Raw genomic sequence first — 51,439 nt, forward strand, 5'->3', positions numbered from 1 at the left:
TTTTAACATTCGGCAGAGCGAAGTGTTGTATGAATGCAGTGAAGGTAGGATAAACAAGTTCATTGGTTGCTTTGTCGATGATCGGTTTAGCGACCGCATTATTTAAGAAGCCTTCGGCAGTAAATCCGCCGGTTAACTTTTGCCAACCGTGAGTGAGCCATTCATAACCAAAATACAACCTTACGAAAAGCAGGATGCCTGCTGCATATTTATTTTCTCTAAGCCATTTTCCTAACATGATAATCAGCTCCTAAAATTTATTGGTGAAAATTTTCACAAGATGTGTTAAAAAATAAACTTTTCTATTTCAGCCAAGATCGGGATTGTTTTTGAATGTTCATGGGATATCTTCCTTTCGTCCTACATTGTTTACTTCCTCTCTACACCTATAATGTACCATGGTCTTAAGGATTGTTATGTGATTAAAATCACAAAGTGTAAATTGTTTTCGGCCTGAATTAGAAGGAACGGACATGATTGTTTTGAAAGATAAATGTTTTTGCACATATGTCTGTTTTAAGATTTACGAAGTTGGTGGAAACGGATACCATTGAAATTAAGTAATTTTTATTCGTCATAGGAGTACATATGGAGCCGAGAAGGAAAAAGCATAGTAACAGCGCATGGAACAATATAGAAGAATCAATGGGTGACTTTGTTTTATACATATTCAAAAGAATAATTTGGAGAGCATTCTTATGGCTAGTGATTGGGATAGGTTTTTTGGTATATTGGATTTTAAAAAGCATTTTTTTCTGAAAATTAGTGAGTCCGTTCTTGGAGGATATATGTTTGCGGAGATCGAACGCTGCAGGTCGCACCAGGAAGACAGCGGCAGCTAGAGGCCGATCGGGGCCGGTTCCATAGTCTTAAGCGGGCTTTTTTCCTGCTTTACCGAAACAGTTTGGATGCTTGCTGCGTCTTACTGTGTAAGCTGTAATTTATTTGTATTTCATGAACCGGGACAGGGGTGGAGAACATGGGTATGATCCTTATTCTTTTGTTTATCGTTCTTGCTATTATTATCATTACACGGGCGGTGAATCGCTCGCGTCCAAACCATCGCCCTCACCGCAACCATGCGTCTGACGGTTTCTATGCAGGCTCGTCGCCGGACACGTACACGGATGATGATTCGAACAGACAGCAGCATCATCACAATCATCACAACCATCACAACCATCAAGGGCATCATCATGGAGACAGCGATTCTCATCATAACAGTCATGATAGTCATCAGGATCACTCCTCCGGCAGCTCGTCGGACAGCTCTTCCGGAGGGGGAGATAGCGGCGGAGGAGATAGCGGTGGTGGCGGTGGCGGGGATTGATGGGCATGATGCCCCGTGCGTGGATAGCTCTTGGACACACGAACCTGTACGGTACACTGAACTGAGGAGAGAGGAACCATGACAACAGATTTGGAAGCACTGAGATACCCAATCGGCCAATTTGCATGGGTTGGAGATATTTCCCGCGAACAGCGGGCACGCTGGATCGAGGAGCTGGAGGAAGCCCCGGCCCTGCTGAGAAGCGCGGTATCGGGCCTTGACAACAGTCAGTTGGATACGCCTTATCGCCCGCAGGGCTGGACAGTTCGCCAGGTGGTACATCATGTGGCCGACAGCCATATGAACAGCCTGATTCGCTTCAAGCTTGCGCTCACGGAGGAGCAGCCGACGATCAAACCGTATGACGAGGCGCGCTGGGCGGAGCTTGCGGACAGCCGTCCGGCGGATATCGAGCTGTCCCTTGCGTTGCTCGAGCAGCTTCATGCCCGGTGGGGGCTGCTGCTTCACTCGCTGCAGGAGAGCGATTGGGAGCGCACCTTCGTTCATCCCGCCTCCGGCATCATCCGGCTGGATGTGAATTTGGGAACCTATGCGTGGCACGGGAAGCATCATACTGCGCATATCACAAGCCTGAGACAGCGGATGGGCTGGTAACCGGCCAAGCTTCAACAGCGGCAGGAGGGGGACTTTTCCACCGAAACTTGCCGGTCAAACCTTCATTTTAACTTACAACATCCCGGAGGCCGATAAGGCCTCTTTTTTCGTAACAGAAAGGTGAGGCCTCCCGCCTCCGGTCCCCCTTGACAAATGCACGCCGTCTAGAAGTGGAATCCGAATAAAAGGGGTATCATGCAAAATTTTCCACTTTATTGATCAATTTATTGGGTGTGTATTGTCTTTGCGGATCTTTATAATTAGCGATGTAATCGGTTACAAGGCTTCGAAAAATCATTGAAGGAGGCACGTTCATGAATTCCGGAAGAAGATTAGTTAAGAAAGCGGTTATGCTTTTGCTCAGTTTTGTCATGCTGCTGGGCACTCTGCTTGGTGTAAGTCCTGCCAAGACGGAAGCGGCTGTTGCAAACGATTTTCAAGCTTCGGTTATGGGACCTCTGACACAAGTGACGGATTGGGATGCGTTCAAGAACCAGCTGCGCACGTTGAAAAGCAATGGCGTCTATGCCATTACAACGGATGTATGGTGGGGGCTTGTAGAAAGTGCAGGCGACAACCAATTCGACTGGACCTATTATAAAAATTACGGGAATGCCGTCCGCGAGGCGGGCCTCAAATGGGTGCCGATCCTATCGACGCACAAGTGCGGGGGCAACGTCGGGGACGATTGCAATATCCCGCTGCCTTCTTGGCTCTGGAGCAAGGGAACGGCGGATGAAATGCAGTTCAAAAGCGAGACGGGCTATGTCAACAATGAGGCGATTTCCCCCTTCTGGAGCGGGATCGGCACGCAGTACAGCGAGCTGTACGGTTCATTTGCCGACAATTTCGCCTCCTACAAGGATATAATCCCTAAAATTTATTTGAGCGGCGGGCCATCCGGCGAGCTTCGGTTTCCTTCTTATTATCCTGCCGCCGGGTGGAGCTATCCATCCCGAGGCAAGTTCCAGGTATATACGGATACGGCCAAAGCGGCGTTCCGTACAGCCATGCTGGCTAAATACGGCTCTCTGAGCGGCGTGAATAGCGCTTGGGGTACAGCGCTGACCGGCGCGGAGCAAATCCTGCCGCCGGGCGACGGTGACGGCTTTTACACGAACGGAGGTTATACCAGCGCTTATGGCAAAGACTTTTTAAGATGGTACCAGGGCGTATTGGAGAACCACCTGGGTGTCATCGCTGCGGCAGCGCATCAGAAGCTGGATCCTGTGTTCGGCGTCAGAATCGGGGCCAAAGTATCCGGTGTGCATTGGCAGATGACGAGTCCGACGATGCCCCACAGTGCAGAGCAGGCGGCAGGGTATTATGACTATAATGCCTTGATCCAAAAATTCAAGGACGCGAATCTGGATTTGACGTTCACCTGCCTTGAAATGTACGACAACAGCGCTTCGCCGAATTACTCGGCTCCGTCGACCTTGGTCGATACGGTGTCTTCCATTGCAAATAGTAAAGGCGTCCGGCTGAATGGGGAAAATGCACTGCCGGCTTCGGGTACGGGGGCCTTTTCCAAGATCGAAGAGAAAATTACCCATTTTGGCTACAATGGCTTTACTCTGCTTCGTTTGGCGAACGTTGTAAATGCCGACGGCTCCGTTACAGGAGAAATGGCCAATTTTAAAAATTATGTCGTGAAGTATGCCGCACCTGTCGATCCGGTTCATAATCTGGTAACCGTGTATTACAAAAAAGGCTTTGCCACGCCGTACATGCATTACCGTCCTGCCGGAGGCAGCTGGACGACGGTTCCGGGCGTGAAGATGACGGATGCGGAGGTGCAGGGCTACGCCAAGGCGACGATCGATATCGGCTCGGCAACACAGCTCGAGGTGGCTTTCAATGACGGTGCAGGCCAGTGGGACAGCAATGCGACAAAGAATTACTTCTTTAACGTCGGCACATGGACATACACTCCGGGAACGAACGGGGCAGCGGGAACGATTGCTTCGGGAGCGCCGAGTGGCGGCGGAACGGGAAACAGTGTGACCGTGTATTACAAAAAAGGCTTCGCCACACCATACATCCATTACCGCCCTGCGGGAGGCAGCTGGACGACGGCTCCGGGCGTGAAGATGGCGGATGCGGAGGTGCAGGGCTACGCCAAGGCGACGATTGATATCGGCTCGGCGACACAGCTCGAGGTGGCGTTCAATGACGGTGCAGGCCAATGGGACAGCAATGCGACGAAGAATTACTTCTTTAATGTCGGCACGTGGACATACACCCCGGGAACAAATGGGGCAGCGGGATCCATTGCTTCGGGAGCGCCGAGCGGCGGCGGAACGGGGAACAGCGTGACCGTGTATTACAAAAAAGGCTTCGCCACGCCGTACATCCACTACCGCCCTGCGGGGGGCAGCTGGACGACGGTTCCGGGCGTGAAGATGGCGGATGCGGAGGTGCAGGGCTACGCCAAGGCGACGATTGATATCGGCTCGGCGACGCAGCTGGAGGTCGCATTCAATAACGGTGCAGGGCAGTGGGACAGCAATGCGACGAAAAATTACTTCTTTAATGTCGGCACGTGGACATACACTCCGGGAACGAATGGAGCCGCCGGGTCGATCACACAGGGGGCTCCCCAGGTAGCGCTGACGGATATCGATCCGTCGGGGCAGGCAGGGGTCCTGACATGGTTAGCAGCAGCATGACCCGAAGATGGATGGGCACAGATAAGGTTTACTTCTTATAACAAGGAATGAAGGGGCCGCCGGAACACCGGAAAAGGCCCCTTTTTTGTCGTTCCCGAAAAAACGAATCAGTACGTGCATTAACCCTCACTCCGCTTCACCACGAGCTTTCCAAGAAACGCAAACGGTGATGTTAACAATACTCACATATTTGTTGTTGGAATTCGGGATATATGTTAAACTACGATGTGTGATACAAAATGTTCGGAAAGTAACACGATTGAGGAGGGGGTTTTGTGCTAAAAGCCATTATGGATAGCCGCCGTCAATGGTTAGGCTATTTTATTGTCATTCTCGCTCTGCATATCCTTGGTATTTGGGGGTTAATCTCCGCAGCTGCTGTAAATCCGACCTTTTGGGGATTGGGGCTGCTCGCTTATACGTTCGGACTCCGGCATGCGTTCGATGTGGATCATATCGCTGCTATCGATAATACGGTCCGCAAGCTGGTGGAGCAAAAACGCAATCCGCTCGGCTTGGGATTTTTCTTTTCATTGGGCCATTCAACCGTTGTATTTCTGATGGTGCTTGCCATTGCGTTCTCGGTTCATTGGATTCAGACCCACATGCCGGAAATGCAGGAGATTGGAGGCATGATCGGTGCTTCCGTCTCCGGGATATTTCTGGTTGTCATCGGTTTGATCAATCTGGGGATTCTGATCAACCTGTTCAAAGTGTTCATCCATTGGCGCAATGGTCAGCAGGATCATGAGCATTTGGAGCATCTGCTTCATTCTAGAGGCTTTTTTGCGAGGCTGATCAAGCCATTTTACCGGTTTATCCAGAGAAGCTGGCACGTGTATCCACTTGGCTTTCTCTTTGGACTCGGCTTTGATACGGCAACCGAGGTAGGACTGCTTGCTATATCGGCAGGGGTGGCCAAATCGTCGATTTCCGTTCTCGGCATTCTTTCTTTGCCTTTATTGTTCGCAGCCGGGATGAGCCTTTTGGATACCGCGGATGGTATGGTTATGACGTCTGCTTACCGTTGGGCCTTCAAGACGCCGTTTCGCAAGCTGTACTACAACTTGACCGTTACTTTGCTGTCGGTTGTCGCTGCTTTACTGATCGGGATCGTCGAGCTGGCACAAGTGCTGAGCGAGAGGCTGGAGGCACAGTCACCCTTTTTCCATTGGCTGCAGGAACTGGATTTTGGCTTGCTCGGTTACATCCTGGTCGCCTTGTTCATAGGCGCTTGGCTCATCTCGCTGCTCGTATGGAAGTTCATGAAGGTGGAGCAGCGCATGGGCGGCGGCGTGGGTGCCTAACTGTCCAGTTCGTTTGTCGTGCCGAATAAAAAAAAGATAGCCTGTCCGCTGCACTTCGTTTGAAGGCGGCGAACAGGCTTTTTGCTGCATTACACCGGAAGCAGCCCGCCGTCCCAGGGCAGTCCCTTACGGAAGCGAACCTCGTCGTGCCAACGCTGCAGCATAAGGGCGCTGAACTGGTACATATCCCAAATTTCACAAGGCTTGGCTTTGGAGCCGGAGGCCTTCAGAATGGCATTGACCGCGCGCCTGGCGGCTTCATTGGCGCCTTCCATGGTTGCAAGGTCCGTGTTCGTTTTAACATAATCGGAAGCCAGGAATAAGTTCGGAATGTCTGTGTAAGCGTGAGGACGGAGAGCCCATGTATGTACTTTGTTGATAAGGAGAGGCTCCAGATTGACGGACGTTCCATCCGGATTCGGCAGATGCACGTCTTCATCAAGGAACCAGGAGTGAATATTGCTGTCCTCCAGAACAACGTGACCGTTCACGTTCAGGCTCGCTTTCAGCTGCTCCCATACCTCCTGCATGACTTCCTCACGCGTGCAATGGCGCGCGCTTTTGCCGAATAAGGTACCCGGTGTCTCCCAATCCGAGATATCCACAGAAAGGATGCCCTTCACTTGCCCGTCGCCATACTCGCTCAGGTCAACGTGCGGCCAAAATTGCTTCTGGGACACGGAAGTGAGCGCCCAGGCTGAATCCATATAAATCATATGCCCGTGAATGATAGGCACGTCTTCCTTCAAATAAAACTGGATTCCATTCATCCAATCGACGCACTCTGCCAGCTGTTTGATATTCGATAGCGTCGGGTCGACCTCCAGCAGCTCGTCTGTGACGAATTGGGCCATGACCTCTACGGGGAAAGCGGCTACATAATAATCGCCCTGCACCTCGAACGTTTCCCCTTTTTCCGTGATGGTAGCGCCTGTAATGACCCCGTTGCTGCAATGAATTTGTTCTACCTTCGCATCCAGATGGTAGTCGACGCCGATCTGGCGCAAATACTCAAGCCATGGATAAATCCATACCTCATTCGTTGGTCCGTTCAACAGACGGTCTGCACTGCCCCCCGGCAAAGTCATGTCCAGCATGATCTGTGAGCCGACGGCTCCGATGGTTGCCGTATTCGCTTCCCGTGCTTTCGCAGCTACAAGGATACGTGTCATACCGGTAAACACCCGTTTGAAGTTAGCCGATTGATGGTCCGCATCGATAAAGGTCCACCAGGGAATATTCTGATATTCCTCTTCCCTTCTGTCGTTGCAGCTCGTCATAACCTGCCAGCACTTTTCGAGATAATGCTCGATTTCTTCTTCGGAGAGGCCAAGATGGTTGTCGAACAAAGATTTGAGCAAGTCCTTGATATCTGAAAAAGATGTCGGGAATTCCGTCACGAATTCGACAGGCACGTCGTCAGTTCTCGCAAGACCGAGGCGGGTGCCCTCAACCAGATTGTCCGCGACACCGCGCTTGTTGGTGCCGTAAGGGATTCGCTCCATCGTATCTACGACGTGCTTATAAAACCTTGGAAAGAAACGAAAGCCATGCTCTCCGGGCAGATCCTTGCGCCCGTTCACTCCGCTGTCCGGTACAGGCATCGAGCGGGCCTTTCCGCCTGGAATTCGCCTGAGCTCATATACGGCTACTTCAAAACCCCGCTCCGCAAGCTCATGGGCTGCGCTCATGCCGGCAACCCCGCCTCCGAGAACGACTACTTTTTTCGTCATTTCTTTTCCTCTCCTGTCATAAAATGTTATAAAATATAATCTATTTATACCACGACTTTTCACCTATGGAAATGAGATTGTTTCGACAAAATTAGACATATAGAACTAGGGTCGAAAAAGAGGACACAATGAAACAGCAATTGAACAGGATGGAGTACAGACAGGCCGGTTTGTATTCGGTATCATAAGGTTATTGCATGACTACAAAGCCCATAGGGCCGGGGAGGAATTACAGATGACCAAGTTCCGGATTGCCGTGATCGGCTGCGGCGGGATGTCCAAAGCCTGGATCGAATATGCGCTGCAGCGGGAGGATGCGGCCATTGTGGCGATGGTTGATTTGCGAAAAGAAAGCGCTGCCGCGATGGCCGAGCGTTATGGCATTTCCTGCGGCATTTACGATGATGTGAAACAGGCGATCACCGAGTCGGGGGCGAATCTCGTATTTGACATCACGATCCCGGAAAGTCACGCTACCGTAGCTACAACAGCGATGGAGCTTGGCTGCGATGTGCTGGGGGAGAAGCCGATGACGGTATCCATGGAGGAAGCACGACGCCTCGTAGCCTTGGCGGAGCGCAAAGAGCGAACCTACGCGATTATGCAAAACCGGCGTTATTTGACGCAAATTCGTGCTTTCCGGGATCTGGTCGCAACAGCCGGGATCGGCGAGATCGGCTTCGTGAATGCCGATTTCTTCCTCGGGCCTCATTTTGGCGGCTTCCGCGATGCCATGGAAAGTCCGCTGCTGCTGGACATGGCTATACATACTTTTGATCAGGCAAGACTGATTACCGGCAAAGATCCTGTATCCGTGTACTGTCATGAGTTCAACCCTGCCGGGTCCTGGTATGCGGGAAATGCGGCGGCTATTTGTATTTTTGAATACGCCGACGGGGGTGTGTTTTGTTACCGCGGATCTTGGTGCGCAGAAGGCAGTCCGACCTCGTGGGAGGCCCAATGGCGGATTAACGGGAGCAGCGGGACGGCAATGTGGGACGGAACGGAGGCGCCGTTTGCCGAAGTGGTGGTCCCCCAACAGGAGAGCAACGGTACCGGTTCATTCCGAAGAGTGGAGGCGGAGCTGAGCTGGCAGGGAAGGAATGGCCATCATGGATGTCTTGACGAAATGTTTGCCGCTTTATCGGAGGGGCGCAAGCCGGAGACGAACTGCACCGATAACATCAAAAGTATGGCGATGGTGTATGGGGCTCTGCAAAGTGCGAAGGAAGGACGCAAGGTGCTGCTTTCCGAATTGACCTAAGGAAGGCGGTACTCAGGTAAATTATTGAGAAATCGACCCCCATAAACAGCCGGCCTGCTGCGAAGCTGTATAAGTGACTTCAAGCGGTTGACTATGTGTAGAGGGGTGGTCGGTTTTTCGTATGAACTTATCGAATTGCCGCGGCTGCGGCAAGCTTCAGCTGCAACAGGCCCATGTGCTTTGTGCCGATTGCTTCAAGCTGCACTTGGAGCAATCCAACCAGATAAAGACATTTCTCCGGATGCATCCCGGGGCTTCAGTTATAGATTTGGCTCGGGAAACGGGTCTTTCTTTATCCCAAGTCAATGAATTGGTCGGTCGGTAACTCGGGCTAATAGATAATAAGCAGAAGGCGAAGGAGTCCCGGGACTCCTTCGCCTTCTTTAGTAGATAATCAATTATAGAAGCAGTGTTCGGGCGCGAGGGCTCCAAGCGAAATCCAATTGGCTAGGCGCTTCACGGATTTACTTGGAGCTTGCCTGGCGGCTGTTCCTTTGCTGTTTGGCAGCAAGCAGCAGCCAGGCCGATCCCAGCATGGCAAGCATACAGGCGCATCCGGCGTACAGCGGGCCGAGGCCGAGGATGCCTACTGCGGCGAAGCCGATTAGCGGGCCCAGTGCAGCACCGATATCGACGACCGTCGTATAGGTCGTCATGTAGGTGACGCGGGAGCTGCCGCCGGCCATATCGGCAGCCAGCGCGTCGGTGAGCGTGACGATAGCCGTGTTGGCCAGCTGCGCGGCCAGGAGGACGGCGAGCCACGCGAAGAAGGGCAGCTGCAGCGGGAGCATCGCGAATGCGGCCGCCGCCAGGATGAGGCTGCCCAGGTAGACGGGCAGCCTGCCGCCCGGGCCGTCCGACCATGCGCCGATCCGCGGTGAAAGCAGCGGCGACCATGCCCAGCGGATGGCCTGCACGATCCCGGCAACCGAAGCGGCGCCTAACGTGGCGCCAAGAAGCATGATCGTACCGGACTCGGGCAGGTGGCTCTCGATCATCGGGCTCATCGTACCGAGATAGATGCCGAAGAAGATGATGCCGGTCACGAGACCGGACACCAGCACCAGCCACGCCTCCGCGGAAATCCGCAATGCGGCGGCGAGGCCGCTCACGGCAACGGCACGCGGGCCTCCGCCTGTAATCGCAATGGGTTCACGTGCCTCCGTGCCTTCTGAGCTAGTGCCGTTCTTCGCATCGGCATCATTCTCGCCCAAGCCAGCGCCGTTTGCCCTCGCTTCGTTCCCGCTGCTTCTCGCGCTGTCCCTGCCCATCGGGGGAATGCTCGCTTTTGCCGGCTTTGGACTGGCTCCCGCATTATCCGCGTAAGTGCCGCCCGCACCCACGCTCGGATGGTCTGTGCTCGGCCTCTGCTCGCCTGATCTTGCATAGTCATTGCTTGTGCCATGACCGCCTGCCCTCGTGCTATCATCGCCTTCCACACCGCTCCCTGTGCTTGCTTCCGGCTGCGCTGCCTCTGTCCTAGCAACCGTTGCGGGCACATGACGCCAGGCAAGAGGCAGCCCCGCAAGGATGGCTGCGCCCAGGATCCAAGCCGTGTAGCGGACGCCGATCCATTCGCCCAGGATGCCTCCGGCGAGCATGCCGAGGAGGCTACCCATGCCCACAATGCCGTTGTAGGTGCCCAGCATGCTGCCTCTATTGGTACGATTGGAAGCCTCGAGTACAGTCAAATAGCCTCCAATACGCAGCAGAGACCAAGCCGCTCCCCACAGCGTTCTGGCAAGGAACAGCGCCAAGAAGCCTGATAAGCTTCCATAGGCCCATGTGGTCAGAAGGGCAAGGCTGACTGCGATAATAATACCGGTGCGCTTCGATATCCGGCCATAGAGCCATCCGATCAGGGGGTTCAATGGAAGCCGGACGAAACGGTTAATCGATAGCAGAAAGCCGACCTGCCATAGGGTTTCCAATCCGAAGGATGTCCAATATACCGGAAGCACGATATACAGCATAGAATCGCCAAGCAAACAGACGGCCGTGATCCAAGCGATGACTCGAACGGCATGTTTGGGGTTCGGAGCGGGTGTATAGCCAGCAGTAGACGGCAAGGTTCCCTGTGATGCAGTTAAGGATATGTTCATACCTCCAGCTCTCCTTCGTTCATAACGAATACGTTGCTTCCTTTACCTTCCATTGTAATTCGCAAAAGGGGAATAAAAAGTGTAATCTCTAATTAATTGATTTCCCCTTTTTAGGATCGGGGTGCCCAAGGGAGGTTATGGCGGATGAAGCTGTTAGAGCATTATGCCCGGATTTATGACCGATGGAAGGAGAGGGGCTCAGGCAGCGATGCCTTTATGGAGGTGACGGTCCCTGGGCTTGCCGTCTGGTTTTACTGCTCGGAACGGAATGCCAAGCTGTTAATTCAATCCATGCAGCGCAAGGGCTGGATTGTATGGCGGCCAGGGCAGGGAAGAGGACACAAGTCCCGCGTATGCTGTGCAGCCATCCCTGACCAGTTGATCGTAGAACATGCAAAAGAGCTGCTGGATTCGGGCCATGTGCAAGAAGCGGTAGAACTGCTGGAAGCTCCTTTCCTTACAGACCAAGGAAGAGGGCAGCTTCTCCATACGATGCAGCAATCGTTCCGTTATTTGCCCCAGGGCACTGGCAAACAACAAGCCCATCGGGCATCGCTCCGATTTCCTTCTTACCGGCAGCCCGGTTCTTTGGATCCGGCCTATGCTACCCGCCGAACCGAGCTGCATTGGATTCGTCAGCTTTACGATACGCTGGTGCTGTATGATATCGACCAACAAGGCTACCAGTCGGGTCTTGCACATCATTGGGAAAGTGACAGGTCAGCCCGAAGGTGGAGATTTTATCTTCAAAAGCATGTACAGTTTCATAATGGAGCTGCCTTTACCGCGGACGATGTACGTTTCACCCTGGAACGGCTTGCTTCAGCTGCTCTGAGAGAAGCAGCTTCCCCCCGTTCTCTGTATGATCACTTGTTCAGCGGGATCAAAAAGGTAGAGCCGCTTCATGATCATTTAATCGAGATCGAGTGGGAGCAAGGCTGTTATCAGCTTCTTGGCCTTTTGACACTTCCCTGCGCAAGTATTGTACCCGTCTCGCTTGGCGGGGACGGGCACTTGAAGCCTGTCGGGACAGGGCCCTTTATGTTATCACGCAGGGAGGAGCGGCTATTGGTATTGAAGGCGAATCCTTCGTATTATCTTCGGCCGACCCAATTGGATCAAGTCGAAATGTGGTGCTTGCCTGAAATTTATGAGCAGGGTAAGGGCGTAGAATGGGAAGAGCAGGAAGGTGAAGGGATGAACTTCTGGCATTATTGGGCGGGGCAGCAGTCCGATGCGCCATGGGAATGGCTGGAACGTATGGATCGCGGCTGCAAATATGTACTCATGAATCAAGCGAAACAGGGACCGCTTCAGCAGCTCTCGTTAAGAGAGCAGATACATAAGGCCATTCGTCAGGTAAATGCCATGCATGATCTGGGAGGCAACAGGGGGGAATTGGCGCACAGTTTCGTACGGGGAATGGACAAGATCACAGACCGTGGGGAGAGCGGGGAGGGCTTGGCTCTAACAAGTGAATCCAAACGAAACAACGAATCCAGCATGTGCGGCGAATCCAGCAGCGAGCCCGGGGAACCACTCGATAAGCTTCATGAACCCGGCAGGAAACAAGTATCCGAGCCCGAAGCCTCTATGCATAATTCAAGCACACCTATTCAACGGCTTGAATTGGTAACTTATGCGGGAGCGGGCCATGAAAGAGATGCTGACTGGCTGCAGCAAGAGCTGAAGAAGACAGGAATCGAGCTGCACATTCGATGGGTGCCTTATGAGATGCTTGGTCATCCCGATACGCTGGCGACTGCCGACCTATGGCTGCTAGAGCAGCCGGTCGATGCGGATGATGAAGCCGCTATGTGGGCTATACTGGGAAGCGATCAAAGCCCGCTGCGCAGCTGCCTGAGTCCTGGCCGGCGGAATGAACTTGAGCGTCGGCTTGGCCTGTTGCAGCTTGAGCAGTCCCGTTCCGCACGTTTGCAAGGCCTTTCCCGACTGGAGCGGGAGCTGCTGGACGAACGTGCGATTGTGTTATGGTACCGCTGGCGGCAGATGGCTTCCTTCCCTTCGGAACTTCAGGGTGTCAGTATCGGTTCCCTGGGCTGGGTCGATTATAAAGCTCTGTGGTTTAGGGAGTAGGGAGAAACATACCGCATTCCCGTTCCCTTCGGCATCAGGCGGACTGTAAAATTTTGTCCAGCAGGTTGCCCCGGATTAACCGGATTCTTTCTTTAACGTAGAAATCATAAGCTGCGCCCTTGAGCTCCTTCAGCTCGACAGGCTGCTCCGTATCGTTGTCTATAATCGATAAGGTGCCGTTATCGTAAAACTTGAAGGTCAGATCGACCCAGAATACGCCTGCCGAATCGAGAATTTTATCAATTTGGGCCTCTGTCAAATAGTCGCTGTTATCGAGCATCCTTTGCTTGTAGAAATCCCGTTCAATAAATCTGGCTTTCACCGCATTCGTATTCATGGTCTGCACCCCTCTCAAGTTATAGGAACATTTGTTCTTGTTCTTATTATATCAAACATTTGTTCGTAGTCAATATTTTACAGAACATTTTTATGTTCGGCTTCTTGTAAGGAGGTTCAAGGCTGCGGGCCATGCTTCCCTGAACGTCTTCCTGTGCTCGGCTTTCAGCCTTTAGGTGTCGTATCATCATTTGATTCCGGCTGTATCGGCGACGGCTGCCCGGGGACGGAAGCTTTATTTTTGTTACCATTAAACAGAGCCTCGGTCAACGACTGCAGCTTTTCCATGACTTTCCCGTACCCGAAGCCGACAAGAAAGGAAATACCGATCTTACTGATCATCGAATCGCCCGTTTGCAGCAGCAGAATGCCGCTTTGGAATAAAATGATCGTCATGATCGCCGCTCCTCCGCATTTAATCGGACGCAGCAAATACCAGAACAACCAGCGTTCGGTCAGGTTATGATAATAGTCGTGGAACAGGCGGAGCGCGTACAAGGTGCCGCCGATCGAGCCGGCCAAACCGTAATACACATACTCCTCCACCATATTGAAATTAACACCGAACAGCTCCATTACCCAACCGCTCCGTACGATCCCCATCATCCAAAAGCAGCCCACATACCAGGCCGTTAAATAAGCCAGCACCCCGAGCTTGTACCATAAGTCTTTGCCCTGCATGGTCTCACCCGCCTTCATATCCCTTTGTATTCTATCGTATGAAGCGGGGAGAGTAATGGTTACATCATGCGTTTGAGACTTTGAGGCGACGCAGCAAAAAAACCAAGAGAGCAGCAGCGCTGCATCCTCTTGGCTTAAGTTCAACAAGTTCAATCCGGTAGCCATGCTTTCTTCCTATAGGCTTTGGGCCTGCTTTCTTTTCAGGGAATAACATTTGCGGCAAACCGGCAGGTAGCTTTCGTTGCCTCCGATCTGAATTTGCGCGCCCTCAAAGACCGGCTTTCCGTCCTCGCAGCGCATGTTCATGATCGCTTTTTTGTCGCAATACCAGCATATCGTTTTGATTTCGTCAATTTGATCGGCGAGCGCCAGCAAGTGGTAGCTTCCCTCGAACAGCTGTCCCATGAAGTCTGCACGCAGGCCGTAGGCGATAACGGGAATGTTGAGCGTATCGACGATTTCCGTCAGCTGGAGCACCTGTTCCTTTTGCAGAAACTGACACTCATCAATCAGAATACAGTTCGGCTTCTCCGCTGCGGCGAGCTTTACCATGTCGATATGCTCATCGATAATCATTGCTTTTTTCTGCATGCCGATGCGTGAAGCTACAGTACCGACGCCGTAACGGTCGTCGACGGCCGGGGTGAATAACAGCACCTTTTTACCCTGTTCCTCATAATTGTGAGCGGTACGCAGCACTTCAATTGATTTGCCGCTGTTCATCGTGCCGTACCGGTAATAAAGTTTTGCCACGTAGATAGACAGTCCTCTCCGCTGAAATATGCTCTCTATGATAGCACAGGATGGATTGGAAAAGTATAGGTCTTGTATGGAAGCGATGCACGATACCGGAAGCGGACTAGGCAAAAGGAAGCAGTACGGTAACGGTCGTTCCCCGTCCCGGCTCGCTGGCTATACGGAGGGTGCCTCCATGCTCGTTCAGCATTTTCTGACTGATCATCAGTCCCAGACCGGATCCGCTTTCTTTCGTCGTGTAAAAAGGCTCCCCGAGCCGTTCCAGCTGTTCGGGCGGGATGCCCTCGCCCTCATCCGCAAAATCGATGGAAAGCATGCCGTCACTTGTCTTTCTCGCAATAATCCGGACGTATCCCCCGGAAGGCATCGCATCCATCGCATTTTTCAGCAGATTGATGAACACTTGCTTGACCTGATTTTCCTCTCCGTAGATGGTCCAGTGCTTGTCCAGCGGTTCGACTTCGATGATGACGTTTTTGAGGTTGGCTTGGGACTCCAATAAGGAAACGACGTCATGAAGAATCGGCTCGACGCGGCACCTCCGGTATTGGACGGACTGCGGCTTGGCCAGCATCAGCAGCTCCGAGATGATGTGCTCGATTCTTGTCAGCTCGTCCAGCATGATCTTCAGGTACTCTTCCTTGTACTCGGCGCTTTTTTGCATGAACTGTGTAAAGCCCTTTAAGGCCGTCAACGGATTGCGGATTTCATGCGCGATTCCGGCAGCCAGCTGCCCGGCAACCGACAGCTTTTCCGATCGACGAAGCAAGTCCTCGGCCTGCTTTCGTTCACTGATGTCGCGGGAGACGATAACTACGGTCTCGACCTGATCGTCAGGTCCGGTGACCGGAACGCCGTGCACCTCCAGAAGCATACTTTTCCCCGGGGATAAGGGTAAGGTAACCTCCAGTCTTAACGATTCTTTGTTACGAATGGTATGGTAAAAGCAGTCTGTGGCCTGTGAGAGAGCAGACTCTCCCCAAAACTCATAAGGCTTATGTCCGATTAACTCATACGGGTCTAACTGCAGAAGTGTCTTATGGGAGGGAGAAGCGTACTGGATCACACCCTGGGGGTCCAATAGTAAAATCAGATCCGTCGTATTTTCGGCGATAATCCGGTAGTTTTCCTCGCTTTTTCTTAAGCTCTGCTCCATTTTTTTGCTTTCGCTGATATCCCGCAGAATGACACAGATGGCGACCACCCTGTGCTCCGCATTTTTTACAGGGGAAATGCTCAGCAGAATATCCAGCAGTGCTCCGCTCTTGTGGAGCCGCTTCGTTTCGAAGCCTTTGATTTGAAAGCCCATCGATGCTTGAAGGAACAGCTCCTCCGTTTCAGCCATCAAATCCTCAGGGATGATGAGGGGGCGCCTGCCGAGCAGCTCTTGCTCCGTGAAGCCGAACGTTTCCAGATAGGCTGGATTCATTTGTATCATATGATATTGCAAATCGAGAATGGAAATCGGATCAGGGGAATGCTCAATCATCGAATCCAGCTGCAGCTTCGTCTCCTGGTAAGCCGATTCCTGCTGCTTGAGCTCCGTAGTATCCCGGATGAACAAACAAAGCCCTTCTTTGGTCGGATGAGCGGTCATTTCGTACCATCTCTCCCGGGACGCATAATATGCATGCAGGTAGGTGGGAACCTTCTCTTCCATGGCGCGGCATATGGTTCTGTAGAAAGCCGAATGGAGGACATTCGGAAAACGGGCCCACAAGCTTTGGCCGATAATCTGCTCCTTCTCTTGCCCCAACGTCTGCTCCGCCGCCTGGTTCAGAAACGTCAGCTTCCAATCCAGGTCTATCATGAACAAAGAATAAGGGACGGATTCAATCAGGGAATGGTACGTCTGCATCGCATTTTGGAAGGCGGCGGCAAGGTTCCTTTTCTCGGTTTGATCCTGTACCTGCAATAAGAAGCAGGGCTCTTCAAGCTCTCCCTTGAGCAGGGTCACGTGGGTCAAACACCAGACCACGTCTCCGTTATTATGGATCCAGCGCATTTCGGTCTCCAGCGAGGGAGTCGTTCCGCCGGCCAATTCACTGAATTTATGCATCGAGTGAAGGAGCTCATCAGGGTGCAGCAACGCCTGTATATTCATATGAGTCAGCTGGGGTTCACCATATCCGAGCAGCCGGGTCATGGCGGCATTCGCTTTAACAAACCGGCCGTCCAAATGAAGGAGCGCCATCCCGAACATACTTATCGTAAACCAGAGGTCAATACTTTGATGCAGAGAATGCCCTGCTGCCGGGGCTGTGTGTATGGGTTGAGGTTGAGGGGGGTTAGACCGCTGATTCATGTTTGAAAGCATCCTCCGGATCAAGTCGTTTCATTGTGACTAAAGAATTCAGGATAAACATAGCATGAGGCATAGGTCGAAACAATGTCGAAAGTATAAAAAAATTGTCAATTCTCAACTAAATTTTATTTAGAGTCGGAGGGACGGAGGGGCTTGGGAAAAAGAGAATGGATTAATTGGACAACGCCGCTTATAATGAAGGAAACGGTTTGGAAAAAGCAGGAGGCAGGGGATAAAATTTGATACGATGGGCAATTATCGGAGCCGGTGATGTCGTAGAGCGCAGAGTGGCGAGCGCACTGCAAACCGCATCAGGGAGCAGCCTGCAGGCGGTTGTTCGTCGCGACAAGGACAAATTGAATGCGCTTGCAAAAAAAGTTCGGCATTCCACGTGCTTACACGGATGTGTCACAGCTCTGGAACGATCCGGACATCGACGCAGTCTATGTCGCTACGCCGGTTGCTCTCCATGCCGAGCATGTGATGGAGGCTGCACGTCATGGCAAGCATGTGCTGTGTGAAAAGCCGATGGCTTTGAACGCGTCCTTGGGGGAACAGATGATAGCAGCTTGCCGGGACCACGGAGTGAAGCTGGGCATAGCCTATTATCGGAGGTATTATCCGAAGCTCCGGAAGCTGAAAGAATGGATCGAGGCAGGCGCCATTGGACAGGCTGTGTATGCTCGTGCCCAGTTCAGCGGATTGACGGATCATGCCAACACGGAGCGGGCCTGGCTGCTGCGTCCCGAAGTTTCGGGAGGAGGACCCTTAATGGACGTCGGGAGCCATATCCTGGATCTCCTATGCTTCACCCTGGGACAGCCTCAGCTGGTGACGGCGATGACCGGCAACATTTTGCAGGAGCTGGCCGTAGAGGATACGGCGTCGGTGCTGGTCCGCTTTGCATCCGGCTGCCAGGCGTCCGTTCATGCAAGCTTCAGTACAGCGGGAGGCAACCAGCTTGAAATTTTCGGTACGGCGGGCAAGCTGACCATGCAGTCTGTGGAAGACCCGGTCTTGGAATGGACCGATGCGGCAGGGGAGGTACACCGTTATGAGCTGCCCAAGCATCCCAATATGAATGTGCCGATGATTGAGCATTTTATTGAAGAAATCGAAGGGAAGGCCACGTTCCTGTGTCCGGGCGAAGAAGGGATTTGGAGCTCCCGGGTGATCGACGCCGCTTACCGTTCTGCAGCCGAAAGACGACATATTTCGCCAATTTGAGGGAAATGGGACCTGAAATCCGAACATTCGGACGAGTTTTACTCAAGAAAGAATGGATTTCCAACCAAAAAACCATTTTTTTAAATTGCCATGTCAGGTATCAGGTGTTAATATAAGACATATTATCAAAGAGGTTCATAGAATTGTCACAGTTTTGCCGTGGAAGGCACGTTTTTCGGGTGAAAGAAATGGTTTCCTGAGCATGGGGTGTACAGGTTAACCTTCTTAGTTTAACACTTCACATCTGTAAAGCTGTGATCCTTCAAACTAAGCTTGTGAACGACGGAACAAATAAATTGAACAGGGAAGGTTGTACTACATGAACAGAATCGGATTGCCAACGAAGCAAGGTCTTTACGATCCGCAGTTTGAGCATGATGCCTGCGGAATCGGATTTGTCGCCAACATCAAGGGTAAACCCTCCCACGAAATCGTGGGGCAAGCGTTGACTGTACTTTGTAACATCGATCATCGCGGAGGCCAGGGCAGCGAGAAGAATACAGGGGACGGCGCAGGTATTTTGCTGCAAATCCCTCACAGCTTCCTGCAAGCGGAATGTGCCAAGGAAGGCGTGCAGCTGCCGGCAGCAGGGCAGTATGGCGTCGGCATGGTATTCCTCCCTCAGGATGCGGCAGCACGCGCGGCCTGTGAGACCATTCTGGAACAGAAAATCAAAGAGGTCGGCCAAGGTCTGCTCGGCTGGAGAACCGTTCCCACGAATAACTCGTCCTTGGGCCACTCGGCCTTATTGGCGGAACCGTTCGTTCGTCAAGTGTTCATTGACGGGACCGGATTGGATTACTTGGCGCTGGAACGCAAGCTGTATGTGATTCGCAAGCTTACGGAGAACGCGGTGAAAGCGGTTGGTTTGGAGCAGCCGTTCTATTTTGCCAGCTTGTCGAGCCGCACGATCGTATACAAAGGGATGCTGACGCCGGAGCAGGTTGATGAGTACTACATGGAATTGAAGAATCCTGCATTTGAAACCGCCCTTGCCCTGGTTCACTCCCGGTTCAGTACGAATACGTTCCCAAGCTGGGAGCGTGCGCATCCGTACCGCTACATTATTCATAACGGGGAAATTAACACGCTTCGCGGCAATGTGAACTGGATGCATGCGCGTCAGGCGATGTGCGAAACCGATCTGTTCGGAGACGATTTCAAAAAGATCCTGCCGATCATCGATACCGACGGCTCGGATTCCCAAATGTTTGACAACACGCTGGAGTTTCTGATGCTCTCCGGACGCAGCTTGCCACACGCGGCGATGATGATGATTCCAGAGCCGTGGTCCAAGCACGAGACGATGAGCGATGAGAAAAAGGCGTTCTACGAATACCACAGTACGTTGATGGAGCCATGGGACGGGCCGGCTGCGATTTCCTTCACGGACGGTCAAATGATCGGCGCAGTGCTTGACCGGAACGGTCTGCGCCCTGGACGTTATTATGTCACGAAGGATGATCTGATCGTTCTTGCCTCCGAGGCGGGCGTATTGAATATCGCCCCGGAGCGTATTGCACGCAAGGAGCGCCTGCAGCCCGGCCGCATGCTGCTGGTGGATACGGTGCAAGGCCGCATTCTTTCCGATGACGAGGCCAAACGCGATATCATTGCGGAGCAGCCTTACCGCGAATGGCTGAATGAGCATTTGATTTCACTTGAGGAGCTGCCTGCATCCGCCGAGGTTCCGGCAACGGACCACGCAACGGTGCTGCAGCGCCAGCAGGCTTTCGGCTACACATTCGAGAACCTGCGCAAAGTGATTGAGCCTATGGCCAAAACCGGTGTAGACCCGATCGGCTCGATGGGCTACGATGCGCCGCTCGCGGTGCTGTCGGAACGGCCGCAGCTGTTGTACAGCTACTTTAAGCAGCTGTTCGCTCAGGTAACGAATCCGCCGATCGACGCGAACTTCGAGGAAATCATTACCGCGCAGGGCACGACGGTAGGTCCGGAGCGCAGCCTGATCAAGCCGGAGCCGGAAAGCTGCCGCCAAATTCGTTTGGCTACGCCGATTTTGACGAATGCCGAGCTGGCCAAGCTGCGCGACATTCAGCGTGAAGGCTTCAAAACCGTGACGCTGCCGATCCTGTTCAATCCGTTCGAAGGAACGGCTGCGCTGGAGCAGGCGATGGAGGAGCTGTACACCGCTGCCGATCAGGCGATTGCCGACGGTGCGACGCTGGTCATCTTGTCCGACCGGGGCGTAGATGCCCGTCATGCCGCGATTCCGGCGCTGCTAGCCGTATCCGGCCTGCACCATCATTTGATTCGCGAGGGTACGCGGACCAAGGTCGGCCTGCTTCTCGAATCCGGCGAGCCGAGGGAAGTGCATCACTTTGCCCTGCTGCTTGGCTATGGCGCGAGTGCGATCAATCCGTACCTGGCGATGGAGACGCTTGAGAATCTGATCCTGAACAACAAGCTGAAGGATTTGACGCCGGAGAAAGCCCTTTACAACTATGTAAAGGCGGCAACCAAGGGTGTCGTCAAGGTTTTGGCAAAAATGGGCATTTCGACGATTCAAAGCTACCGCGGAGGCCAAATTTTTGAAGCGGTCGGCTTGGATCAGTCGGTTATCGATAAATATTTTACTTGGACTTATACGCCGGTTGGCGGAATTCATATCGATGTCATCGCCAAAGAAGCGATTCTTCGTCATCAGCGCGCTTATTCCGAGCAGGAAGGCCGCGACCGTGTGCTGGATACCGGCGGTGAGCTGCAATGGCGCAAGAACGGCGAGGATCACCTGTACAATCCGGAGACAATTCATGCACTGCAAACAGCAGTGAGAACGAACAACTACGGCATGTACAAAAATTTCGTGAAGCTGATTCACAAGGAAAACGAGAAATATGCTTCGCTTCGCGCGCTGTTCTCGTTCAAATCGAATCGTCAGCCTATCTCCATCGATGAAGTGGAGTCGGCGGAATCGATGTTCAAACGGTTCAAAACCGGTGCGATGTCCTATGGCTCCATCTCGAAGGAAGCGCACGAGAGCATGGCGATTGCCATGAACCGCATCGGCGGCAAATCGAATACCGGTGAGGGCGGCGAGCATCCGGAGCGCTTTACCCGCGATGACAACGGGGACCTGCGCCGCAGTGCGATCAAGCAGGTGGCATCGGGACGTTTTGGCGTCACGAGCAACTACTTGGTCAATGCCGACGAGATTCAAATCAAGATGGCGCAGGGGGCCAAGCCGGGTGAAGGCGGTCAGCTGCCGGGAACGAAGGTGTACCCTTGGGTTGCCGAAGTACGCGGCGTTACGCCAGGCGTAGGCTTGATTTCGCCTCCGCCGCATCACGACATTTATTCGATCGAGGATTTGGCGGAGCTGATCCATGACCTGAAGAATGCGAACCCGCGCGCAAGAATTAGCGTCAAGCTAGTATCCGAGGTGGGTGTAGGCACGATTGCCGCAGGTGTTGCTAAAGGGAAAGCGGACGTCGTTCTTATCAGTGGTTACGATGGCGGCACGGGCGCATCGCCGCAGACGAGTATCCGCCATGCAGGCTTGCCTTGGGAGCTGGGGCTTGCCGAGACGCACCAGACGCTGGTGCTGAACAATTTGAGAAGCCGGATCACGGTGGAAACCGACGGCAAGCTCATGACCGGACGCGATGTGGTGATCGCCGCCTTGCTCGGTGCCGAGGAATTCGGTTTCGCAACGACACCGCTGATCGCGCTTGGCTGTATCATGATGAGGGTATGCCATCTGGATACGTGTCCGGTAGGTGTGGCAACGCAAAATCCGGAGCTGCGCAAGAAATTCGCAGGCGATCCGCAGCACGTCGTGAACTTCATGAACTTCGTCGCACAGGATGCGCGTGAGCTCATGGCGGAGCTGGGCTTCCGCACGATCGAAGAAATGATCGGACATACGGAGATTTTGGAAACGAAGCAAGCGGTACAGCATTGGAAAGCCAAGGGCATCGACTTGTCGCCGCTTCTGCATCAGCCGGAAGTCGGCGAAGAAGTGGGCCGCTTCTGCTCCGAGGCGCAGGATCACGGCTTGGACCGTTCTATCGATATGAAAGAGCTGTTAACCCTTTGCGAGCCTGCACTGGAGAACAAGGAGCACGTCCATGCGATTTTGCCGATTCACAACGTGAACCGCGTCGTAGGTACGATTCTTGGAAGCGAAGTGACGCGCCGTTACGGTTTGGAGGGCTTGCCGAACGATACGATCCGCTTGCACTTCAACGGCTCTGCGGGTCAAAGCTTCGGTGCGTTCGTGCCGAAGGGGATCACTCTGTCGCTGGAAGGCGATGCGAACGATTATGTCGGCAAAGGACTATCCGGCGGTAAAATTGCGATCTTTCCTTCCGAGCAATCGACCTTTGTTGCCGAGGAGAACATCATTATCGGGAACGTAGCCTTTTACGGTGCAACTGATGGGGATGCATATATCCGCGGGATCGCGGGCGAGCGCTTCGCCGTTCGGAACTCCGGGGTACGTGCGGTTGTCGAAGGCGTTGGCGATCACGGCTGTGAGTATATGACCGGCGGACGCGTCGTTGTCTTGGGTAAAACGGGCCGCAACTTTGCGGCGGGCATGTCCGGGGGAATTGCTTACGTTCTGGACGAGGACGGCACTTTTGCGGAACGCTGCAACAAAGAGATGGTTCTGCTGGAGCAGGTTGAAGAGACGTATGAAGCCGAGGAGCTGCGCAACATGATCCAACATCATGAGACATTCACGGGCAGTACCGTCGCAGACCGCGTGCTGAAAAACTGGGAAGAGTGCGTGTGGAAATTCGTGAAGGTCATTCCTAAGGACTACAAGCGGATGTTTGAAGCGATTGAACGTGTGAAGCTGTCCGGTCTGAGCCAGCAGGAAGCAATGCTGGTTGCTTTCGAGGAAAACATGAAGGACGTATCCCGCGTCGGTGGTAACTAATAAAATGGCGCGCTGAGCCATGCCGGTTTTTTGGCGGTTGCTGGTGAGGAATGGTTGGGAGTTATGGATAAAACGGCCGTCTGCGAGATAGAGCCAACTACCTCCAGCCGCTTTGAATGCGTGTTTCGATGAATTTACTTGTCGGCAGAAACACACATTCAAAAAGCGGCACGTAAACTTTCCGGTAGTTGCTCTACGCTACGACTGCACTTTATCGAATGGAAGCATCCTTCCACACCAGGAGCAGCGCCTGCAGAAAAGGCATGGATCAGCACGGTCAGGAGGAAGAAAAGAAAGATGGGTAAACCAACCGGTTTTATTGAGTATAAACGTGAAACCCCTGTCGAAGCGGCTCCGCTGCTGCGGATCAGCCACTGGAAAGAATTCAGTGTGCCGATGTCCGAAGACAAGCTGCAAACCCAAGGGGCGCGCTGCATGGATTGCGGGATTCCTTTTTGCCATACGGGGAAGCTGATCAGCGGGATGGCTGCGGGCTGTCCGGTCAATAACCTGATTCCGGAGTGGAACGATCTTGTTTACCGCGGTTTGTGGCGCGAAGCGTTGGACCGTTTGCACAAAACGAACAATTTTCCGGAGTTTACTGGCCGTGTATGCCCGGCTCCATGCGAGGGCTCCTGTACGGTCGGACTGAAGGATTCACCGGTCACCATCAAAAATATCGAGAAATCGATCATTGATAAAGGCTTCGCCGAGGGCTGGGTCGTTCCCGAGCCGCCGAAGGTTCGTACCGGCAAGAAGGTTGCCGTTGTCGGCTCGGGACCATCGGGTTTGGCATGTGCGGCACAGCTGAATAAAGCCGGTCATTCCGTGACGGTTTACGAGCGTGCGGACCGCATCGGCGGGTTGCTTATGTACGGGATTCCGAACATGAAGCTCGACAAGAAATACGTGCAGCGCCGTGTGGAGCTGTTGGCGACGGAAGGCGTCACCTTCGTTACGCGCACGGAGATCGGCAAAGATATCTCGGCTGCCCAGCTGAAAGAGGAATTCGATGCCATCGTTCTTTGCGGGGGAGCGACCAAAGGCCGCGACCTGAACATCGAGGGCCGTGAGCTGAAAGGGATCCATCTGGCGATGGAGTTCTTGGCCAAGAACACAAAGAGCCTGCTGGATTCCGAGCATCAGGACGGCCAGTTCATCTCGGCCGAAGGCAAAGATGTGATCGTCATCGGGGGCGGCGATACAGGTACGGACTGTGTCGGTACCTCGATTCGTCACAAATGCAAGAGCGTGCTGCAGTTTGAGCTGATGCCGAAGGCGCCGGAGACACGTCAGGCGAACAATCCGTGGCCGGAGTGGCCTAAAGTGTTGAAGGTAGACTACGGCCAGCAGGAGGCTGCTGCGCTTCAAGGCGATGATCCGCGCCAGTATCAAATCAGTACGAAGAAATTCGTCGGTGATGAGAATGGACATGTGAAGGAGCTGCACACGGTCTTGATCGAGTGGAAGAAGGACGATCAGGGACGCTTCGTACCGGTAGAAGTACCGGGCAGCGAGAAGGTCTACCCGGCTCAGCTGGTGATGCTGGCGATGGGCTTCCTGGGACCGGAGAACACTGTTCTGGATCAACTCGGTGTGGAGAAGGATGAGCGTTCCAACGCCAAGGCGGAGTACGGCTCCTTCGCGACGAACGTAGAGGGCGTATTTGCCGCAGGCGATATGCGTCGCGGACAAAGTCTTGTCGTCTGGGCGATTAACGAAGGCCGTGAAGCTGCCCGCGAATGCGATCGTTATTTGATGGGTGCTTCCAATTTGCCATAACCTATAATGCGAACAACGGATACCGGGCCGGATGAAGGCCCGGTATCTTTTTTGGCAGAAAGCCTAAGTTTCTCGTACTTCAGCAGGTGATCTCTTCACAAAGTAAATGATTTAGTACGCGAAGCATAGGGGAGCCTTTAACGGCATATCCATAATCATTCGGGGCGATAATGAGAAAATGAGGTTGGAGGTATAAAATATGGTTTCAAACGACGAGAAAAGCTTGGCGCTGCTGTCTCATTTGCTGAGCCTGATTGCAGGGGTGTTCGCTCCGCTCATCATTTGGCTGTTGAAGAAGGATGAGTCGTATTTCATTGCAGAGCATGCCAAGGAATCGCTTAATTTTCAAATCTCCATTATGATCTATTCGTTTGCCGTTACGCTGCTCTGCTTCGTTGTCATCGGCTTCGTACTGATTCCTTTCCTCGCCATTTTTGTAGTGGTGGTTATTATTTTGGCTACGGTTAAGGCATCCCGGGGAGAGATTTACCGGTATCCATTGACGATCCGTTTAGTAAAATAAGAACGGTCAAAAAGCTGTCTTTCCATTCGGAACCGACAGCTTTTTTTGACGTTTACGGGAGGCAAACCGACGGGAGGCTGCATGCAGCAGGACATGCAAATCAAGGACGGTAGGGCCACACCTTGCTGGCTCGCAGCGGAGTGGAAGGTCGCGCCTGGCAGCTAATCCGTCCCGGTGCACTAACACCGGCAAAACGAAACGTTTTTACGATAACGGGAGCATCCTTGTTGACCATGCGCTTGAGCAGACGGATCGGTCTGCCGTATTTTTTATAATCATAGTTTTGCTTGCTCGGGTCGAGAAAAGCATCAGGCAGCTCCTCGGGGAGCGTGTAGGCAAAGATGAGCCCGCTGCGTTCGGCCAGGAAAACGATAGGCGAATTCTCGTAGCCTTTATCTCGCCACTGCTTTCGGGTCATCCGGTACACCAGCAGGGTCAATACCTCATCATATACCTTTCCCTTGTATCGAAACACAAAGCTTACACCGTATTCGGCATCGATCGGTCGCTGCATTCTTTTTACCACGATGTAGCTTTTCCACCAACGGGGCAGCTGAACGGTGAATCCGTAGGCAGGGTCGCGGTACAAAATGAAATTCGGTCGTTTCAAGACGGCGGCTCCTCTCCATGAAATGAAGTATACGTATTGGTATACTCTATTCGGAAAAGCGCCGCATTATGGCTTATACCAGATGTTTTTAAATTGAACCCAATCGAGCGAGTCGAGCGAAATGCCCTTTACCGACGAATGATACATCGTCTTGAGGCGCTTGCCGTACAGCCATTGAAGCACATGGTCGCTGCGCAGCCGCCGCTCAATGGACTGCAGCAGCCCTGCTCTTCCCTCCCGGTGGGGCTCCTGAAGCGCCGCATGCAGAAACTGCTCGACATACGTCTTGCAGGCGGGCTCCAGGTGGTGCTGCATGCTTTTGTACAAATCGATGAGCCGAAGCTCCTCGTTATTGTCCAGCATCATGGAGAACAGCAGAAGGTCCGCTTCGAGACGACGCTCTCCTTTGAACTCCTCCACACTCAGCAGCACGACGTCGATGGACACGCCCGCCTCGCGAAGCACGGATTGCACAAGCAGGGCATCCCGCTCGTAATGGGAAATCGTGCACAGCTTGATGCGTTCACCCGCGTAGCCGGACTGCTTGAGGCGCTCCCGTACCAGCGAAAGCTCCAGCTTCGGCGGCTCTACTGCCGTCTGCCGAATGAAGCTGTCCGCCGCATAGATGGCGTCGCCGTCCAGCAGCTCCAGCAGCTTGCGCTGATCTATTGCTGTGTAGATGGCCTCGCGCACGGCCGGGTCTTTCAGCGGTCCCTGCTTCAGCAGGTTGAACGTAACAAACTTGCAGGTCGTGCCCTGCTGCTGTACCTGCTGCCAACTACTCTCCGCCTCGTCGGGGAGCCGGTAGTTATGGATGATTTGGAAGCTCTCCAGGGTGCGGTACTTTTCCTGCGCCTGCATATCGGGCACATGCCACAGCTCGACCCGGTCCAGATGGGCCCGCCCTTGAAAATAAGAAGGAAAAGCGTCCAGCACACAGATCGATTCATCCAGAAAGGTCAGCTTGAACGGCCCGGTGCCGACAGGAGCCCGTACGAAGGCGGCCGGGTCATCGCCGTAAGCGTCCTTCGGAATAACCGCCGTCCGATGGGTGCTCATGAACTGCAGAAACAGCTCGTTCGGCTCCTGGAGCCGGATCGTCAGCGTCAACGGATCGATGACCTCGATCGCCTCAATCTGCTGAACAACCCAGCGGTACAGCGAACGGATCGCCGAATGCTTCAGCCTCTCCAGCGTGAATCGGATATCCTCGGCGGAGAGCTCCTTCCCGTTGTGGAACAGGATGCCCTTGCGCAAATAAAAAGTCCAGGCGGTTCGTGTCCGGTCGGCTTCCCATGCGTGGGCCAGATGCGGCTCAATCGTCTGCGTCAGACGGTTGTAGCGGACAAGGCTGTCGAACAGCTGGTTGACGAGATGGGCTTCGGTCGTAAAATTCGTAAAGGCCGGGTCCAGCGTCTGAATCGCCTGGGTGAGCGGGAAGCGCAGCGTGTCATACCGCTTGCTGTCCCGCAGCTCGCTGCTGTAGCCGAAGTAACCGTTCAGCCAGCTGTGAAAATGATCCTTGAGCGAATCGGGAATTGAGGATACGTTCATTTGCTCTAATGCCCCGCGTAAATCTTTACGCTCCACAAGCTCCTTCGCGACCCCGATAATCATCTCCTCGGCAGGGACGATGAATTGAAGCACCGATTGCTTCCCGCGTCCGCGCTGCGGAAGCCAATGGAGCCATCCTTGATCATGCATTTTTTTGAGCAGCAGGGTGGCATTCCGGTGGGTGCAATTCAGGGCAGCGGCAATATCCTCCAGCTGCATGTCCTGCTCCTGCCGATCCCCGACGTGGGGGAAGTGCTCGCGCAAACGAATATAGTGGCTGGCCAGCTTCAAGAGATTCACTCCGATCTTGTTCGTTCTCTTTATTTGGAAATTGAGATGTCTTTTAAAATAGGAAATTACCAAATGCAAAGTTTCGCTTTTTATTCCTATTTTAACGCCTACAATAAGAAAAGAACAACCGGCGTCACCTAAAAAACAATTGCCTGCATCACGGCAGCCTCGCCGGCTAATTGAAGGAGGAATCTCTTGATGAGAAGCTTTAACGCTGTGGAGGAAAGTCCCATCTTACAGATGCACTGGACCGAGCAGTTTTTTCAAGAAACGGCAAAGGATGTGCAGCAGGGCGATTTTATAGAAGCGATGCATCATGTGATGTTTTATGCCAGTTTATTATTTCAGCGTCAGCAGGGGCTTGCCGCTGGGTCTTTGATCGGACTGCCTTTGGCGTGGCAATGGGGCGAGGATGAGGTTGTGGCTAAGGTGAAAGCTTGCGTCCCTGCGTCCTTTGCTTCGGTGCTGGATTGTTCGCTGATGTCAAGTGAAGCAGAGGCTTGTCCCGGATCGGCGGCAGGGCTTGCTGCAGGCCATGACCTGACAGAAACCGAATTAAGGGAGCAAGCGGCCCAGTTCATTCGCTTTGCGCAGGTTCAGCTAACTTCTCCGGAGGAAACGGGGCTGCACCATACAACGGCATGGAGGAGCATGTGTCTATGATGACAACGCAAATGCTGCAGCGTTCAGGACCGCTAAAACAGGAATTGGCTTTGTTGGCCGCTGCTATGGCAGGCGGCTATATCCATCAGCTGTTTTTTTACGGCAAGGATTGGGGCGTCTCGTATCCGTTGTTTGTCCTGCTGTTCTATGTGTACTTTTATTGGGGCATCAGGGAAAGGCATGAGCTGAAGTTCGGCGCGGAGCTGCTGTTTCTCGTACCTATCGCGCTGCTGTCGCTTACTTATGCAGGCTTCAGCAACCTGCTGTTCAAGGTGCTGAATGCTTTAGCCGTCCCGTTCCTTATCGTGGTGCACACGACCTGGACGGTTCGCAAGCACGATATCAAATGGTTTGATCCTGCCATCGTGCCGGCTGTGCTGGAGCAGGTATTCGTTCATACTCTGCGCTATGTTCCACTGCCTGTGCAAACCGTCTTCCGCGCCGTGTCGGGAAGAATGAAGCAAAGGCGTTCCCAGAAGGCCTGGAAGGTGCTTGCGGGAATCATCATCTCCCTTCCCATCCTGCTTCTGGTCGTGTCGCTGCTGGCTTCGGCAGACGCCATATTCGAGAAGACGGTGTCGAAGCTGCCTGAGTGGCTCGGGGAACTGGAGCTGGGCTCGATTCTGTTTCGAACGGTCTGGATTGCGGTCGTAGGCTCGGGGATGTTTATTTACGTATGGGGCTTGCTGCATCCGAAGCCCAAAGGCGCTCCTGCCTCGTATTGGGAGGCGAATCAAGCGGATTTTGAGCGGCGCTTCGGGAGCAGGGACGCGAGCGGTCAGGAAATAGATATAACCGGTAGAGGTTCCGTCACGACCCCGGAGTCTGTCGCCGAATTTGTGTCCTTCGGTCCTGCGCCTGCCGCTCCTGGAGGAGGAGCTATCCCGGTTCTGCCAGCAGCCGTAACGGCACCGGTACGCACAAGGCTGGATCCCACGATTATGACCACCGTGTTAACGATGCTTGTGGCCGTCTATGTTTTGTTCGCCGTCGTTCAGTTTTCGTATTTTTTTGGCAGCGGCGCCGGCTTGCTACCTGAAGGTGTGACCTATGCGGAATACGCAAGGCGCGGGTTTGCCGAGCTTGTCATTGTGACGATCATTAACTTTACCGTGCTGATGATTACGCTGTACGGCGTAGACCGCACGCCCCAGGGGGAACGACACAGTCCGATAGGCACTCCAGCCAAATCGCCGTTAGAGCCGTCGACGCCGGCCGATGCACCTTCCTCCGCTGCGACAGGGCAAGGGTCCCATCGGCTGCTGACCGGTTTACTGTTCATGCTGATCGGCTGTACGGGAATTATGCTGTGCTCCGCCTATTTGCGTCTGTCCTTGTACGAGATGGCCTATGGCTACACGATAACCCGGGTGCTGGTCCATTCCTTTATGATCTTCCTGCTGGCGCTGTTTATTATAGCTCTCATCAAATTGATGAATGATAAGCTGCACCTGCTCAAGCTGTATCTGATCACCTCCGTTGTGGCTTATGTATTATTGAATTACGTGCAGGTGGATGCGATTATCGCGGCCAACAATATGGACCGGTATGAACAGACGGGACAGATTGATACGGCGTATTTGCAGTCGTTATCGTTTGAAGCGGTGCCTTATCTTATCGAATTGCAGCAAAAGCACCCCGAGGTTGAAGGGACCCGGCATTCGCTTCAAGTGATGAAGCAGCGGCTGGGGTCGCAGCAGGACAAAGCATGGATGGAATTCAATGTCTCGGAATGGCGTGCAGCCAGGGCGATGCAAACGATCGAGGTACAAGAAGAACCCCGGGAGCATTAAGCTCCGGGGGCTTCGGTTTGTGTATAGCCTTGAATGGCGGCGGGAATTTCGGATAAGGATGCCAGTGTGAAAAAAGCGCCTTGAGGCTCTGTATCCACCTCGACATTGTTGAAGGACCACTCCTGCAGGGCAGGCATGAAAATAGCATGAATCCCCGTCTTTAGAGCGGGAATGACATCGGTACGCAGAGAGTTTCCGATCATCCAGGTCGATTTGCGGTCAAATTGATGCGAGCGGATCAAGCTTTCCAGAAATTCGGCTGTCTTGTGGCGGGCGACATGAATCCGGTTATCGAAATACCGGTCCAACCCGGCTTCCGTAACTTTACGCATTTGGATGGCAGGGTCTCCGCCTGTATAGAGGTGAAGCTCGTGGCCCTGGGCTTGGAGCTCGCTTAACGTTTCATTCATTTGAGGGTATGGCTCGATACTGTGTCCGTATACGGAACGGCCTAGCTCCAGCAGGCGTACCACCTCTTCCTCAAGCTTCGGCCGGCCTGTCAAATCAGTGTAAAAATCGTATGTATCCACGAACGATTCCGGAAAATGATCCGGTGCAAACCCGCTTTGCAGCACACGCCCCAGATCGATCTCCGATTGCTTCTTCTTTATCTCATCTACTGGAATATGATACGTATGGAACCACATCTCCATGAGGTCTGCAAATTGCTCTATGACCAAATCAAAAAACTTGTTACAGTAAATGAGTGTATCGTCCAGGTCAAATAGGATCGTTTGTTTCTTCATAGGCTGTCTCCAATTTTTTTCCACCCATTATACCACGACACATGACAAAATCCTATCTTCGCTCCCGTCCGCCATGCGGCTGGTGCCCTGGAATACAGCCCCCTTTTCAATGATGAGGGAGGAGGCTTCCACCATGCCCGTCAGCCGGCCGGAAGGAGTGATGCGCACCACCCCGGTTGCTCGCACCGTTCCTTCCATACGCCCAGCAATCGTTACGTCTCTCGCTTGAATCTCTGATCGGACCGAGCCCTTCTCCCCGATGACTACCTCCCCGGACGTTCGCAGATCACCGTTCACCTCCCCTTCGACACGGATGTCGGCTTCAGAGATGCAGCTGCCTTCCAGCACCGATCCTTCTCCAATTAACGTATCCGTTAATACCGCCCCGCGCTGCAACTTGCTTTTGGATGAAAAACCCATAGGAACACTTCCTTTTCTATTCTGGTTTCGGCAAATAAGGTGCCGGATTGGTGCTTTTTCCTTTCAGCAAAATCTCGTAATGAAGGTGGGGGCCGGTGCTTCGTCCGGAAGTACCCAGCTTCCCGATTAACTGGCCGCGCTCGACGTGCTCTCCCTGTCGGATGACAGCCTCGTTCAGATGCATATACCAGGTACGCAGTCCGTTTCCGTGATCCAGGATGATGTGGTTCCCGTGAAACTTATCGGATCCCACCGTAAGCACGGTACCCTTGGCGGCAGCAACGACGGGATCATTCATTTTTCCGGCAATGTCGATACCGCGGTGAAAGCTCAGCTTGTTGGTAAAAGGATCCTTACGATAACCGAACGGAGACGTCACCGTGCGGGACAGGGTAGGCCATAGGCCGGGTCTGCGCAGCGCTTGCTCCCTTTTTTTCATGATCGTTTGCCTGGACTGGACCCAGTGGTGCTCCAGCTCGGTCATTTCCTTTTGCAGGGAAGTGTAATTCGCATGGGCCATACGGCTGAGCGCTTTCATCTGCTGCTCCGTGACCGGATGAGGCGGCCCGCCCATGCCGAGTGCCGCACCTGCCTCGTGCGAATCGTTTAGGGTGGTAGTTACCGCTGCGGCAGCAGGCAGCTCCGGAGAGTCTGCGCTTCCCGGCGAAGAAAGCTTTTTCAGCTCATGCTCCAGCTTCTTCATTTCTTCGACCTTACGGCGCACTTCGGCGGCCTGCTTGGAGAGCTGGAACAGCTCGTTTTGCAGCTGCTCAATCGTTTTGTTCTTGCTGGTTAAGTCCTGCTCCAGACGGTTTGTATGGGTCTGCAATGCAGATTCTCTCAGCTTCGTGGAAAGCACCGTATGGAAATGAACGCTATAGACGTAAGCCGCCGCTCCGAGAACGAGCAGTACGGCGAGCATGGCCGCGCAGAGAGCTGCACGGGACATACGAAGACGCATGACGCTTTTATTCGCCTCAGGAATAATGACGAAGGTCAGCTTGTTTTGAAGCCATTTGAACCTCATGGGAACTCCTTTCGGTATGTTGCGATTCCCCATGGCATATATTGGTTATATCCATGTGCCTTGAGGAGGGATTCGCTTGTCGTTTTTAAAAACGAGCCGGATGAGCTTGCTGGAAAGATTGAACCTCCATCTGAAGCTGGAGGTTGCCCTTCTTGCAGAAGGCTTTGCCAGTGAGCCTGGCGTACTTCAGAAGGTGGGCAAACGGTTTATGCGGGTCAGCGGTCAATATTTTGTGCCGTCCAGCCTGCAGGAGATCGTCCTGCTGAATGTTCCCCATAAAATTGAAGGCACGCAGGTTCAGCTGCGAACACGGTATTTGGGAAGCTTTCCCGCGGCATTAGTCCGAACAGGCATCGATTTTATTGAAATCCTCGTCTCCCGGCAAGAGGAGGAAGAAGAGGAGCTTTGGGTGCTGATCCCGCTGAATCAGGTCATTAGTATTGAAGAAGCCTGATGTATTGGGGTAAGCCTTCCGGTTACTGGGGCACTTGTTTGGCATGAAACAGCTCCATATAGGACGTGAGCACGACCAGAATCGTACATACCCCGTAGGCCGAACCGCAAGTAATCCCAAGGACAGGGTATTGCTTGCTGAACCAAAGGCCGATCGCCAGCCATGAAATATTCAGAACAATGAGGACATTGCTCGATCGTCTCCATGCCTGATAAGACAGCCTCTGCAGGAAGCCTGGAGCGGGATTTCGTTTGCCCCGGTTGGCGTGGGTACGGTTTCTCTGCGCAGGGCCCTGCTTGTGTTGCTGCCCTTCGGAAGAAGAAGGCTGGTCTGCCATGGTATCTGGCTGATCCTCGCTGCGGTCTTTGCTGCCTGACGGACGCTCTTTGGATGCAGAAGCAGTAGAGCCTCGCCCCTGCGGTATGCGGACCGGGTGTCTGAGGGAGAACAGCCAAATCAGCAGAAAGAGCAGCGGCTGGTAGGCAACAACCATAAGCGGATAGCCGTAGTTGGCAAAGCTGAAAATTTCCGTCGCGCTCTTGAAAGCGAGCAGGGAGCTGAGCATCAGCAGTAAGGCTGCCGGCGTATTAATCGTGCTGTAATCCCGCTGCTTGACCAGACTGGCGATTCCCGTAAGAAAGGCCAGATACACAGCCACAATTTCACAGGTAGCGACAGGGAACCAAATGCTGATAATCATAAGATCGATCCGATCCAGGAAATCGGTAATATGAATTTGCTGCACGACGGAGTAATTCCCGAAGACCAGATTGCCGGGAATGACAGGCCCAAGCACCAGCAGCTCCAGCAGTATAAAGATGCCGATGAGAAGCGATCCAAGAAGAGCGCCGTGCCGAATTGCGGAGCGGAGCTGACGCGACGCCTGCAGTGTGTGCAGGAAGGCCCCGAGGACGAACAAATCCCCAAACCAGCCCAAGCTGATCATATTGCTGAAAAATAAAGGCTTCAAAGGGACGGATAGAGCAGGCATCAGCAGTGTTTTATTGATTTCGTTCGTTAGCAGCACCGGCAGGAGGAGAATCATCAGGATAAAGAAAGGGAAGAAAAAATCGTTGACCCTTGCTACGACCTCAACACTTGTTTTGCCGTAATACATGATAACGAGCACGAGCAGCATGACGATGATTTCATCGGGTGTGCTGGGCAGAAGAGCGACGCCGACGAATTTGCTCAAGGACCGAAGGTCTCTGATGAGCATGGCCCACATATGAAACAGCATCAGCAGATTCGCCAGCGTGCCGAGAAGCGTTCCGAACAGCAGCTTGGTAATCTCGAACAGGTGCTTTCCCGGAAACCTGCGGGCTAATTGGTAAAATACGTAGGCCAGCAGAAGGGCATAGCCTGAGGCTAGAGCAAAAGAACCCCACGCATCCATCCTCCCCAGACGAATCAGGATCTGATTTAAACTCGTTAAGGCTCCTCCCGTTAGAACGGCTGCGGTCAGCCAAGCATATTGCCTGCCATTGATGACTTGTTTCTGGTCCATAAACAAACTCCATTCTCAACACAGTTTTGGTCTAAGCCTGCAATGTTTTATGTACCCAGGTTGAAATGTCATTTACGAAAAAATAGCTAGGCATGGGGAATTTTACCCCCCAAAGCATGCTTATAAATAGCGTAATCGTCACCGAGTACAATATAAAATACATCGCCTTCAGCGAGGGCTGCTGGGAGCGCATTTTTTTCATATCCAGGATGATGTGCAGCAGTACAAGAAACAAAAAACAGACAAGAAAGATGTTGCTCAACGGCTTCAGTTCTCCTTTATAACGTTGTCGTAAATCAGTCCTGTATCCGTAACCTCTGTGGCTGTATTTATCGTAAATTTAGCGTCCTTCAGAGCCTCCGGCCACGTTTTCTCATATTTGCTCTTCCACTCTTCGGGGTGGGTTCTCCAAACAATCGCTCCGAGCTGGGCAGAGTCCGTCTGGTTCTTGATGGATCTGTCGATAAGGGCCCTCACCGATTTCGTCAAGTTGTCGGAGGCCGCTTGTTCGATCTTCAGAATATTGCGCGTTTGACTTAAATCATAGTAAGAACGATTCTCCACCAGCTTCGCTCGGGCATTTACTTTAATGACGAACTGCAGCGTGTCCTCGTTCAGCTTTACTTTGATGGAGCTTTTTACCCCGAACATTTTCAAGCCGATCAGATGCTCCCCATCCACGTTAACGGTAATGGAATTGACAACCCTTTGGTTTCTTAGCCAGGATAGCCCGTTTGCGCTCTCGTCCTCATAGGTGCCGATCATTTTATCCTTCTTAAATTGTGCATAGCCTTTCAGCTCGACCTCCTTCGAGGTTTTTTCACTCTTTTGGGAGTTGGTCACATCCATGTATACGGCAACCGGATCGCTTCCCGGAATGGACAAGGCTAAGCCGAAATCCTTGAAGTTCATATCTGCCAAGACGCGTGACTTCACCAGCTCCCGGATCGCTTCCGATGGAAAACGCTCGAATTTGGGCGTGCTTTGCAGCATTTCATATGCGTTGCCCTTGGTCACCACCATATAGGTGGACATCCGGCTTTCGGGGTTGCGCGGAGTCGTATCGAAAAATTCGGCCAAGCCTTTTTTGGCCAGCGCTTCGCCGACAAGAATCGTTCTTCTGTGCGCCAAGAACATACGCCGGGACATTCGATTTTGCATCTTCATTTGAGCTTCACGGTAAGTGGTTCCCGTATCGGAATCGATATAGTAGCTTTTCTCTCCTCCTGTTCCGCCGCCGCCGCCCGTCGCCCCGCCCATCTGACCAGGAAGGGGGACCATTACCGAATACCGAATCTTTCCATTCGGCTCCAGATCAAGCGCAGAAACCAGGATGAAAGCCATATCGTTGATTTCGGTCCGATCCCAGCACCCGGGAAGCAGCAGTAGACAGAGTAAGGGCAGCACAACACGTTTGAGGCATGACTTCATCATGATTGGGTATCTCCTTCACCTTTCTGATGCTGGATGGTCATCCCCTTCTGGCCGCCTTGCTCCATAATTTCCTCAGACAAGGCATCGCCTTGACGAACAGTATCATTCAGCGGCATATATTCCGGCCTCTCTCTCATCGCCCACCATGGATTCCGAATGACGACATCCTTTATATCAACAGCAGATAGAGGCCCGATAGGTGATAAGTAAGGAATGCCGAAAGACCGCAGATTGGCCAAATGGCCGAGAATCAACAATATGGAAATGAGGATGCCGAACATGCCGAACACTGCCGCAGCGATAATAATAGGGAAACGCAGCATCCGGACCGCAATCGCTCCGTTAAACCGCGGAATCGTGAAAGAAGCGATACCTGTCATCGATACGACAATAACCATCGGAGCCGATACGATCCCCGCTTGAACCGCCGCTTGCCCGACAACCAGCGCGCCTAGAATACTGACGGCGGAACCGATCGTCTTCGGCAGCCGGATCCCTGCCTCCCGCAGCCCCTCGAAGGTCACCTCCATGATTAATGCCTCGACAACGGCGGGAAAAGGAATCGCTTCACGGGCTGCCGCGACGGAAAGCAGCAGGCTGGTAGGAAGCAAATCCTGATGAAATGTCGTTATGGCGACATATAACCCGGGTGTCAGGAGCGAAAGAACGAGAAACAAGTAGCGAAGCCAACGGATGAGCGTGGAAATTTGAAAGCGTTCGTAGTAATCCTCGCTCGCCTGCATGATTTCCGTGAACACGAACGGGACCAGCAGCACGAAAGGAGTACCGTCCACAAGGATACCGACTCTGCCTTGAAGCAGTGCAGCCGCTACGGTATCCGGCCTTTCCGTATACTGCACCTGCGGAAAAGGGGAATAGGAAGAATCCTGGATGAATTCCTCCAGATACCCCGATTCGAGCACTGCGTCGATATCGATCTTTTCCAAGCGGCTGAGCACTTCTTTGACGATGGACGGGTCAGCGAGATTATCCAGGTATGTGATAACAACATTAGTGTTGCTTTCGCGGCCTATGGTTATATTTTTCATCTTGAGATGAGGGGTTTTCAGCTTCCGGCGGATCATGGACGTGTTAGTCCGAATGTTCTCCACGAAGCCCTCGCGGGGACCGCGGATGACCGACTCGGTTTCCGGCTCACTAATGGAGCGGGTTTGCATGCCGCGGATGCCCATCAGAACAGCCTGATTATTGTTCTCTACGATAAGTCCGGCATCACCGCTGAGCACGGAGATGAGCAGATCCGAATAATTGTCGGTTTTCTGCGTTTGGGATACCGGCAGATTTCTTTGAACAATCTGATCTAGCAGCGGCTCTCGGCCTTCGAGGATCATTAACGATTTCATCGTATCGTTCGCAAATTCGGTATTGACCATACCATCCACGAAGAAAAAAATCGCCCTGGAGCTATGCTCAAGCTGAAGTTCCCGGATGACGAAGTCGGAGCAGTCTTCGAACAGCGAAGTCAAATATTTTTTGTTTTCCTCCAGCTCCATGAAGATGGGGACGGACTTCAAATCCTGGATAAATTGATAATCTTGCTTCTGCAGCAGCTCATTAGTGGAGGTCTTTTCTTTCTTATTTCGTCTGGCTGAACGGAACATGAGTAATGACCTCCTTTAGATGTATGCTGTGTTGCGAGCGAGTCCGGTATATTTTTCTCCAAAACCTAAATTTTAATCCCTTATTTTCCAACCGTTCATGAAAACAGGGGCGTAAGCCGTATAGCTGCTGAAGGAAATGCCAAAGCTAGAATCGTACTGGAACGCTTGGCAAGAAGACCCGGAGGAGAAGAGGAGGACGCGAGTGATCTGGCTGGTCGTTGCACTGCTGTTGTTTATTTTCCAAATTATTACCATCTTGTTTCACGAATTCCGGTATCCGTCCAAGACCGTGGCGTGGCTTGTCATTTTGTTTGTGTTTCCGATCATCGGCTTTGTAATGTATTATTTTCTCGCCAAGGAATACAGGCAGCGTAAAATTGTCCGGCGGCGCGGGCTGCGATACATTCCTGATCCCCGGCACGAGAGCAGACGTTATGCCGCATCCGCCGGTTTGGACGAATCGGCCATGGACGGCTTGTGGAAGGAACCGCGGCTGTATGCGCTACTTAACAACATACCGAGTGCTTCTTTTACCAAACAAAACGAGGTCCGTGTCCTGACGGATGCGGAAGTGGCTTATCCGGCGATGCTGGAGGCCATGGAGCGGGCCAGGGAAACGATACATTTTGAGTTTTACACGATCCGGCATGACGAGACGGGCAAAAAATTTCAACAGGTGCTTATCCGCAAGGCTGCCGATGGGGTGAAGGTGCGCTGTATCTTTGATGGCGTGGGCAGCTATAAGCTGGACAATCGGTTCGTGTCGGAGCTGCAGCAGGCTGGGGTGGAGGTATGTATCTTTTTGCCGCCGCTGATTGCTTTTTTCGATAAAAGAATGAATTACCGGAATCACCGGAAAATTGTCGTCGTGGACGGCATCAGAGGGTACATAGGGGGATTGAATATTGGGGATGAGTATTTGGGCGGCGATCCCAAGCTCGGCTTTTGGCGGGATACGCATCTGGAGCTCGTCGGGGACGCAGTATACTCCCTGCAGTATACGTTCATACAGGATTGGCTGTTTGTGAGCGGGGAACAATTAACGGACGCTGCCTTGTTTCCGGAGCATCATAACACGGGGAATAAGAGGGTTCAGATGATCAGCAGCGGACCGGATGCCCATTGGGATGCCATTCTGGAGATGTATTTCGGGGCCATTACAACGGCCAAAAAACGGATTTTTATTGCTACACCGTACTTTGTCCCGGATCCGAGTATCAGTATGGGGTTGAAAACGGCTGCGATCAGCGGTGTCGATGTACGAATCATCTATCCCGCCCGGCCCGATTCCAAGCTGGTCAATTACGCTTCCCTATCTTATTTTGAAGAGCTGATGCAGGCGGGGGTCCGGTTTTATTCCTATCAAAAAGGATTTATCCATTCCAAGGTGCTTATTATGGATGATATTTTGGCCTCGGTCGGGACAGCGAATATGGACATGCGCAGCTTCTTCAGCAATTTCGAATTGAATGCGGTGCTGTATGATAAAGAGACGATTCAGCGCCTGGAGGCTGATTTTCTTCAGGATTTAAAAAACAGCAAGGAGCTGAAGCTGGAGACGTTCCAGCAGCGCTCCCGCCTGCAAAAAGGTAAAGAGGTCGCTGCGCGCCTCCTGTCGCCTTTATTTTAACGGCGTTTAAAAGCGGGCGGTGCTATTTTTTCGTGATGAAGGAAAGGATCCGGTCCAAGTTTTGAGGGGGGACCTGCTTGATCAAGTCTCCTTTTTGCTGCAGCCGTTCCTCGATCGTGAGCAGATTGAAATCCAGAGGAGATACGCGCTTCGCAACCTCCTCCCACAGTAACGGGGTGGAAACAGTCGCTGCCTTCCGGGCGCGGGGGGTGTAGGGGGCGGACAACGTTTTACCGTACCAATGCTGCAGGTAATCGATATATATCAGATCGCCGCGGTCTTTCTTCAGCCGTTCAATCGTAAACAGCTTCGGGTGCTTCTGGACGGCAAAGCTCGCGACAAAAAAACCGATGGTGCGCAGCTGCTCGAAGGTATACCCCCGTTCAATCGGGATATAAATCTGGACCCCGGTGGCACCCGACGTTTTGGGAACGGAACGAATGCCCATTTTGTCGAGTGCCTCACCGATGATCTCAGCGGCTTCCATGATGCGAGGCTCCGGATCGACGCTTGGATCAATATCGATAAGCCACTCCTCCGGCAAAGTTTCCCCGATCCGGTGGAACGAAGGGTGGAATTCCAGGCAGGCCAAATTGCCAAGCCACAGCAGCGTAGGGATGGAATCCAAATGGACATAATTAATGCCATCGAGCGGGGCCGTATTAACGAATGACGGCAGCGGCTCGGGGGCATTTTTTTGGTAAAACGATTTGTCGGCATACCCGTTCGGAAAGCGGATGGTCGTCAAGTACCGGTTGCGGCAATAGTCCATTAAATAGGGGGCAAGCCGGAGCAGCTTGTCCAAATAATGGAGCTTGCTGATCCCGAGCTCAGGCCAGAGCAGCTTGTCCGGATTCGTTATTGTAATTTCATGGCCGTCCATGACCACGATGCCTTTTTTCGCTTTTGTCTCGGTTGCCATGTCAGATTGCACCTCTTAGCTTAGCTTCTTGGGTTGCATCTTAGAACAGCATTTCTACGCTGCCTATTCGCCGGATTCCAGGTCTTCTGTTCTTAAATCCACAATTTTGGGATGGCGCAGCTGCCCTGCAGCTGTAATTTCCAGTCCGGTTACGGTACAACGGAACGGAGGATCAAGCCAAACGATTTGTTCCTTTCGCCACTCGGGAGGAAGCGGGCTGAACCATGCCTTATCTCGCATCCGCCGGCGCCCCGCCTGCAGCAGCTGTGCTTTCCGCTTTTCGTCCAAGCCGAGGGAGACTCTGCCGAAGAGGCTGCCGTTTTTCTCCATAATGAGGCTCGCGACCTGGCCACCGCGGATGAGCAGGCCTACGATCTGAACCTCCAATAATAGCGCTGTTTTTTTCTTGAACCAGTCCTTATGCTTTTTGCCTTCCCGATACGGACTGGACAGCCGCTTGGCGACAACGCCTTCCCAGCTGTTCTGATCCACCCACCTCCATAAGGCCTCACCATCGGGGAACAAATCGGTGACGAACAGCTGCGGCCTTTTTTCCGGAAAAAGCTCCTGCAATCTCCGGTGCCGTTCCTCGTACGGATAGCCTCGCAAATCCTCTCCGTGCCAATGAAGCAGATCAAACAGCACATATACGAAATAGCGGTCCTCACGTGATGCCGTAAGGGTTCTTGAACGTTCCCTTTGCAAAATAAGCGAGAAATCGGGCCGCTGCTTGCCCGCATCGAACATGACCGCCTCGCCGTCGAGCAGGCAGGTTTCGTGCCGCAGCGGCTCAAGACTGGCGATGGCTTCCGGGTACAACGTCGTTTTATTCAGGAGCTGTCGGGAAAACAGCTCGATTCGGCCGTCACGGATTCGTGTGAGCAGCCGGACGCCGTCCCATTTCAACTGGTAACCCCACTCGCTCCCGACAGGCAGAGAATCCACCGAGATGGGCGCCATGGGATGGCTGGGCAGCTCGATAGTCATGATACGGTTTCCTTCGCTTTCGCTTTGGGCGTTTTCGCTTTTTTCTCCTTAGGCTTCACAGGAGCGGCCGGTCTTGTATCGGTTTCGGCGATCGGCTTCGTCGCCTCCAGACTGGCCTGCAGAGCGGACATCAGGTCAATCACATTCGTTTTATGAGGCTCCGGCGCAATGCTGACCTGTTGTCCGCTTACTTTTTGCTCAATGGCGTGCAGCACCGCTTCGCGGTAATCGTCCTTGTATTTTTCCGGCTCGAAAGGGGTGGTCAACTGCTCGATCAACATTTTGGCCATCGTCAGCTCTTTGTCATTCACATTCAACTGCTCCGGCAAATTCGGAACCTGATCGACCGCACGGATTTCATCGGGATAAAAAATAGTTTCCATCACGATGCAGTTTTCAATTACACGGACGGCAGCCAGACTGCTTTTGGAGCGAATGGATACTTTGGCAATGCCGATTTTGCCGGTTTGCTTCATAGCCTCCAGCAGTAAGTTATAAGCGTTGGCGCCTGTTTCATTCGGAGCCAAGTAATACGTCTTTTGAAAATAGATGGGATCAATGTCCGTCAGCTGGACGAAGTCCAATATTTTGATTTCTTTGTTTACCTCGCCATTCAGCTTCTCCAGCTCATCCTTTTCAAACAGCACAAAGGCCCCCGGCTCGTATTCATATCCACGCGCAATTTCCTCCCATTGCACCTCCCGCTCGCAGGTCAAGCATTTCCTTACGAAATTGAGCGGTGTTACGCATTCCTTATGGATATAGCGCATGGAAATGTCCTTATCCTCCGTTGCGGAAAACATTTTGACAGGCACATGAACCAGACCGAAGCTGATGGCCCCCTTCCAAACCGTATGCATAATGAAACCTCCTTGTTTATTTTTTTATGTGAACGAACTCAGGTTCGGTGTATCTGAAGCAAGCCGATGTTATTTACGATGCAGTTGAATTGTAGTATCTCCTGCATAGAGAACACCTATGAATGATGAATGACATAGGCCACCATCGGGACATGATAACTGTAAAGTGATGCATCTCATGCATGAATCTTTATTTTCAATACTCAGGAGGAGATTCAGATAATGACGAACAACCGCTCTGTACCTGCCACATCAGGTGCGACTGGCAATTTAACTGAAGCCGCCGCTGACAATGCGGTCACGGATGCGACCCACCAAGGCCGCGATGATTACTTCATGGACATCGATCGTATGGTCAATGAGGGCTTGGGCGGAGGCAACGTCACGATCAATAACGGATTGATTGAAGAGACGACAACCGATACGATGAGACATCCGGAATCGGTTCAGGAATAATTTAGCGGCAGGAGGGTAAACGTGATGAAGGTATTTCGAGCTCAAGAAATTTTGCAATCGGAAGCTAAAATAGATGTCGAGCTCAACGGGGTTTCCGTTTGGATCGACAGTGTGGATGCGGACCAGCAAACCGCCAAAGTACATGTAGAGCATCAGCCGGCCGACGCCCGGGTTGTGGCCGTAGAAGAGCTGCAAGAAGTGTTGTAACCAACATTACCATTATGTCCATGACCTGGAGCTGTTAAGCCTGCCAAGCTTAAAAAGCCGGGTTTTTTTGTTTATGACAAAGGAATGATAGAAATGGGTAAAAAAGACAAATTCGAATATATTTTATCAAGCCTTGATCACGTACAATTTCATGTTAGATACAACTTGTTCATTATATTAAGCGCTTACAAATCGGGTGGAGGAGGCTATAGGGGATTACGCATTTCCGATGGTTTAACTTGAAAAGGAAGGTGTCGTTAGACGATGAAAAGGAAGAGAAGATTTTCTGTACTGCTTGCCATGCTCCTTGCCTGCAGCGGCTTGGTTGAAGTTCCTTCGGTTCCACTGCCGGTTGCTGCGGCAGCGAGCACCCTTGAAGCTCCGGTGAATGTAAGGGTTCCCGCACTGGCCTATGATGAATCCAGCATCACCTTGGTTTGGGAGAAGCCAATCCAATATTCCTCGATTATAGACTATAAGGTTTATATGAACGGGCAATTTATTGGAAACGCTAACACCAATACAACAGAGCTTTCTCCCGCCAAAAAATACATAGATAAATTTTACAGCACAGAGGACACGCAAAATAAGTACGTCAAAGTAACAATGCACAATTTCACTGCCACGAATCTGCAGCCGGACACAACCTACTCGTTTACAGTCCGTTCTGTCGACGCAGCGGGCAATGAGTCTGCCGATAGCGAAACGGTGATCCAGGCCACAACATCTGTACAGCAAGTATTCAATATTGTTGATTATGGAGCGGTGTCTGGAGGGACGGTTGTCAATACAACGGCTATCCAGAACGCCATCGATGCAGCGTCACCGGGGAGCAAGGTGCTGGTGCCGGCAGGAGTTTTCAAGACGGGAGCGATTTGGCTGAAAAGCGATATGACGCTTGAAGTCGCCGAAGGCGCCACATTGCTGGGTTCAGAGAACGCCAATGATTATGCCTACAATTATATGCTCTATAATTACACGAATGTTCCGCGCTTTTATTCCTTGATTAATGCCCATACGTACGATTACGGCAGTATTCGCAATATTCGGATTGTGGGAAAAGGAACGATTGACGGAAACGGGTGGAAGCCGCCGACCGGCACCAATGACGGTGATTTTCCCATTCAGTTCGGAAGCAGCTCCTCTAACGTTGGAACGTATGGAGTTTTAGCCAAGGCTCAGAAGCTGAAGGCGATGGAGCTAGGCTTGACAGACGAAGCGGATGCCTACTCAACCCGTTCCAATCTGATCACGCTGCGCGGCGTGGATAACGTTTATTATGGCGGCTTTACCGCTTTGAATCCTTCCAACCACACACTGGTTAATTTGAATTCCAATCATGTTACGGTCAATGGTGTGAAGCTGCTGACTTACGATGATAACAATGCGGATGGCATTGAATTTGCACATGGGGACGGCATTACCGTATTCAATACGGTGTTCGATACCGGGGATGACTGCATGAATTTTGCGGCTGGACAAGGCGCACAAGGGCAGAAGGAAGAGTCCACCCGAAATGCCTGGATTTTCAATAACTATTTCCGTGAGGGCCATGGTGCGGTTGTGACCGGGAGCCATACGGCTGCCTGGATCGAAAATATTTTGGCGGAGGACAATGTGATGTTCCACACGGATATTGGCCTGCGTGCCAAAACGAATACGCCAACCGGCGGTGGAGCCCGCAATATTGTTTTCCGGGATAGCGCGATGAAAGATATAACAAATCAGGCTTTTATTTTCTCATCGGCCTATTCGGATGCCAACGCCGTTATCGAGTATGAGCCAGCTCCGGCGCCATCCCAATTTAAACATATTACCATTAAAAATATTTCCGTAGATACGGTCGGGAAGGAAATCATTAATGTAGCTGGTGTAGATGGAGGGTTTCACGAAGACATTCATTTCGAGGACGTGACCTTTTACAATATAGCCAACAATACAAAAACACCTGCCAATATGAACTACCTGCGAAACAGCTCGTTCAAAAACGTAAAAATCAACGGATTGGCGGTGCCTTGGAAAACAATTACCAATTCAACGGGGCTTATTTTCTCCGATACGACGATGGATTCCGTTTCTAATGATGCATCGGTCGCACCGGCTTGGCCGGGCGGAAGCCAGCTTCACGCAACCGTGACGGATTCTACTTATGTGACACTCGGCTGGACGGCTGCAACCGACAATGTAAAAGTAGGCAGCTATAAAATTATGAATGGAAGTACAACTGTGGCAACCGTAGCGGGAACGACATTAAGCTATAAGGTTACAGGCCTTTCCCCCGCACAAGTCTACAACTTCAAGGTTGAAGCTGCGGATGCCACAGGGAATTGGACCACAACGGGGCCGTCTCTAACGACAGCTACGACCGGCACTGTAGATACGGTTGCACCTGCAGCACCCGCCGGGCTTAACCTGATCAAGATTACGGACGGTACAGTACCGAATACGACGTGGTTGAACATTACCTGGACGGCGGCGACGGATACTTACGGTATTCATCATTATAATATTTACCAAAACGGAAGCGAGGTTGGTGCTGTAGCCGGTACGGTAACGAAATACAATGCGACGGGTCTTGACTTTGCCACAGACTATACGTACGAGGTTGAGGCTGTAGATGGTGCCGGCAACCGTACGAAGTATCCAGGCTCTTTGACGGTGAAAACAGCCGCCGCGTATGATACAGGCGTTCCGAAGTGGCCGGCAAGGAGTGCTTTGACGGCGAGCCAAATGACAACAACTGCCGTGCAGCTGAGCTGGCCTGCGGCAACAGACGATTTGCACGTGGCCGGGTACAGGCTGTATCAAAACGATAAGCCGCTGGAAGGGGCGGTTAAATTTACACCCGTTAATGCGGCCCATACGGTAACTGGAACGACTTACAGCATCTCAGGCCTGTCTCCAGGCACGACCTACACCTTTAAAGTAGAGGCTGGAGATGATGTGAATAAATGGACAGGGACGGGACCGAGCTTGACGATCACAACGGCAAGCTTGGATACTGCCGCCCCAACTTGGTCCGCTGGCAGTGCGCTGACGGTGAGTGAACCGACGGCGAGCAGCGTAAAATTAAGCTGGGATGCAGCAGCGGATAACGTAGCCGTCAACGGCTACAAGGTTTACAAGGGTGCGGAGCTTATGGCCGATCTTCCGTCAACGGCGTTGTCCTATACCGTGACAGGCTTATCGAGCGCAACGACCTATACGTTCAAGGTAGAAGCGGGCGATGCGTCGGGGAACTGGAGTGTGGATGGTCCGAGTGCCCAGGCCACGACGCTGTATAAAAAGAAAGACTCCAAGGGCAGCAGCAATTCAACTTCTGTGGTTCCAACTCCGATGCCAATACCATCCTCACCGCCATCACCAACGCCGGCACCAGGAACAGGTCCGATTCAAACACCAGGGACAACGCCAGCGGAAGAAGGAATGACACCGGTGCCCGGAAGAGCGAAGTTCGAGGATGTAAAAGGGAACTTCTCATGGGCCCAGCAAGCGATTGAAACGCTCGCAGCTCATGGCGTTATTCAGGGGGTGACTGAAAAGACCTTTGAACCTCATAAAAATATAACTCGTGCCGAGTTTATAACGTTGCTTGTTCGTGTGCTGCATCTGCAAAGTGATTTTTCTGCCAACTATAGCGACGTGCAATCAACGGACTACTATTATGAAGCCTTGGGAATCACGCGGCAGCTGGGAATTACGGATGGAGTTGGCGATAATATGTTTCATCCTGGAGAGGAAATATCCAGGCAAGATATGATGGTCATGTGTGCCAGAGCTCTCCAGGCAACTCATAAGCTTGAGGGGAAAGGCAATAGTTCAGACTTGTCCAAGTACAGCGACTATGGACACATAGCCCCCTATGCCGCAGAAAGTGTGGCGGCTCTGGTGCATGAAGGCCTTGTTGAAGGCGATGGGCAACAATTAAAGCCGAAGGCCTATACGACGAGAGCGGAAACGGCAGCTATTATTTATCGTATTTATAGCAAACACTAACTCAATCCGGCGGTATATATGAAGCGCCCCTGTTTATTGGCTATGACCGAATGGTTATCCAAAGAGCGGGGGCATTTTTTGCTATTGAGGGAATCATTCTGCTTCTATCCTCGGTGACCGCAACCCGTCCCTCCGTTATTGCTACCAATCATGGAGAGGGATATAATAGGGAGAATACGATTCGGAGGCGGAGTCAAGTTGAGTTTTTTGGATGAATTTGAATGGATTAAGCGGCTGACCAAGGATAAGCAGTCTATTGCCGTGCAGCAGGCCTGCGGAGTCCAAACCGGAATCGGCGACGATGCGGCGGTAGCTTATATGTCCTCGGGGCATCAGCTGGTGATGACCTGCGATACGATGACGGAAGAGATTCATTTCAAAAGCATCACCATGCGCGATAAGGACATCGGTTACAAAGCAATGGCTGCTGCTGTAAGCGATATTGCAGCGATGGGTGCCATGCCCCGGTATGCCTTGGTGTCGATCAGCTTTCCTAGGCATGCCGATCCGCTTCGCATCGAAGCCATTTATGAGGGTCTGTATGAGTGTGCCAACCGCTGGAGCGTCATGATTGTTGGAGGAGATACGACGTCTTCCGTGAATGGGATGACCATCTCCGTTACGGTCATTGGCGAAGTGCAGGCGGGTAAAGCGCTCTTGCGGTCTGCAGCCAAGCACGGAGATATCGTTTTCGTCACGGGCGAATTGGGCTGTTCAGCCGCAGGTCTGGACTTTTTGCTTCGGCAAGAGCTGCCGTCCGGTCAATGGGGGCACAGCGGCAAGCCGGAGATCGAACGGCTGATTCAAGCACACGGACGTCCGGATCCGCAGATTGAAGCGGGATTACTGCTGCAGAGCTCTGGCGTATGCCATGCCTTGAATGATGTAAGCGATGGCCTGGCAAGTGAAGCTTGGGAGATCGCGGAAGCATCCGGCGTCGGCATTGATTTAATCGAAGACCGCATTCCTATTGCGGAGGAGCTAATGGCTTATGCGCAGGAGGTCGAGAAGGATCCTCTGGATTTCATCCTGTACGGGGGCGAGGATTACCAGCTGATCGGTACAATGCAAGCGGAGCATGCTGTAGACATGCAGATGAAATTCCGGGCCGCGGGACTTCAACTGTATATTATTGGCTATGTTAATATGGAGTCGGTTGGGGTGCGCCTGGTCCAGAGCAGCGGCTACGTTGTGCCGATTGAGAAGAAGGGGTACAATCATTTTTAAATTTGAAAAAGGGGGAGTCCGAATATGGTCGTTTCGGCCTCTTATGCATATAAGGCGTACAGCCTGGAGGATACCGTAAGGCTCGCAGCCTTATTAGCCCGTCATGCCGGGCCCGGGACAATTGTCACGCTGGACGGAGATTTGGGAGCGGGCAAGACGGCATTTTCCCAAGCATTTGCCAAGGCTTTGGGCGTCCGCGAAGTCGTCAGCAGTCCGACATTTACTATTATTAAGGAATACCAAGGGGAGCAGCTCCCTTTTTACCATATGGATGTGTATCGTTTGTCTATGGAGGAGGCAGATGAGTTAGGGCTGGAGGAGTACTTCTACGGAGAAGGTGTGACCTTGATCGAATGGTCCAGCTTAATTGAAGAACTGCTGCCTGAGGATCGTCTGGCCGTAACGATAGAACGGGCTGGAGAGCAGGAGCGATTGTTCCGCCTAACCCCCCATGGACAACCGTACGACCTCTGGTGCAGCCAATTAAAGGAGAACGGAAACGTACAATGACCACACAAAACAATTTATTGCAAGGCACCTTATTAGCGGTAGATACGTCAACCAGCCACATGTCGGTGGCATTGGCTCGCAGCGGTGCGGTGGCGGGGGAAATCAACTCCAACACCGAGAAGAACCATTCCATTCATTTACTGCCGAACATAAAGCAGCTGCTTGAATTCGCTGCGCTCCATCCGCGGGAGCTGAATGCATTTGCTGTCGGGGTTGGTCCAGGCTCTTATACCGGTGTCCGGATCGGGGTTACGGTAGCCAAAACCTTTGCTTGGACCCACGGTATCGCACTTATCCCCGTATCCAGCTTGGAGGCTATGGCTTTAGGAGGGCTGGAAGCGTACTATTTGCAGCAGGCCCCTCATGATTCCGGTGAAGGAAGCTCCTCTACTGCGCTTTCTCTGGTACAGCAGAAACCGGGAACCGCATGGGTCATCCCGATGATCGAAGCAAGAAGAGGGCAGGCTTTTACTGCACTCTACCAAGTAACGGACCATCGTTGGAGCTGCGTCGTTCCTGATGGCATCCGCCTGATGGCCTCCTGGACGGAACAATTGCTTGAACGTGCGCAATCCGAAGAGGACGTTCGACCGGAGCGCATTGTTTTTGTAGGCGAAACAAAGCTTCATAAGACAGTACTTCAATCCTTTTTTGACCGTTGGCATGGGGTAAGTGCTGACATTCCGCATGAACTGCGAGCTTCCCATCTTGCCGAGCTGGGTCTGCAGCTGTGGCAGGAAGGCCGTGTTGCCGAGCCGCACAGTCTGGTGCCGAACTACACGCAATTAACCGAGGCGGAAGCGAATCTGCTTGCGCAGCAAAAGGCTTCTCCTGCAAGCAAAGAATAGACAAGCTTCTGACCTTGAATACCGGAAGGAGGTCTGTTCAAATGGACCGCGGTGAATCTGTGCCAAAAGATATAGTGGATGCTTTGGAATTCCGTTCCATGCAGATGGAGGATATTCCGGCTATTTGTGATATTGAACAAGAGGCTTTTACAACCCCATGGACGGCAGGCGCTTTCCAGAATGAATTGACGAGCAATCAGTTTGCCCGTTATCTGGTGATGGAATTCAACGGACAAGTGATCGGGTATGGAGGCATGTGGCTGATTATGGAGGAGGCCCATATAACGAATGTGGCGGTAAGGAAAGGCTTCCGCGGCCAAAAGCTGGGCGAACGTTTAATGCGGGAGCTGCAAAAAACAGCCAGCTTCTTCGGCGCGCTTCGGATGACCTTGGAAGTCCGGGCCTCCAATTTCGTTGCGCAAAATTTATATGAAAAACTTGGCTTTTATTCCGTCGGAGTTCGCCGGGGTTATTATACGGATAATAGAGAAGACGCCATTATTATGTGGGTGGATTTACCCAAATATCAACATACTCTGAACGACCAAACAGGGGATTAATCATGAACAGCAAACCTATTAATATATTGGCTATTGAAACGAGCTGTGACGAGACGTCGGTAGCCATTGTGCAAAATGGGACGACCATTTTGGCGAATGTCGTTTCCAGTCAGATCGAAACTCATAAAAAGTTTGGCGGGGTCGTACCGGAAGTCGCTTCTCGCCAGCATGTGGAGAGCATTACGCTCATCATTGAAGAAGCATTCGCCCAGGCCCAAGTGAGACCGGCCGATCTGTCCGCTATCGCGGTAACCCAAGGCCCCGGTCTCGTAGGGGCGCTGCTGATCGGCATCGTCGCCGCCAAATCATTGGCTTATTTACTGGACCTGCCTCTCATTGGAGTACACCATATAGCAGGTCATATTTATGCCAACCAATTAGTTCACGAGTTGGAATACCCGTTGGTTTCGTTAGTTGTTTCGGGCGGGCATACGGAGCTTGTTTACTTGGAGGCGGAAGGCAGCTTCCGCATCATCGGGCAAACAAGGGATGACGCCGTCGGCGAGGCTTACGACAAAGTGGGGCGGGCCTTGAAGCTGCCATATCCCGGCGGCCCGCATATGGACCGGCTCGCACTCGCTGCGGAGGAGGGGGTAACCTTCCCCCGCGCCTGGCTGGAGCCGGATTCGTATGATTTCAGCTTTAGCGGGCTGAAATCGGCGGTGTTGGCCGCGTTGAACCAGGCCAACATGAAAGGCCTGTCGCTTGAGCCGCAGGCCGTGGCCAAGGGCTTCCAGGACTCCGTCATCGACGTCCTGACGGGAAAAGCAATGCGCGCCGTCCAGGAGTACGGCGCGAAGCAGCTGCTGTTGGCGGGCGGAGTCGCCGCCAACCAAGGGCTGCGGCAGCAGCTGGCTGTGCGTTGCACGGAGTCGGGCGTGCCGCTGCTTGCGCCTCCGCTCAGTCTCTGCACCGATAACGCTGCTATGATCGCAGCCGCTGCCTTCCTGAAGTGGCAGCGCGGACAGTTCTCGGCCTTGGATTTGACGGCCGACCCGCAGCTGAAGCTGGAAGGCTGGTCGGTTTAGCAGCTTTGGCTTATTGGCGGGTAAGCCTGCTGCTTAACGGAGTTGCACATCTTTGATGACCTCGATAAAGGTTTATCTGACCTAGTCGAATAAATAAGCTTCCGGGGTCATCGGATGTGAAAATTGTGTTTGGCGATAATACCAACCACAGAACGCGGTAGCTTATTTTGAAAGGACTCCATAAGGGTTTCTCCTAACCTCAAACTTTTTTGTCGAAAAAGCTTGCATTCTGTATCCGCTTCGTGATATATTACTCCTTGCCGCTTCGGAGGCAAGCAAATTTAGAGAAGAACGAAACACACTTCGAAAAAAACTTCTTGCAATCGAGTAGGCGAATGTGATATAGTATAAAAGTTGCTTTTGACGGATGTCGAAAGTTGACGAATGAGATTGCCCTTTGAAAACTGGCGCTTAAACAAATCTGACGCTGCCGCCGAACAAGGTGGTGTAA

At 52.5% G+C, this 51,439-nt stretch carries 41 protein-coding genes and 1 pseudogene; 23 read left to right on the forward strand and 19 right to left on the reverse strand.

Annotated features, from left to right (window positions below):
• Positions 1–238, reverse strand: a pseudogene (locus CF651_RS20365) (Crp/Fnr family transcriptional regulator); the annotation flags it as partial.
• Between the two features lie 741 nt (positions 239–979).
• Between CF651_RS20365 and CF651_RS20370 the strand changes: the two are divergent.
• The 4 genes from CF651_RS20370 to CF651_RS20385 all read left to right on the forward strand — a co-directional run bounded on the left by CF651_RS20370 (position 980) and on the right by CF651_RS20385 (position 5,924).
• A complete protein-coding gene (locus CF651_RS20370) occupies positions 980–1,330 on the forward strand; it encodes a hypothetical protein (RefSeq protein ID WP_144029084.1) in 351 nt (116 codons plus the stop codon).
• 90 nt (positions 1,331–1,420) lie between these two features.
• Positions 1,421–1,945 carry a YfiT family bacillithiol transferase gene (locus CF651_RS20375; RefSeq protein ID WP_281254491.1) on the forward strand — a complete coding sequence of 175 codons (525 nt, stop codon included), beginning with the start codon at positions 1,421–1,423 and terminating at the stop codon, positions 1,943–1,945.
• A 314-nt stretch (positions 1,946–2,259) separates the two neighbouring features.
• Positions 2,260–4,617, forward strand: coding sequence for a family 14 glycosylhydrolase (locus CF651_RS20380; RefSeq protein WP_094016718.1), 2,358 nt, complete (start codon positions 2,260–2,262; stop codon positions 4,615–4,617).
• A gap of 290 nt (positions 4,618–4,907) precedes the next feature.
• Positions 4,908–5,924: a HoxN/HupN/NixA family nickel/cobalt transporter gene (locus tag CF651_RS20385; protein WP_094016752.1), complete on the forward strand. Its 1,017-nt coding sequence runs from the start codon at positions 4,908–4,910 to the stop codon at positions 5,922–5,924.
• 89 nt (positions 5,925–6,013) lie between these two features.
• Here CF651_RS20385 and CF651_RS20390 read toward each other — a convergent pair whose 3' ends face one another.
• Positions 6,014–7,657, reverse strand: coding sequence for a hydroxysqualene dehydroxylase (locus tag CF651_RS20390; RefSeq protein ID WP_094016719.1), 1,644 nt, complete (start codon positions 7,655–7,657; stop codon positions 6,014–6,016).
• A gap of 235 nt (positions 7,658–7,892) precedes the next feature.
• Here CF651_RS20390 and CF651_RS20395 point away from each other — a divergent pair, with 235 nt between their 5' ends.
• The gene (locus CF651_RS20395) at positions 7,893–8,921 is read left to right on the forward strand and encodes a Gfo/Idh/MocA family protein (protein ID WP_094016720.1); all 1,029 of its coding nucleotides are present in this window, start codon (positions 7,893–7,895) and stop codon (positions 8,919–8,921) included.
• A gap of 121 nt (positions 8,922–9,042) precedes the next feature.
• The gene (locus tag CF651_RS20400; RefSeq protein ID WP_094016721.1) at positions 9,043–9,246 is read left to right on the forward strand and encodes a hypothetical protein; all 204 of its coding nucleotides are present in this window, start codon (positions 9,043–9,045) and stop codon (positions 9,244–9,246) included.
• A gap of 139 nt (positions 9,247–9,385) precedes the next feature.
• Here CF651_RS20400 and CF651_RS20405 read toward each other — a convergent pair whose 3' ends face one another.
• Positions 9,386–11,023 carry an MFS transporter gene (locus CF651_RS20405; protein WP_094016722.1) on the reverse strand — a complete coding sequence of 546 codons (1,638 nt, stop codon included), beginning with the start codon at positions 11,021–11,023 and terminating at the stop codon, positions 9,386–9,388.
• Between the two features lie 144 nt (positions 11,024–11,167).
• Between CF651_RS20405 and CF651_RS20410 the strand changes: the two genes are divergently transcribed.
• Complete coding sequence (locus tag CF651_RS20410) at positions 11,168–13,120, forward strand: ABC transporter substrate-binding protein (protein WP_094016723.1); 1,953 nt, start codon at positions 11,168–11,170, stop codon at positions 13,118–13,120.
• Positions 13,121–13,154: 34 nt separating this feature from the next.
• On the opposite strand, the gene CF651_RS20415 is transcribed toward CF651_RS20410, so the two are convergent.
• The 4 genes from CF651_RS20415 to CF651_RS20430 all read right to left on the reverse strand — a co-directional run bounded on the left by CF651_RS20415 (position 13,155) and on the right by CF651_RS20430 (position 17,198).
• On the reverse strand, positions 13,155–13,457 hold the full coding sequence (locus CF651_RS20415) for a hypothetical protein (protein ID WP_094016724.1): 303 nt from the start codon (positions 13,455–13,457) through the stop codon (positions 13,155–13,157).
• 164 nt (positions 13,458–13,621) lie between these two features.
• Complete coding sequence (locus CF651_RS32420) at positions 13,622–14,302, reverse strand: hypothetical protein (RefSeq protein WP_179232904.1); 681 nt, start codon at positions 14,300–14,302, stop codon at positions 13,622–13,624.
• A 9-nt stretch (positions 14,303–14,311) separates the two neighbouring features.
• Positions 14,312–14,890 carry a thymidine kinase gene (locus tag CF651_RS20425; protein ID WP_094016725.1) on the reverse strand — a complete coding sequence of 193 codons (579 nt, stop codon included), beginning with the start codon at positions 14,888–14,890 and terminating at the stop codon, positions 14,312–14,314.
• Positions 14,891–14,996: 106 nt separating this feature from the next.
• Positions 14,997–17,198 carry a PAS domain-containing sensor histidine kinase gene (locus CF651_RS20430; RefSeq protein WP_179232905.1) on the reverse strand — a complete coding sequence of 734 codons (2,202 nt, stop codon included), beginning with the start codon at positions 17,196–17,198 and terminating at the stop codon, positions 14,997–14,999.
• A gap of 360 nt (positions 17,199–17,558) precedes the next feature.
• On the opposite strand from CF651_RS20430, the gene CF651_RS20435 reads away from it, so the two are divergent.
• The 4 genes from CF651_RS20435 to CF651_RS20450 all read left to right on the forward strand — a co-directional run bounded on the left by CF651_RS20435 (position 17,559) and on the right by CF651_RS20450 (position 25,636).
• Positions 17,559–18,425 carry a Gfo/Idh/MocA family protein gene (locus CF651_RS20435; protein WP_094016727.1) on the forward strand — a complete coding sequence of 289 codons (867 nt, stop codon included), beginning with the start codon at positions 17,559–17,561 and terminating at the stop codon, positions 18,423–18,425.
• Positions 18,426–18,744: 319 nt separating this feature from the next.
• On the forward strand, positions 18,745–23,331 hold the full coding sequence (gene gltB, locus CF651_RS20440) for a glutamate synthase large subunit (RefSeq protein WP_094016728.1): 4,587 nt from the start codon (positions 18,745–18,747) through the stop codon (positions 23,329–23,331).
• 297 nt (positions 23,332–23,628) lie between these two features.
• Positions 23,629–25,113: a glutamate synthase subunit beta gene (locus tag CF651_RS20445; RefSeq protein WP_094016729.1), complete on the forward strand. Its 1,485-nt coding sequence runs from the start codon at positions 23,629–23,631 to the stop codon at positions 25,111–25,113.
• A 199-nt stretch (positions 25,114–25,312) separates the two neighbouring features.
• Positions 25,313–25,636: a DUF4870 domain-containing protein gene (locus CF651_RS20450; protein ID WP_094016730.1), complete on the forward strand. Its 324-nt coding sequence runs from the start codon at positions 25,313–25,315 to the stop codon at positions 25,634–25,636.
• Positions 25,637–25,736: 100 nt separating this feature from the next.
• Here CF651_RS20450 and CF651_RS20455 read toward each other — a convergent pair whose 3' ends face one another.
• Together CF651_RS20455 and CF651_RS20460 are read right to left on the reverse strand one after the other, a co-directional pair.
• The gene (locus CF651_RS20455) at positions 25,737–26,246 is read right to left on the reverse strand and encodes a hypothetical protein (RefSeq protein WP_094016731.1); all 510 of its coding nucleotides are present in this window, start codon (positions 26,244–26,246) and stop codon (positions 25,737–25,739) included.
• Between the two features lie 66 nt (positions 26,247–26,312).
• Positions 26,313–28,091 carry an ABC transporter substrate-binding protein gene (locus CF651_RS20460; protein WP_094016753.1) on the reverse strand — a complete coding sequence of 593 codons (1,779 nt, stop codon included), beginning with the start codon at positions 28,089–28,091 and terminating at the stop codon, positions 26,313–26,315.
• Between the two features lie 198 nt (positions 28,092–28,289).
• Here CF651_RS20460 and CF651_RS20465 point away from each other — a divergent pair, with 198 nt between their 5' ends.
• Positions 28,290–28,754 carry a hypothetical protein gene (locus CF651_RS20465; protein ID WP_094016732.1) on the forward strand — a complete coding sequence of 155 codons (465 nt, stop codon included), beginning with the start codon at positions 28,290–28,292 and terminating at the stop codon, positions 28,752–28,754.
• Positions 28,751–30,547, forward strand: coding sequence for a DUF4153 domain-containing protein (locus CF651_RS20470; protein ID WP_245856066.1), 1,797 nt, complete (start codon positions 28,751–28,753; stop codon positions 30,545–30,547). The genes CF651_RS20465 and CF651_RS20470 overlap by 4 nt, the downstream gene beginning before the upstream one ends.
• Here CF651_RS20470 and CF651_RS20475 read toward each other — a convergent pair.
• From CF651_RS20475 to CF651_RS20485, 3 genes are read right to left on the reverse strand one after another with little or no spacing between them, the layout of a single operon-like run.
• A complete protein-coding gene (locus tag CF651_RS20475; RefSeq protein ID WP_094016733.1) occupies positions 30,544–31,293 on the reverse strand; it encodes an HAD family hydrolase in 750 nt (249 codons plus the stop codon). The two genes, CF651_RS20470 and CF651_RS20475, sit on opposite strands and share 4 nt — an antisense overlap.
• A 27-nt stretch (positions 31,294–31,320) precedes the next feature.
• Positions 31,321–31,713 (reverse strand): bactofilin family protein, encoded by a 393-nt coding sequence (locus tag CF651_RS20480; RefSeq protein WP_094016734.1) that lies wholly within the window; start codon positions 31,711–31,713, stop codon positions 31,321–31,323.
• Between the two features lie 16 nt (positions 31,714–31,729).
• Positions 31,730–32,740: a M23 family metallopeptidase gene (locus CF651_RS20485; protein WP_094016735.1), complete on the reverse strand. Its 1,011-nt coding sequence runs from the start codon at positions 32,738–32,740 to the stop codon at positions 31,730–31,732.
• A 76-nt stretch (positions 32,741–32,816) separates the two neighbouring features.
• On the opposite strand from CF651_RS20485, the gene CF651_RS20490 reads away from it, so the two are divergent.
• A complete protein-coding gene (locus CF651_RS20490) occupies positions 32,817–33,194 on the forward strand; it encodes a hypothetical protein (protein ID WP_245856067.1) in 378 nt (125 codons plus the stop codon).
• 22 nt (positions 33,195–33,216) lie between these two features.
• Here the strand turns inward: CF651_RS20490 and CF651_RS20495 are convergent, their stop codons facing one another.
• The 4 genes from CF651_RS20495 to CF651_RS20510 are packed head-to-tail and all read right to left on the reverse strand — an operon-like array spanning position 33,217 to position 37,757.
• The gene (locus CF651_RS20495; RefSeq protein ID WP_094016736.1) at positions 33,217–34,701 is read right to left on the reverse strand and encodes a GerAB/ArcD/ProY family transporter; all 1,485 of its coding nucleotides are present in this window, start codon (positions 34,699–34,701) and stop codon (positions 33,217–33,219) included.
• Positions 34,702–34,732: 31 nt separating this feature from the next.
• Positions 34,733–34,963, reverse strand: coding sequence for a hypothetical protein (locus tag CF651_RS20500; RefSeq protein ID WP_094016737.1), 231 nt, complete (start codon positions 34,961–34,963; stop codon positions 34,733–34,735).
• A gap of 5 nt (positions 34,964–34,968) precedes the next feature.
• Complete coding sequence (locus tag CF651_RS20505) at positions 34,969–36,135, reverse strand: Ger(x)C family spore germination protein (protein ID WP_094016738.1); 1,167 nt, start codon at positions 36,133–36,135, stop codon at positions 34,969–34,971.
• Entirely contained in the window at positions 36,132–37,757 is a 1,626-nt protein-coding gene (locus tag CF651_RS20510) for a spore germination protein (RefSeq protein ID WP_094016739.1), read from the reverse strand. Before CF651_RS20510 ends, CF651_RS20505 begins: the two co-directional genes overlap by 4 nt.
• A gap of 202 nt (positions 37,758–37,959) precedes the next feature.
• Between CF651_RS20510 and cls the strand changes: the two genes are divergently transcribed.
• Positions 37,960–39,387 (forward strand): cardiolipin synthase, encoded by a 1,428-nt coding sequence (gene cls, locus CF651_RS20515; RefSeq protein WP_179232906.1) that lies wholly within the window; start codon positions 37,960–37,962, stop codon positions 39,385–39,387.
• A gap of 22 nt (positions 39,388–39,409) precedes the next feature.
• On the opposite strand, the gene ligD is transcribed toward cls, so the two are convergent.
• The 3 genes from ligD to ku all read right to left on the reverse strand — a co-directional run bounded on the left by ligD (position 39,410) and on the right by ku (position 42,156).
• Positions 39,410–40,309, reverse strand: a complete 900-nt coding sequence (gene ligD / locus CF651_RS20520) for a non-homologous end-joining DNA ligase (protein WP_094016741.1) — start codon at positions 40,307–40,309, stop codon at positions 39,410–39,412.
• A 63-nt stretch (positions 40,310–40,372) separates the two neighbouring features.
• Positions 40,373–41,296, reverse strand: a complete 924-nt coding sequence (locus tag CF651_RS20525) for an ATP-dependent DNA ligase (RefSeq protein ID WP_094016742.1) — start codon at positions 41,294–41,296, stop codon at positions 40,373–40,375.
• Positions 41,293–42,156, reverse strand: coding sequence for a non-homologous end joining protein Ku (gene ku, locus CF651_RS20530; RefSeq protein WP_094016743.1), 864 nt, complete (start codon positions 42,154–42,156; stop codon positions 41,293–41,295). Before ku ends, CF651_RS20525 begins: the two co-directional genes overlap by 4 nt.
• Positions 42,157–42,378: 222 nt before the next feature.
• On the opposite strand from ku, the gene CF651_RS20535 reads away from it, so the two are divergent.
• From CF651_RS20535 to tsaD, 8 genes are all read left to right on the forward strand, one after another.
• Positions 42,379–42,612, forward strand: coding sequence for a hypothetical protein (locus CF651_RS20535; RefSeq protein ID WP_094016744.1), 234 nt, complete (start codon positions 42,379–42,381; stop codon positions 42,610–42,612).
• Between the two features lie 24 nt (positions 42,613–42,636).
• Complete coding sequence (locus CF651_RS20540; RefSeq protein ID WP_094016745.1) at positions 42,637–42,819, forward strand: H-type small acid-soluble spore protein; 183 nt, start codon at positions 42,637–42,639, stop codon at positions 42,817–42,819.
• A 264-nt stretch (positions 42,820–43,083) separates the two neighbouring features.
• A complete protein-coding gene (locus tag CF651_RS20545; RefSeq protein WP_094016746.1) occupies positions 43,084–46,815 on the forward strand; it encodes a fibronectin type III domain-containing protein in 3,732 nt (1,243 codons plus the stop codon).
• A gap of 198 nt (positions 46,816–47,013) precedes the next feature.
• Positions 47,014–48,042 (forward strand): thiamine-phosphate kinase, encoded by a 1,029-nt coding sequence (gene thiL / locus CF651_RS20550; protein ID WP_245856069.1) that lies wholly within the window; start codon positions 47,014–47,016, stop codon positions 48,040–48,042.
• A 24-nt stretch (positions 48,043–48,066) separates the two neighbouring features.
• A complete protein-coding gene (gene tsaE / locus CF651_RS20555; protein WP_094016748.1) occupies positions 48,067–48,552 on the forward strand; it encodes a tRNA (adenosine(37)-N6)-threonylcarbamoyltransferase complex ATPase subunit type 1 TsaE in 486 nt (161 codons plus the stop codon).
• Complete coding sequence (gene tsaB / locus CF651_RS20560; RefSeq protein ID WP_094016749.1) at positions 48,549–49,400, forward strand: tRNA (adenosine(37)-N6)-threonylcarbamoyltransferase complex dimerization subunit type 1 TsaB; 852 nt, start codon at positions 48,549–48,551, stop codon at positions 49,398–49,400. The genes tsaE and tsaB overlap by 4 nt, the downstream gene beginning before the upstream one ends.
• A 41-nt stretch (positions 49,401–49,441) precedes the next feature.
• Complete coding sequence (gene rimI / locus CF651_RS20565; protein WP_094016750.1) at positions 49,442–49,960, forward strand: ribosomal protein S18-alanine N-acetyltransferase; 519 nt, start codon at positions 49,442–49,444, stop codon at positions 49,958–49,960.
• Positions 49,961–49,962: 2 nt separating this feature from the next.
• A complete protein-coding gene (gene tsaD, locus CF651_RS20570) occupies positions 49,963–50,988 on the forward strand; it encodes a tRNA (adenosine(37)-N6)-threonylcarbamoyltransferase complex transferase subunit TsaD (protein WP_094016751.1) in 1,026 nt (341 codons plus the stop codon).
• Positions 50,989–51,439: the final 451 nt, after the last annotated feature.

Origin of the sequence: Paenibacillus rigui, assembly GCF_002234615.1 — a bacterium.
In the GTDB taxonomy this organism is placed as follows: Bacteria; Bacillota; Bacilli; order Paenibacillales; family NBRC-103111; genus Paenibacillus_S; species Paenibacillus_S rigui.

Bases quoted from the DNA above. Each gene is read 5' to 3' on its own strand.
- CF651_RS20370 (WP_144029084.1), top strand. From the start codon at position 980: ATGGGTATGATCCTTATTCTTTTGTTTATCGTTCTTGCTATTATTATC.
- CF651_RS20380 (WP_094016718.1), top strand. From the start codon at position 2,260: ATGAATTCCGGAAGAAGATTAGTTAAGAAAGCGGTTATGCTTTTGCTC.
- CF651_RS20385 (WP_094016752.1), top strand. From the start codon at position 4,908: ATGGATAGCCGCCGTCAATGGTTAGGCTATTTTATTGTCATTCTCGCT.
- CF651_RS20390 (WP_094016719.1), bottom strand. From the start codon at position 7,657: ATGACGAAAAAAGTAGTCGTTCTCGGAGGCGGGGTTGCCGGCATGAGC.
- CF651_RS20395 (WP_094016720.1), top strand. From the start codon at position 7,893: ATGACCAAGTTCCGGATTGCCGTGATCGGCTGCGGCGGGATGTCCAAA.
- CF651_RS20400 (WP_094016721.1), top strand. From the start codon at position 9,043: ATGAACTTATCGAATTGCCGCGGCTGCGGCAAGCTTCAGCTGCAACAG.
- CF651_RS20405 (WP_094016722.1), bottom strand. From the start codon at position 11,023: ATGAACATATCCTTAACTGCATCACAGGGAACCTTGCCGTCTACTGCT.
- CF651_RS20410 (WP_094016723.1), top strand. From the start codon at position 11,168: ATGAAGCTGTTAGAGCATTATGCCCGGATTTATGACCGATGGAAGGAG.
- CF651_RS20415 (WP_094016724.1), bottom strand. From the start codon at position 13,457: ATGAATACGAATGCGGTGAAAGCCAGATTTATTGAACGGGATTTCTAC.
- CF651_RS32420 (WP_179232904.1), bottom strand. From the start codon at position 14,302: ATGGCTACCGGATTGAACTTGTTGAACTTAAGCCAAGAGGATGCAGCG.
- CF651_RS20430 (WP_179232905.1), bottom strand. From the start codon at position 17,198: ATGAATCAGCGGTCTAACCCCCCTCAACCTCAACCCATACACACAGCC.
- CF651_RS20435 (WP_094016727.1), top strand. From the start codon at position 17,559: ATGCGCTTGCAAAAAAAGTTCGGCATTCCACGTGCTTACACGGATGTG.
- gltB (WP_094016728.1), top strand. From the start codon at position 18,745: ATGAACAGAATCGGATTGCCAACGAAGCAAGGTCTTTACGATCCGCAG.
- CF651_RS20445 (WP_094016729.1), top strand. From the start codon at position 23,629: ATGGGTAAACCAACCGGTTTTATTGAGTATAAACGTGAAACCCCTGTC.
- CF651_RS20450 (WP_094016730.1), top strand. From the start codon at position 25,313: ATGGTTTCAAACGACGAGAAAAGCTTGGCGCTGCTGTCTCATTTGCTG.
- CF651_RS20465 (WP_094016732.1), top strand. From the start codon at position 28,290: ATGAGAAGCTTTAACGCTGTGGAGGAAAGTCCCATCTTACAGATGCAC.
- CF651_RS20470 (WP_245856066.1), top strand. From the start codon at position 28,751: ATGATGACAACGCAAATGCTGCAGCGTTCAGGACCGCTAAAACAGGAA.
- CF651_RS20475 (WP_094016733.1), bottom strand. From the start codon at position 31,293: ATGAAGAAACAAACGATCCTATTTGACCTGGACGATACACTCATTTAC.
- CF651_RS20480 (WP_094016734.1), bottom strand. From the start codon at position 31,713: ATGGGTTTTTCATCCAAAAGCAAGTTGCAGCGCGGGGCGGTATTAACG.
- CF651_RS20485 (WP_094016735.1), bottom strand. From the start codon at position 32,740: ATGAGGTTCAAATGGCTTCAAAACAAGCTGACCTTCGTCATTATTCCT.
- CF651_RS20495 (WP_094016736.1), bottom strand. From the start codon at position 34,701: ATGGACCAGAAACAAGTCATCAATGGCAGGCAATATGCTTGGCTGACC.
- CF651_RS20505 (WP_094016738.1), bottom strand. From the start codon at position 36,135: ATGATGAAGTCATGCCTCAAACGTGTTGTGCTGCCCTTACTCTGTCTA.
- CF651_RS20510 (WP_094016739.1), bottom strand. From the start codon at position 37,757: ATGTTCCGTTCAGCCAGACGAAATAAGAAAGAAAAGACCTCCACTAAT.
- ligD (WP_094016741.1), bottom strand. From the start codon at position 40,309: ATGGCAACCGAGACAAAAGCGAAAAAAGGCATCGTGGTCATGGACGGC.
- CF651_RS20525 (WP_094016742.1), bottom strand. From the start codon at position 41,296: ATGACTATCGAGCTGCCCAGCCATCCCATGGCGCCCATCTCGGTGGAT.
- ku (WP_094016743.1), bottom strand. From the start codon at position 42,156: ATGCATACGGTTTGGAAGGGGGCCATCAGCTTCGGTCTGGTTCATGTG.
- CF651_RS20535 (WP_094016744.1), top strand. From the start codon at position 42,379: ATGACGAACAACCGCTCTGTACCTGCCACATCAGGTGCGACTGGCAAT.
- CF651_RS20540 (WP_094016745.1), top strand. From the start codon at position 42,637: ATGAAGGTATTTCGAGCTCAAGAAATTTTGCAATCGGAAGCTAAAATA.
- CF651_RS20545 (WP_094016746.1), top strand. From the start codon at position 43,084: ATGAAAAGGAAGAGAAGATTTTCTGTACTGCTTGCCATGCTCCTTGCC.
- tsaE (WP_094016748.1), top strand. From the start codon at position 48,067: ATGGTCGTTTCGGCCTCTTATGCATATAAGGCGTACAGCCTGGAGGAT.
- tsaB (WP_094016749.1), top strand. From the start codon at position 48,549: ATGACCACACAAAACAATTTATTGCAAGGCACCTTATTAGCGGTAGAT.
- rimI (WP_094016750.1), top strand. From the start codon at position 49,442: ATGGACCGCGGTGAATCTGTGCCAAAAGATATAGTGGATGCTTTGGAA.
- tsaD (WP_094016751.1), top strand. From the start codon at position 49,963: ATGAACAGCAAACCTATTAATATATTGGCTATTGAAACGAGCTGTGAC.